Below are 57,671 nucleotides of genomic sequence, written 5' to 3' on the forward strand. Positions count from 1 at the left end.
ACTGGTTGACTGGCGGGAACTTGCTTCGCCGAGGCGCCTAGTATCACTGGTGCCTGTGAACTCATCAACACGGCGACTTCTTCCTCGCCGGCGAGGCCCGTAGCTGCTTGGGAAACATATGGCGCTCTCTCGGCTGGTGAGGACCTGGCACCAATCGATTGCGCAGAAGTTCCAAGCGTCCGCTGGGCCGGTGGAAAGGCACCCTTCAAATCCCTCTGGCGTGAACGCGAAGATTCGGCTTCCAAATTATCGGTTCTTTGTGGAAAAACCAATGCAGCATCGCGCTGCGGCGCAACGCTCGCGTTATGGTAATTCTCATCTATCACTCGTGATGCTACGCGATCAGGCAGCGTTTGAAGTATCGCCTTAGTTGTTTTAAGCGGCTGCCTACCCTTTGCTTGGCCTTGGCTTGCTAACGGGATAGGAGCAACTCCTGGCTGTGCATTGGCACGTGCCATAGAATCAAACACCTTCTGCACATAACCGTGCCGAAAGCCAGTTACAAAGTTTCCCGAATAATAGCAACTCAGCGCCTTACCCCAATCCTTTCCCGAGCGCTGATAGCATTCAGAAAGAATGGCAGATCCGGCTTTCAGATTTGGGCATTGCTGAAATGCCTGTTCGTAAGACACTAGGCCATATTTCGACAAGTTGTACCGATTCACTTGTGCAAGTCCAATAGAAAAGTTGTAACCCTTTTCCTGGAGCATTTGAACGGTTGAAAGTGCTTCACCCAAATTTTGTGGCTGACGCACAAGTCGCCCGCCCACAACCCCGATAGCATAAGGATTATGAGAAGACTCCACTTGAACGACATGCTGCATCACAGAAAATGGAGCAGACATGTCTCCACATGCCATCACTTCAATTCCGGGAAGCAAGGCACGCCCTCCTCTGTGAGTCAGCACCTTCAAAGAACGCTAACAGACACAAACTAGCGATTGCAAGCGCTTCAATCAAAGGCAAAAAAAGTAGCGAGTTTTTTCGGATCATGACTGAAAACTCCTTTCCGGATTGAAGTCGATTCCCGTAATATATCGCCGACCTTCGTGCGCTTTGATATGCACGACTATATCAATAGTCATCATCAACAGTCGCTTGATCACATTGAACTCCAATCCGGAACCCTCGGCTGACGCTTTTACCATCAACGCTAACTGATCCCACGTCTGTTCCGGGCTACCCGCGTGACAACTAGTGATCGATCCAGGATGTCCAGATGCGCAGTTTCTGATGAAGTAAAAAGCCTCATCACCACGAAGTTCTGCCAAGATGATTCTGTCCGGCTTCATTCGCAAACAAGCTTCCATACAACTCTTGGCGGTTACATTGCTGGCGCTTTGACCACCCTTGGAGTACAAAAGATGAACAACGTTAGGTTGGGTGATGAAAAGCTCGCGCGCATCTTCAATAGTAACGAGACGCTCGCTTCCTGGGATGTGGTTGACCAACGACTTCATGAAGGTCGTTTTGCCACTACCAGTTGCTCCAGACACAACAATATTCTTTTTATAAAGTACCGCTTGCCTGAAGAATTCGGCATATTGCCTACACTGGCGGAGCATCAGGAGCTCTTTATCATGCTCGCTTACCTCCCCGCCATGCTCCAATATCTGATCAAAAAAACCGTCTTCTTGGTACTGGGAAAGGGTCTTCGTTTGCTTAGATGGCAAGCGAATTGTGATGGACACTTTTCCAGCATCACACGCCGGAGGAATAACGAACTGTGCGCGCTGACCTGTTGGAAAGGTTAGCGATACGACGGGATCAGCATCAGTGATACGTTGACCAGTATTGCTCTCATTCACAACCGCTGTACAAAACTGTCGCGCACGCTCAAAGGTTAGACCAGGAACTTCTACTAGCGCCCAGCCGTCCCGAGTTTCTAAATATACTTCCCCTGGACGATTTATGCATATTTCCGTGACTTCAGACGACAGCATATACTCTTGAATACCGAGTACGCTGTACTGGTATTCAAGGAATTCGCTGGATGCCTTTGAAACGGGCGAAACTTCTACGTCCACGGTGATCTCGTTACCTTCTCGGCAGTACGTTTGTAAAATCGACGTCTTTCGCGACGTACACATTAATCAGCGAACCCTGGTTAATAGTGACCGTAGCTGGGCGCCTCATACTTTCCGTTGCTGCATCATTTGCAATGCGCTCCATCGTTCTGGCAGTTGCGCTCTCATAAGGTGACTGAACTTCGACTCCTGTCTGAGAGACTGTCGTCTGTTCAGGACCATATTCAGCAGCAGCATATTTAAAAGCATCTGCTAGTAGACTGATCATTAAGGCGGACGACAATCGCTGCCCCCAATGCGCATCGTACTGTCCCGGATGTCCAGCTCCGCCCAAACCATCTATCCCAGGACTCGACATAGAGACATCAACACCTGTAGGCGTCGTAATTCGATCCCAGATCACGGAGACACGCTGGCCAGTGGGGCCGCCGCTGTAGCTTCCATAAATTTTCGACCCCTTAGGCAGCAACAACGTACGCCCATTTATCGAATAGACCGGCTCAGTAATGAGGCAAGAGGTAAAGCCAGGAATATCGGTGATCACCCGCGTTTCTAGAATGCATCGCAAGTAGGTACCGCGCACAAGCAATGCGTCTGGGTGTCGAATAAATTGAGCATTCGTCACCTTTTGTTTGTCCGCTTCGTTGACGTCTTCCGAACCAGCGGCCGCTCCTCCACCGGCAGGGTTTAGCCCGGCCAAGATGGAGTTGGAATACTCTTCAGCGGTCGCGGGACCAGCACCACCAGATTCCGTTGCTCCCCCGGCGGAAGCCATGCGGCGCTCAGCTAACGTAGGCCCAGCTGGCCGGGTACTTGCGGGGTAAACTGGCTGTGGATAACCGGGGGTCTCCGGAGGCGGCAAAGGTGGCGGCGCAAGTGAAATAGGCGGTACGTCCTGCTGAACGTCGACAGGACCAGGGTTGTTTGCCAATTTGGGAAGGCTAGGCGCAGTGACAGCAGCTGTTTGCTCCTTCTTTGGTTCAGCGGAATTGCGGTTGGTCGCACTCTTATAAAGAAAAAAAGCAAGCACTAATAAAACAAGAACAATCGCGCCGAGGAAGAAGAGAGCCTTCCTATTGAGACGCTGATCTTCAACAGAACGAAGTTCGGGAGCCGAGGCATCCAGGTTCGGCAACGGCTGCGCCTGGGTACGGGCAAAATAAGGATTGCTAGGATCTTGGACGCTATTTGAAGACCGCGCATGATCGCCATCACCAAGGTCAGGACGCCCCTCGTTGTTCTCTGGAGGATTATTCTGGCTCATTTCTTCACGTTCCTCCGTAGACCCACGACATTACTTCCATGTCTAATAACCAAGTAAGGATAAGTGCCATGGACAATCAGAACATTCCCCTCAACTGTCGTATTCACCACAAAATCTTCGCCATGCTCTTTTTCACGACCGAACACGGCCGGGAAATTTCCAGTTTGGAACTTATTTGAATCAGTAAGCTTCAGATATGTAAAGCGGCCATCGTCATACGCACTCACCGGCACCAGCCAGCCTAAACGGCTCCGCGTAGCATACGAGTAGTCAAAATAATATTGTCTATCCTTTGCTAACTCTGTACTCAGTAGTGGCTTCACATCTTCTTCGACTGCATCCTTTGCCACAGAAAATTGCGAGTCGCTTGGATAATTGAAAACCACCTTGTACTGGACGCCAGCACGACGTGCTTGCTCAAGTTCACGCCAGTCGGTGGCAACAACCTTGAGCTCGAAAATATAAGAGTGAGTTTCAGTCCTCACCATCATATTGGTATCGACGTCGATGTTTTTGGGCTTCAAATAAAAAACATTGTCACGCCGAGTCAACTCCCAACCACTACTGAATCCCGTACTGTAATCGAGGATTTTCTCGTTAGGATTCAACTCGATCTGAGTCGTAATTCCCAATCCTGCACGAATTGGATATATTTGATCAGCTTTGTAGTCGTAGTAATCGACAGCCTGAGCATTGGCAGCCTCAGCCGAGCAAACGCCCACGATGGCTAACAGGAGCCATGTTATTAACTTTCTTTTATAATTCATTGACCTCTAGCTCCCTCGGTTCCAATCGAAATCCCTTCGGTAGATCCTGCCGCGTCAGGCTTTGTGCCTGCTGGCACAGCAACGCCAATTGCGGGAGCAGCTAGGTCTGAAGTCTGGGCTGCAACAGTTTGAGGCTGAACCGCGCTAGCGGACGTAGCTGGAGTTGTAGCGGGCCCGCCTACATCAGGCGGGGCCTTATCGTAGTCATTGTCGACTCGATATTCAGTCACTTGAAATCCTAAAGGATTTTGCAAGCGGTCTTGCTCGTCCAGCTTAAGATTGTCGTTATAATCAAATGCCAATGTCACAAGCTTGTTATCGATGAAAGTCGTGATGCCCGTAGTTTTCTCATATAGGTTTCGCTGTATTCTGACAGCGGCCCCTCGGAACCCTCCCCCGGCGCGCTGACCCAAAGGTGTGATACTCAAAATTTTTACTCGAATCGACTTACCTTTCCCATACTTCAGGAATGGATTATCAGGATTGTTCTCCATGTATAATTGCTTATGCCCAGCCCCCACTTGTGGGGTGGACATAATAAACACGAGATTCCAGTCTCTTAACGTCATTATTTCCGAGTCATATGACTCGCGTGCCGTTACGTACTGTGCCACATCGCTTCGATTAATGGCTTCGCTGGAGGTGATCTGTTGATTATAAAAATCACCTTGAAGCCGAGCCACGGTCGCAGTGCCGGTGGAAGCATCAGCCATGACTAGATATGGAACCTTTTCCTTAAGAGGCAACATGTAGTAGTAACCGCCCGCCAACATAACAGATATAAGCATGGATACAGTGGCAACAATCCAAGCGCGACGTTGGCTGCGCTGTGCAAGATCTGCAATTGTCAGCTCATAGTTGACCGCTTTCGCGACCACCTGATCAACTTGGTGACTGGGTTCTTTCTTACGGAACATAAGTAATCCGCTTCCACCTAATTTGCAGAAATACTGCGTGATTGATTTTCGCAACGACCGGGGTGAGCATCATCCCGCTGATTTCGACGCAGGCTGTACGATAATCTGATTTCCGACAACCGATACACTCACCCCCTGCATCGCGTATACCGCGCTAAGCTCCTCTACTGCCTGCTTTATGCTGGTGGTATCAACCTTTGCAACCGCAGAATAAAGCGTATAATCAGAAGTTATGTTGTAAGCGAGCGTCATATTGGAGTCCTTGGCCCAGCGCTCCAACATTGTCTTTAATGTCCCGTCCATGGGGGTGGCCTGATAGACGTAGGAAGAATGCAGGGGCAGCTCCATCGGAGTTTCGGCAAAACGATTTACCGGCCTCCATCGGCCGCCGAAGTCCGCAGCTGGCTTTGTTGCACAGGATGACAAGGCAAACACGGCAAAGAAAACAGCCGAGATTTTCAAAAGATGTACCTGTTTCACGCCCTGCTCTCCGTAACTAATGAGAAATTTTGATTCCGCGCCTGGAACAGGACATATGCGGCTTTCCACAAACCCCTTATAAAAACAAAAGATTCGCGAAAGATTTTGAGCACAGCTTCAAACTCGCAAAATGCGCGAGCGCCTGAAAGGAGTTCGGTTAAGATTGTTTCACTAGACATAAATTGCTCATACATTCCTTGTATCCCTGTCCTGGAAGCTTGGCACTTAGCTACCCTCAGACTGCCAGCTCTAGCAGACAATCTGCCTATCTATCGACTGACAGTCAAGCGTAAAGTGAAGAAGATCACTAATTTTTGAGAAATTATTGTAAATAAGTGGTTTTCGTCACATTTTTATGCCAATCGTAGGGACCTCTACTTTGCAAAGGAGCCGTGAAGTGAAGTATTTGTCTTCGTAGTAGCGAATCTTGTCGCACTTCACCGGATGCGGGATCCCCTCGTACAGGAACACTTCCTTCTCGTTGCCCATGGCCTTGAGCTCCTGGGGCAACATCAGAGCCCGCCGCTCTTCTGACACGCTATGGGTGGTCTCCCGCCCTCGGGTGACGTTCTTCTTCTTGATGGTGGTGTAACCCAGCATCTCGGAGTAGTCGTTGGCGTCCTGCTGTTCGCGCGGCGCGTAGAGGATCTGCAGGGCGTGGTTGGTGATGATGGTGCGTGACAGATCTTTGCCGTAGGTTGCGTCCAACTGCGCCATGCTCTGGATGATGGGCAGCAGGCGGATGTTGTAGCCGGCCATGTAGGCTACCGCGGTCGCGATGATGTCCACCTTGCCGATCGAGGTGAATTCGTCCATCAGCAACAGGCACTGATATTTGAGCTCAGGGTTGGACTTGGGCAGTTCGCGGGTATTGAGGTTGATGATCTGGCTGAAGAGCAGATTGATGATCAGGCGGCTTTCGGCCAGCTTGTTGGGCTGGATGCCGATGTAGATGGTCATCTTCTTCTTGCGAAGGTCCGTGAGCAGGAAGTCGTCCGCACTGGTGGCGGCGTCCAGCACCGGATTGATCCATGCATTGAGCGGCTCCTTCAAGGTGCCCATGATCGAGGCGAAGGTCTCATCCGCCTGGGAGAGCATGTTGGCAAAGGCCGACTTGGCGTTGCTGCTGAGGAACCGCCGCTCGGACAGCGACTTCAGATATTTCTTGAGATCGGTACCGTCGCCCGAGGACAGGCGATAGATCCCGCCTAGCGTGGGCGCCCCTGCCCCACCCGGGAAACCGAGCGACAGCTCCTCGTCCCAGTTCTCGAACAGGTACAGCGCGAATGCCATGAACGCGTTGCGCGCTTGGCTGACCCAGAACTTCTGGTCGTCGGAGCCGTCCGGGTACAGCATCGCCGCGATGCTCATCAGATCCGAAACGCGGAATGCGGGGTCGTTCGACACATAGGTCAACGGATTCCAGCGATGCGTGCGACGGTCTTCGGCGAACGGGTTGAACAGGAAGACTTCGTGGCCCTGACTGGCGCGCCACCCGCTGGTCAGGTCGAAGTTCTCCTGCTTGATGTCCAGGACGACGATCGATTCTTGATACTCCAAGAGGTTAGGAATGACGACACCGACACCCTTGCCCGAGCGCGTCGGCGCAGCAAGAATCACGAATTGCTGGCCGCTCAGTCGCACCAGCTTGCCATTGAACTTGCCGACGACAATGCCGTTTCCGCTGGGCTTGAACAGCCCATGCTTGGAGAGGTCGGCGGCGCCAGCGAAGCGCGCGTCACCGTGCAGGGCGCGCGCCTTGGGCTTGACGATGAGCACAACGACAATCGCCCAGACCAGCACCGGCAGGCTGAATCCAAGCGCGCCCGCAATCTTGATCTTGGTCGCGTAAGGCGCCACTTGGGGCAACCCAAGCGCGCTGAAATAGCGGTAGTAGGTGTCCCACCCGTACAGACCGGTGTCGAGCCGCAGCAACAGCAGGGTGAGATAGCCAGACAGGCAGTATCCGACTAGCACCGCCACCAGCGTGGCAATTGCGATGATTTTGGGTTTGGACATGCGCCCTTCTCCTTAGGCTTGCATCACGATGGCGGGCTAGCGACGCACGACCGGCTTATGGTCGACAAGCTCGGACTTGCGCCCGCCGCTCTCGCTCTCGACCAGCGAATCGATCCAGACGGTGGCCTGGTCCAGGGACAAATCCGGCGTGATCCGCGTACCCGCATCGGTCACGACGGCGTATGCCACGACGGCGTCGGGTGCGTACACCTCGTCACGCGTAATCGCCACAACACGATATCCGCCCCTGGTCAGCACGGTGTGCTGATATTCGTCCATCGCCAGCCTTCCTTTCCGTCAGCGCGGTGGCGATGCTAAAGCAAGACGTGTGACGGTGAAAGCGGTATCGGCTAACTGGGGGGCGGTGGGCCGCGCTGACCCGCAAAACAGCCGCACTGAACACTTATTTCCCACACCCGAGGCACTTTCAGTGCGCTTGGGAGGAAGAGAGCGGCATTGGGAATTCGTCCATCTGGGGGCGATGCGCCAATGGCATCGCGCATCGTCCGAAACGTGCAGATCAGACAGAGGGCGCGGCACCTTTCGGCATCGCCGCGTACCTGGCTGGGGACGTTTTGACCGAAGACAGCCAACATCCATATGCGAGCGACATGCTTCAACATTGCCAATCGATACGCAACGCGCAGGCAGGCGGGCAGAGATGAAAGCACAGGAAGGCCGTGATTCCAGTAACGCAGACCCGAACTGACACATGCCAAAGCTGCAAGAGCTTTTGCGTTGGGTCACTTTGGGGGTCAATGGCAGACGTCGCTGCCGATCTTGAAACCACTCAAGCCTCTGTACCATCTGGACTTAGAGTGGTGGGCGGTACAGGGTTCGAACCTGTGACCCCTACCATGTCAAGGTAGTGCTCTACCGCTGAGCTAACCGCCCGAATCCTGCGTCAGCATTGCGCTGTGCAGGGCGCGCATTCTAGCGCAGGGTTTTACCGACCACAAGTCCTATCGTGTCTGCAGGGCGAGCCATCCGCCCTATCCCAAGCTGGCAGCCTTCAACTTCTGGATCTGGTCGCGAATCTGGGCTGCGGCCTCGAACTCCAGATCCTTGGCGTGCTGGTACATCTTCTGTTCCAGACTCTTGAGCTTGCCAGCGATTTCCGCAGGCTTCATGGCACGGTAATCGGGCGTCTCCTCTGCGACCTGGCGCGATTTCGAACGGCCCTTGCCCGACTTCTTCTCGGCCGCATCGTCGCGCGCGCCTTCCATGATGTCGGCGATCGGCCGCTCGACGGATTTCGGTGTGATGCCATGTTCCAGGTTGTACTCGACCTGCTTCTCGCGGCGACGATCGGTCTCGTCGATTGCCGCCTGCATCGAGCGCGTTATCTTGTCGGCATACAGAATGGCCTTGCCGCGCAGATTGCGTGCGGCACGGCCAATGGTCTGGATCAGCGATCCGGTCGATCGCAGGAAGCCCTCCTTGTCGGCATCCAGGATGGCCACCAGCGAGACTTCCGGCATGTCCAAACCCTCGCGCAGCAGGTTGATGCCCACGAGCACATCGAACTTGCCCAGGCGCAGGTCGCGGATGATCTCCACGCGCTCGACGGTGTCGATATCCGAGTGCAGGTAGCGCACCCGAATCCCGTGCTCGCCCAGATACTCGGTGAGGTTCTCGGCCATGCGCTTGGTCAACGTGGTTACCAACACGCGATCGCCGAGCTTGATGCGCTCGTGAACCTCGGACATGAGGTCGTCGACCTGCGTACCAACCGGACGGATCTCCACCACCGGGTCGATCAGACCGGTTGGGCGCACCACCAGTTCCGTGACTTCGCCGGCAGACTCGCGCACCTCATAAGGCCCCGGCGTTGCCGAGACATAGATGCTGCGTGGCGAACGCGCCTCCCACTCTTCGAAACGCAAGGGGCGGTTGTCCAAGGCGGACGGCAATCGAAAACCGAACTCCACCAGCGTCTCCTTGCGCGAACGGTCGCCCTTGTACATCGCGCCGATCTGCGGAATGGTCACATGCGACTCATCGATGACCAGCAGCGCGTCCGGCGGCAGGTAGTCGAACAGGGTCGGCGGCGGCTCGCCGGGCGCCTTGCCGGTGAGATGCCGCGAGTAGTTTTCGATACCGTTGCAAAAACCCACCTCGGCCATCATTTCCAGATCGAATTGCGTGCGCTGCGCCAGACGTTGCGCCTCGACCAGCTTGTTCTGCGCGTAGAGCTGTTCCAGGCGTTCTTTCAGCTCTTCCTTGATGGTGTCCACCGCACTCAACGTGCGCTCACGCGTGGTGGCGTAATGGGTCTTCGGGTACACGGTGTAGCGCTGCAACTTGCGCAAGGTTTCGCCAGTGAGTGGATCGAACAAGGTCAGCTGCTCGATGTCGCCATCGAACAACTCGATGCGCAAGGCTTCGGTATCCGACTCGGCCGGGAACACATCCAACACCTCGCCGCGCACGCGAAAGGCACCGCGCGTCAGTTCGAACTCGTTGCGGGTGTATTGCAGATCGGTGAGATGGCGGATCAATTGGCGCTGATCGATGTGCTCGCCAACCGACAGGATCAGGCGCAGCGATAGGTAGTCCTCCGGCGCGCCGAGGCCGTAGATTGCCGACACCGTCGCCACCACCAGCGAATCGCGCCGAGACAGCAAGGTCTTGGTCGCCGACAAGCGCATCTGCTCGATGTGTTCATTGATCGAACTGTCCTTCTCGATGAAGGTGTCCGACGACGGCACATAGGCTTCCGGCTGGTAGTAGTCGTAGTAGCTGACGAAGTACTCGACCGCGTTATGCGGGAAGAACGACTTGAACTCGCCGTACAGCTGCGCCGCCAACGTCTTGTTCGGCGCCATCACCAGCGTCGGCTTCTGCACCTGCTGGACCACATTGGCAATGGTGTAGGTCTTGCCCGAACCGGTCACCCCCAATAGCGTCTGTTTGGCCAGCCCAGCCTCAAAGTTGGCCACCAACTTGTCGATGGCGGCAGGCTGGTCGCCCGCTGGCGAGTATGGGGATACGAGCTGAAAACGGTCGGTCATGGAGCGGCACCTTCAAACGACCGGTGAGTATAGCGACGAGGGATGACGGCGGTGTTTGCGGTTTCCCTACCTTCTCGCGGGCTTTAGGCCGATCGCGGAAATGCCAGCGGCACCCGACTCTAGGAGTCACCGAGAGTTCGAGGCTTGGCAAGGATATGCACCAACCCCATAGAGGATTCAGCCTTATTGAGTGTTCTGTTGCGGTCGCAGCATTTGCGGTGGTGCTATCCATCGCACTACCGTCCTTGACGGCGCTGTACCGAACGCATCAGGTTCGGGCAGCGATGCTTGAGCTTGGTGCACATTTGGCTCTGGCAAGGTCGACCTCAATCACCCGTGGGGATCCGGTAGGAATGTGTCCGCGCAAGTCATCGGATGCTTGTGCAGCTGGTCATGACTGGACGCAAGGCTGGCTATTGTTTGCAGATCCGGACGGAAATCGCCGCCCCGATGGCGCGCGTGACATCATCGCGTCGGGAACAGGCAAGGTTGACGCGAAGATAAGCGTCCGCACCACTTCCGGACGTACGCATCTGCGTTTTAGCCCACTAGGGACAATGTCAGGAACTAATGTGACCTTCAACGTCTGCCAAGACGGAGACCTCGAGGGTCAGGTCATCGTCAGCATGACTGGCCGGCTTCGCTCCTTGCGGCCGCGCCTACCTCAACCTTGTCCATCTTAACTTGCCGCGCGACGGGGGCTTGCACATGCAGCCAACCCTCCCTATAATTTGCCTCCCCGCCCGAATAGCTCAGCCGGTTAGAGCACTTGACTGTTAATCAGGGGGTCGTTGGTTCGAGTCCAACTTCGGGCGCCAAATTAAAACCCACGCTTATGCGTGGGTTTTTTCTTGCCATGAACTTGCATCGCGCTGGAGATAGAGGACGCAATCTCGGCGGCGATTGAAGCATGCTCGTTTCTTTGGTCGCTCAGAACCAGAGGTAGTTGGTGATTGTGCCATTGCAAAGCGGATGGGCGACAAGCCGTCGAGCGATTAATGTGGTCGTTGGCGGCTATAGCAGTGGCACAAATCCTCGGCCATGTGCCGAACTTCGTCGAGCGTAGTGAACACGAAGCGGTCCAGTACTTCAGTACGAAAGGTGCAGCTAAATCGTTCGATGTAGGCGCTGGGTGGGATACCGGCTGGATTTGGATCAGGGTGACGCTGTGCTGCTGCTCCTACCGCCTGAGTGCAGTGCTGATGGATTTTTTCGGCCCGCTGCCCGGGCGCAGCCGCCTTTGGGTGTCGACTTTCCGCGATTCAATGCCAGGCTAAACTAGAGGTCTGCGGTTCGTGGTACTGGCGGAATTCGACAGGCGTCAGCTCGCCAAGGCTGTCATGCGGTGTCTCAATGTTTTAGTCGGCCAACCACTGCTCTGCGTGTTCACGCTTCTCCCAAATTGCGGGAGACGTGCATATCCAACACGCCACGTCGGAAGCTGCCATTGAGCGTTCGATGAAGCCGTTTTGTATCGGCCGTTCTGGCGCGATGAAGTCCAATGCAATGTTCTTGCGCTCTGCCCACTTCGCTAATGCCAACGCGATGAATTCCGGGCCATTGTCTAGGCAAAGTTTCGCGGGATAGCCACGCCACGCCGCAATTGCTTCCAAGGTGCGGACAACGCGTGTCGCAGGTAAGTTCAGATCAATGTCGATGGCCAATGCCTCACGGCTGAAATCTTCACATTGAATGTACGGAATCGCCGCCCATCCCAAAGCGCGCCGGACATGAAGTCGATTGACCAGCTGGTGTTGATCTGCTCGCCAGCCAACAACGGCATTGGGCGTCGTCTTGGTAGACGCCTCTCCCTCGGCGACGCTGATTGAGCTTCATTAGCCAGACGCGCTTGTGATTCCTGATCAAACCGCGGCGGCGAATGACTTGAAACAGCTTGCCGAACCCGCGCTCGGGAAACGCTCAGAGAGCTCAGCCAACAATGCGATCACTTCTTCATCGCGATCTGGTCGACGGAGGTAGCGTGCCGCTGACCGTGACATTCCAACCGCCACACGGGCCCAGCATTCGCTCCAGCCGTGGCAATCCTGCAACCAAGCCAGAAGCGGGCGCTTGTGCGCTTGGTCTATAGCTTTTTTGCGAGCAGATCCTTCAACGCATGATTCTCCATCGCAAGCTCGGCGTACATCCGCTTGAGCTTGGCGTGCTCGGCTTCAACGTCACGGAGCCGCTACACGTCCGAGGCTTCCATGACGCCGCACTTGGACTCCCAGGCGTAGTATGTCGCATCGGAACGCCCAGCTCACGGCAGACATTCTTGACCTGATGGCCGGACTCAAACTACCTCAGTGTCGTAACGATCTGGCTCTCGGTGAATTTGCTCTTGCGCATTAGGTGTCTCCTTGAGGCTAATTTGCCCGGAGACCTCTAATTTAGCCTGACATTGAATTGCGGGAAATCGACAGCGGGATCTCCCACGGCGCGCGGATGAGCTTAGGTAGCCGGCGCTTGCCGCGAGATCGAGTTTCAGCGCGGTGTAGCCTCACCAGGCACGGGCTTGCCCCAACTCTACGGACGCAATGCCCACTCCATCAGCGGGCCAAAACCGTGTCCGGATTTTCTCCAGGCGCGCCTAGATTGCAGCTATGAGCGGGCCATCGTCGCGCTGGCGCGGGCAGTAATGCCGTGTAGATCGGGACTGCTGCAAAACCCGATCATCTCGACGGTCATTGAGGCCGTTAGCGGCTTGCATGGTCAGACTTGATTGCAGTCGACGAGTCTGGCTCATTCTTTCCGACAGAAGGTCCTTGAGCGTGTGATGATCAAGGCCAGCTCGGCATACATGCGCCTCATCCAGGCCAGCTCGGCTTGCACGTCCTTCACATGCCGCCACTTGCGGCACCTCCATGCCTGCGTATCTCGCCTGCACTCTCGTGAGACAAAGACGCGCTCAATTACCAACAATCGCTGACAGACGTTGCAGTACCACTTTCTCGGCGCTCGCCCGATTGCAGAATCGAGAGAGCGGCACACTTTGTATCGGCTCTTGCCTGCTGGTTAATTGGCGTAGCAGTGATGGTGTAGCTTCTTCCATCTGCTGAAGGTGCAAGCGCCACCGTATAACTGTTTGCGACCCCTGAATCACACTGCGGCAGCGCTGGCGGGGTGCCAGCGTTGTTGTACGACATGTAAGTCGTGTAGTAACGCTCCATATACTGTGCGCCGCTCTGTAGACAACTTGTCGCCGCTGAGCGTTTAGCACGCACCACTGCGGCTTGGTAGTTGTACATTGCGATACCAGCTAGGACCGCAATAACAGCGACTACGATCATCAGCTCAATCAAGGTAAAGCCTGCAGACATACGTCGTTGGCCAACTGCTCTCATATTCACATCTCCTTCAATAGTTCGCGCCAAGAGACACGAGATGTACGACGCGCCTCACGAATGCGCTGGCACTCTACCGTCGCATTGGACAGGTTCGTACAGATGAGTCCGCCGCCGCCGCCGCCGCCGCCAGTCAAGATGTTGCCGGTTGTGCCCATTCCTCCGAGACCGACCGACCCAGTTGCTGCCGGTGTCCCAGGCGAACCGGTACTACCACCCACTGGCACTGTCTCGTCTGCGAATGACCCATCACCATTGATGTCGAAGAACGACTCGGACAAGCTCGCCCCCGTAAACGCGTTCAATGCATTCTGAAAGCCGGTGCCACCCGGCAGACACGGATCGCTGCTGGGGATGATGCTCGAAAAATTCAGTACGTCGTTGACCACTTGGGGATCGCTGACGACACGCTCGCCGATTGGAGTGCCGGGAGGCGTCGGCGGATTTACCAAATCGATATACCAGCCATTACGACCAGCCGGAAGTGTTGAAGGCAGCTCGAAGGCACGTACCGTGCGTCCAGTATCGCTATCGGTGGCAATAGCCGCGATAGTTCTCTGTTGCAGTGTAGTTTTCGTAATCGTAGCTGTGCCGTCTTTTAATCCATAAAAGGTCTGGACACTTCGATCTGCTGTATCACCAGTTTCCATAAAGCGCCCGGTGCCAAAAAAGACCCATAACTGGAACGTTGAAGGGTCACGAGCCACCACAGGTGACGAGGTAATGGGTTGCACCTGCCCGGTCGGACTGGTTGCGGTAAACATCCGGAGACGATTGCTCGCATTGCTCCAGGCGGTACGACTAGCAGAACTAATATCGAACTTCCACATGTTTCCTAACATGTCGCCTGCGTATACGAAGTCAGCAGTCCCGTTACCATCCACGTCCCGGATGGTGGGCGCCGACATCCCGTTCGGGCTAGCGGCGGACCCTACCCCAGTGTCCATTTCTGCTAGAAGAGCTCCATCACTGAGTCGGTAAATCAGCAAAGCCGCGCGGTTGTTTGAGCTATTTACACCATTCGGGACAATTAGACCCATGTCGCCATTGTTGAGCTTGGCAATGATGGGCTGCCCAAGAATCAAGCCCATGTTATTAAGCGGCGTCTCAGTCCTTTCCCATTTGACGCGGGTAGCACCAAAGTTATCCGGGTTCGTAACGTCAAGCGAATACAGCCCCTTTCCTCCCCGTCCAAGTGTTCCCACGAGAATGCTCGCGTCCGGAGTCTGGTCACGCCGCGAGAGAATAACCGGACCGTCCACGAAATATCGATGCTCGTAATCAGGCCTGCTCAATGTGCTCAAATCATTGAAATTAAGAGCCGCCGGAACGTAGGCAAAATCCTCAGCACCATTGCTTGCATCGAAGGCATGTAGCATGCCGTCATTGGCACCTACGAAAACAGTATTTGTTTGAGAATCAAAAACAGGTGAGGAACCGACAATATCTCCAAGCACTGTTGTGCGATTACGCAACGTTCCGCCATTAGAAAGCTCCCTCGTGCGAGAGCCTGCAATATACGCAGCATTGTCGGCACCACTCACAGCAGGAGCGGCACTTCGGGCTAGAGGCACTAATTGTGTTGCCGTTGGAAACGTAGCACCAGCCACACCGTTGAAAGTGAAAATCTTTCGACCGGTCGTCGGGATCCCGGCAGAAGCGCTCCAACTTGGAGTCGCCGCGGTACCTGAAGCGGTAACTGGAAATGCGCGTAACTGCCCCGACCAAATGCCGGACACAAAGCTTGCCTGAAAAGCAAGCGTTGCACTGTCCACCCGGGTGGAGTTCGCGGATAGATTGGAGAATGCGCCAGCACGTTCGATAATAGATGCCAGCGATGCCTTCAACGCTTGAGTGAACTCATCGGGATTACTTGCCACAATGAAATCCCCCCTACCATTAACGGAGGCATGCCACAGATCGTCCACGTTAACGATCGTGTTATTTTTCGGAGTTGGCCAGTTCAGAGTTCCCGCAGTTAGAGCCGGCAGATCGGTCTCCGGGTTTAACGTGCCCGACGCACCAATCGAGATTGCATACGTCACCATGTGCTGCCAGAAGCCAGGATCACGACTGGAAGTGGGCACATTATTCGCAAGATCAGTACGAAGATCATTTTTCCAAAACCGCATTGCCACGTCAGCTAGCGTATCCGAATCTGAACTAGCATATGGACGTTCTGGCCTATAAGTATATGTATCACGCGTGGGACTAGTGATTGTTTGCCCAGCTACGTTATCCTGCTCGTTGGCAATATCCGTGTAATTATCCTTACCGTTCCAGTACCCGTCTGTCGTTAAAATAGTAAAATTTTGCCGACAAGAAAACTGCGCGCTCCCAGCCTGCGGACCGTACGGTCCGTTGGCAGCCGCACTGCTGTAGTACAGTCCGGCGTCAGTCAACGCACCATGAAGAGGCGTTGCGCCTGAGCCAGAGGCACCATACAGACGGTCATACCAGAGCGTCTTATTGTTGTTCGCACCCGAGCCGCCGTTAGGATCATCGAATAAGCCATCGTTGCGACCAATTGGAATCGGGTTATCTTGCGTGATAATATTTCCGGTTTTGTTTCTACGCCAAATTGTCCGAAAGCCAACTCGCGCAGAGGTATTGAGGTCAGAAAAAGCCTGACCCGCACTAGCTTTCGCCACCTTCATTCTGGTGCGATAGTAGGAATACCATATTGCAAAATTGGCCCGCTCTGAGCTCTCATCACTGCGGAGAGGATTCGGCAAGGCAAACGTACAGTTCTTCCATTGCCAGCCAGAGCCACTGGAATCACAATTTCGCCCTGTAAGTCCCTGTTGACCCGATACGTTCTGCAAATACTCGCTTCTTACGATACGTCCATCCGTGTGAATCTGATAGCGCCAATAGTTGTTAACATTGGCAAGCTGCGTTGCAGAAGCAGCCAGATTTTTGGGCACATAGAAAGTACGAACGGCAGACTGCAGATTTGCCGATCCGGTCAAGAATGAGTTATCAGTGTACACATTCGAATAACTAGTACCGCCAGTCATCTGACTACCGTCTGGATTCAACCAGGGCTTGTAGTCAAACGCAGGATTATAATAAATGGTATTTCTACTATAGGCCTGCTCTGCAATATTGATGGGCGCGGTCCCCGGCAATACATCCGGCATGGAGTCCTCACTCATCGAGCCAGAATCATCGAGAATGAATAAGATATTGGGTGAAACACGACCACTGGATTGCAGCGGCTCATCCGGCAAGTCAACTGCCGCTGCGGGAGCTGCTAACAATGTTGCGGCCAACGCCATGCAGGCACAGCGCATCTGCTCAGCCAAGACGGATCGCTTGAAGGGGAGCGATGTGGACAAATTCATGGCAACAACTCCCTAAGGAACGATAAAATTGGATTGAACAATCACGCTGGCTCGACCCGCCGCTTCACTTCGTGCGGTGACGCGGTACACAGGGCGCAAACAGATATCGCTGCCTGTGTAGCGAGGATCGAGATTGCATTCCAGCCACGTCTCCGATGTACCCATGTATTCGATAAAAAATTGCGGAGCCGACGCGATTGAGCCGACACTCGTAGTTGCTGCGCGCCAGCCACCAAAACTTGTGTTTTTCCATCGCTCAACTGCTGTCGCATCCGGCCTTGGGCAGACGCCATTGACACACGCCCCACCCGCTGCAGCCGCGGCAATCGCAGCGTGTTCGGCATTGGTGCGACTTGCAGCAAGTGCCTCACCTTCACGAAGCGCTGCTTCAGCCGCCTGAAAGCTGAGATTGCGATCCACCAAATTTGCGCTCATGCGCTCTTCAAGAACAGTGCTCCGCAAGACTGCTAATCCAAGCAGCGTCATGATGAGCAGCAGGATGAGCACTACAACCAGCGAGACGCCCTGTTGTCGCATTGGACGCGAAATTGAAGCAGATCCGCTCATGGAGCCCTATTCCTGAGAGTGATGACCTGGCTTACTGTGCGTGACAGCGCTGCATTGTCCACACCGTCACGATCGGTTCCTGCCAGCGTCAAAGTGATCCTGACTGCGGTCACCTGGCTCCAACGGCCAGCAGTGCTCGCCGCGTCTCCATAACTCGCGGTTCCGTCAACTAGATAGGTCACCGCCATGTTCTGTACACCTTCTGCAACTTCCTGCGCCTGGACACTGGCGACCCCACCTGTATTGATCAGGGTGGACTGGTAAAGCCCTCTGGTACGTCCATTGGTACCGATATACCAAGCTGACGCATTGAGACGGGTAATCGTGGCGTTAGGACCGAAGGTAAAAAGAGAGCCACCCAGCCCGAGGCGATTGGTAGCATTCCCGGGCGCACCGCTCGCTCCATGAGCAATTGAGACTGTACCTGCCGCACCTGTCATCTGGAAAATAGCTCCCAGACGCATCACCCCGCCCGTTTCGGCATTGGGTCCACACACCATCAACAAGTCACCAGGAATCAAGCCGTGAGATGCAGTATTAACGGTAAATGTTGCAGCGGCCGGGGCATGCGCCGTTACGACCGCTGTGGCATCCCCGGATGACAGCAGCGATAACGCGTCTGTACCGGCAATCCGTTGGCCTGCGGTTGTTGTGCCGAAATTGATTCCCGGAATCGCTGTGGCCCCATCGTATCCTTGAAGGGTTCCGTTTGTAGTACCGACGTTCCAGTTGGTCCACCAACGCGATGTCGGCGCATTCAGCACGTTCACCATCGCCATGTTATTGCTACTGTTGCACGGATTACCGCCAGCCTCTCGAATATCGCGCGCCATTAACTCAAAGGCGATACGCGCATTTTCTTGAACACGACTAAGACTGTCGGTGGCAGCTGCAGTGCGACGACTCGTTAGGAACAGGCCGATAGCAGCCAATGTCACCAACAATCCTAGTACCAGAGAAATCAGCAGCTCAATCAGCGTAAAACCGGGCACCGATTTGCGCGAAGAGTAGACCTTACTCATAGTCGGGTGACCACGCTGAATTCGCGCTGTGCTGAGTTATCGCTCGCCCCGAGCGCAGTTGCACGACTGTCGTCCCAGCGCACTGAAACAGTGCAACGCACCCCATTGGCCTCGCACTGGATGGAACCGCAAGCCGTTGCTCCCATACTCGACTTCAAGGCAGTGATCCAGTCTCGTCTATCATTGGCAGCAAGATTGCCTCCTGCAGGAACGTTACATGTCATCGCGGTGTTGTATGCCCCCGCGCGCGCAGCGGTAAGATTCGCGCGCATCGCGTCCAGAATCGCGTACGACTGGACGACCATCTGACTACGCTCAAGGGAACTGCTGTTGTTCTGAAGTGCACGGGCCTGCATTGCTGCAATTCCAAGCATGCCAATTCCCAGAATCACAACTGAGATCAAAACCTCGATCAGGCTGACACCGGCCTGACGTCGGCGACTTTCTATCGCTGGCGTTCTCATCTGCCTTTTCCTCACATCAAAGCTGGTGCATCGGCGGGTGCCTGGCACTGCGGGTCTGTTCCGCGTGTTATTGCTACACGGCTGCCACCTGCTATTGCCACCATGCGTTGGTTCTCTGGCGGCCGCGTGGTCGCCATGCAGATGGATACGGCCCCCACCAAGAGCCTTGCACCAGTGGAGTCACGCGCAAGTCCGTCAGGGCGGAAGACGATCCGGGAGCTAGCGGAAGAGATCGCGGAGCTTACGCTCACCTGCAATTGCGGCCTGACTTCACTGACACGCAATACTTCGGTGCCACGTAACACGATCCAACGCGCCCAGTTGCCGCCGTTCGCGCACGTTGTGCCGTCATTGGATGGACACAGGGTCACACTGGCGTTACTACGTACTGCCTCGGAGCGGGCCAGCTGGAGTGATGCGGAAAGCTCGTTTGCCGCAGCCGATAGCCGATTGCTATTGACAAGCGCCGTGAAATTTGGAAAGGCGATTGCCATGACGATCGCCAGTACGAAGATCGTCACCATCATTTCGATTAGCGAGAAGCCAAGCTGCACCCCGGATGCCAGGCGCCGAATACAGGTCATACGGCAGCCTCCCCAGGCAGCCAAATACATGAATGCACCCTACCCAAGGTTTGCCCCAGCTACCAATGCTTGGCGACGGACGGCCACTGTGGATGCGTGAAAGGCAGTTCCCCCAATCGCTCAAGACACGGGCATGATGTGTAGCAAACCTCCGAGCACATCCTCCCGATGCCAACTGCTACCGGCGAACCCTTCCTGGAAGCCCTGTGGGACTCTCGTACTCTGGCGTGCGTCGTGCTCGTGGCAGAAGCAATCGCGGCAGCCCTGAGCTTATCGCCTGGCACACAGGTCGGCTGGATCAGCTTCGGAATCACGTCATTTATGACGCAATGGACGGCACTTCTGACTTTGGCCGGCCTCTACATTTTTCGCCATCACCTCAGGCATGCACGTCCATTCACGATCGCCAAGTTCACTCTTGCGTTTCTGCTAATTGCCGCAGCGTTAGTGCTATTTGTTGCGATGGCGGTGGTTGGTGGCGCGTGGTCGATGGGTACGCGCAACTGGCTGGAGCTGCTGCTGCGGACCGAAGGCATCGCACTTAACGTCGGATTGTTGGGAATGTGGGCCTTCCACACACATTGGCGCGCCCGCCAATATGCAATACGTGCGAAGCAGTTCGAGCTGGAAGCGTTGAGAGCGAGAATCCAACCACACTTTCTGTTCAACACACTCAATACGGGAGCAGCGCTCGTACGCCTAAATCCAGCCCGTGCCGAACGTTTGTTAATGGATCTGGCAGAATTATTTCGAGCGACATTGGCGGGGCCAGAGCACATACTCCTCTCCAAGGAATTAAATATCGCAAAGCACTATCTGGATATCGAGCAACTCCGCTTCGGAGAGCGCCTGAGCATCGTATGGAAGGTTCCTGATGCGATTCCCCCCGTGACAATTCCTTCTCTATCTATCCAGCCCCTTGTTGAGAATGCAATTCGCCACGGCGTGGAACTTCGTCCGGGGGTATCGCAGATAGTTGTAGAAGTCCGCCAAACATCGGACACGATTGTCGTAGAAGTCAGCAACCCCTTGCCGCCCGACAAGATGACAGCCCGTACCGGGCACCAAGTAGGACTGGCCGCCGTCCGTGCCCGGCTGCACGATCTTGACAGCAGAATGGGACTTCACACTACGACGCAGGGCAACCAGTTTCTAGCTGCCCTGCATGCCCCGCTTGCAGAGATACCATCTCGCTAAGCTACGTCACCACCCGATAACAAGGCCGATAGTCCCCCGAGATCTTCATCCGGCGCTGCTCAACGAAGCCGCGCAGCAGCTCATCCAGGGCCTGCATGATCTCGGGATCGCCGTGGATTTCGAAGGGGCCGAATTCCTCGATGCGGCGCATGCCGTCTTCCTTGACGTTGCCGGCGACGATGCCGGAGAAGGCGCGACGCAGGTCGGCGGCCAGGGCCGGCGCCGGGCGGCCGTGGTGCAGGTCCAGCGCGGCCATCGCTTCGTGGCTGGGCTCGAAGGGCTGCTGGTACTCGAGCGGGATGTGCACGGACCAGTTGAAGTAATACGAGTCCTTCTGGTCCTTGCGGTGCGCGCGCACTCCGTGGACCCCTTCGGCCATGCGGCGCGCGACGGCGACCGGGTCGCCGACGATGATCTCGTAGCGCGAGGCGGCAGCGTCGCCTAGGGTGAGGCGAATGAAACGGTCGATCTGCTCGAAGTACGGCGCGGCGATGGTCGGGCCGGTGAGGATCAGCGGGAACGGCACGTCCGCGTTTTCTTCGCGTAGCAGGATGCCGAGCAGGTAGAGAATTTCCTCCGCGGTGCCGACACCGCCCGGAAACACCAGGATGCCATGTCCGATGCGGACGAAGGCCTCAAGGCGCTTCTCGATGTCCGGCATGATCACCAGATGGTTGACGATCGGGTTAGGCGACTCGGCGGCGATGATGCCTGGCTCGGTGACGCCGATGTAGCGGGTATTGTGCTTGCGCTGCTTGGCATGCGCGATGGTGGCGCCCTTCATCGGCCCCTTCATGGCGCCCGGGCCGCAGCCGGTGCAGATATCCAGCCCGCGCAAGCCAAGCTCGTAGCCGACCTGCTTGGTATAAAGGTATTCATCGCGCGAGATGGAATGGCCGCCCCAGCACACGACCAGGTTCGGATCCAAGGGCTGCAGGATGCGCGCATTACGCAGCTGGCCGAACACGGCATTGGTGATGCCTTCGCTGGTGTCGAGATCCGCGCGTTGCGCTTCGAGCTCGATGGCCATGTAAGCGAGATCGCGGACGACGGCAAACAACAGTTCGGCCACGCCGCGGATGATCTCGCCATCGACGAAAGCCATTGCCGGTGCGTTGATCAGATCGATGCGGATGCCGCGATCCTGCTGATTCACCTGGATGTCGAAATCCGGGTAGAGATCGCGCGCAGCGCGCGGGTCGTCCGATGCGCTTCCGCTGGTCAGCACGGCCAGCGCACAGCGGCGCAACAGCTCATGCATGCCACCGCTGGATGCATCGCGCAACCGGGCCACTTCTGCCTTGGACAACACATCCAGACCACCACGCGGGTAGATCCGCGCATCCACCACCGGCAGCGCCCGTGCTGCCGTACTGCTGAGTTCCATAGCATGCTCCTGTCGTATGCACGGAACTTTAGCGTACTCACCCGCACAAAAGAAAACGGCCGGGTGACCCCGGCCGTTTTTGCAAACATCGACACGCTAGCCGGCTTTAGAACTGGTAGCGGAAGCCCAGCTGCAGCGCCCAGCGGGAGATGCCCTTGTCGTCGTAGACGGTCGCGGCATCCGGCTCATTGAAGCGGTAAACATACTTGCCAGTCGCCGCGTCGATACCGCCGTATTCAGCAACACCCTTGAAGCCCGGGAATGCGTACTCATCGACGCGGCCCCACTTCTTGTTGAGCAGGTTGCCCACGTTCATGACGTCGACCCAGATCTGCGCCTTGTTGCCATCGAAGAAGCCAGGAAGCTCCTGCTCGATGTGTAGATCGAACTGGTTGACCCAGGAATTACGTACCGCATTGCGGCCAGCAACCTGGCCCTTGTGCGTGGACAAGTACTGGTCATTGTTGACGTAGTTCCAGAACGCGTTTTCTTCGGCCGCGTTACGGAACAGCACATCGCCGCGCGCCGCCGGGATGTACAACAGGTCATTGGAGCGACCGTCGCCATTGGCATCGTTGTCGAACGTATAGCTGTAGGGACGACCGCTGCGGCCTTGATACACCAGACCGACCTTCGTTGCAAAATCGCCGAAGAAATTATGCTTCCACTGCAGCGTACCCAGGAAACTGTCCTTGATTTCGTATGCCGAGGTTGCATTGACCTCTTCATTCGCCTGGAAGGTTGCGGTGTTGAGCAGCTGCGACCCCGAAGTGGAACTGGTCAGACCGCTGACTTCTTTCGCGTTCGAGTAGGTGTAAGCCAAGCTCCACGACCAGTCGCTGTCGTTGAACGGCTTGTTCAAGCCGACAGTGAAACTTTGCGAGCCACCCTGATCGGTGGGGCGCGCAATGATGGCATCGTTGAAGCTCATGTTGCGACCAGCACGGATATCGGTACCGCTGTTCACACATGACGAACCAGCCGCCACACCCGTTTCGCGGAGACATGCATTACCCAGGGAATTCCAGTTAGCCGGATTGCGGCCATTGGCATTCCAGTAGATATCACGACCATCCTGGCCAACTGCCGTCGGATTACCGAGATTGAGCTGCTGGTAATAAATCGCTTCCTTGACCTTGGTCACCACACCTTCCATCGAGGCGACGATGCCGTACCACGGCAACTCGGTATCGAAGGCGAGGTTTGCTTTCCAAACGGACGGCTGGCTCAGATCCTTGTCAACAAAGTCGACCGACTGCGTGGCGCCCGATGTTCCGCGCGGCTGGTTGTTGATATCCGGCGTGAAGCGGATACCACTGTTGGACGCGTTGTTGAAGTTGTAATCGGTATAAGCCAAACCAGTATTGGAATACGGATTGGACAACCAAACCGACGCGGCAGCACCCTGGAACAGACCAACGCCGCCACGCAGCTGGGTCGGACGATCTGCATCGAAGGTGTAGTTGAAACCAAAGCGCGGCTGCCACAAGCCGTTGCCGTCAATGGTTTCATCATTGCGAAGACCGAATGCGTTAAACGCAGCCTGGTTGAACTGCGGCGAGTTCTTCACCATCGGCTCGTCATAACGCAGGCCGAAGTTCAGTGTCAGGTTGCTATTGACGGCCCAAGAATCCTGCAAGAACACGCCCACATTCCGCATGCCCCACTTCGCAGCGATATTGTCGATACCGGTGGGCGAATACGAGTAACGATACGCGTTCGGCAAATTTGCCTGGTAATTGGCAACCGAGTTGAAGGTGTAGCTACCGAAAACACGCGGACCATATAAGTTGTAGATGTCGTTGTCTTCGTAGTCGAACCCGAACTTGACCGTGTGGTCATTCAAGAACAGCGTGCCGGCGAAGAACGCGTTCCAGGTTTCGGTGCGCAACTCGTTAGCCTGAGTATTGGCTTCAGTACCCAGATTTAAAGTGTTGTTGCCGAAACGCACGGCGATGGCCGGCAACTGCGATGCCGCAGTACGAACTGCCGAGTAATCGCGATAAGACACCTTGGCTTCGGTCGAAAAAGTATCGGTCCAGTCGCTGAACAACTGACCGGTGTAGGTCTCGAGTTCGAAGTCGCGCACATAGTGGTACGAGTTCAACGCCAGCTGATTGTTGCCGAACCCATTGAGATTGGCCGTGCTCTGCTCGGACTTGCCATAGCGGAACGAACCACGATGCTTGTCGCTGATGTTCCAATCCAGCTTGAAGCCCTTCTCTTCTGAATCAGAATCCAATGCCGGCAAGGCCAGGGTCCCAGGGTCGAAGCCATAGACATTGCGCGAGATATCGATCACCTGATCGACCTGCGCCTGGGTAATACCGACTTCATTGCTGGCACCAGAACCGGCTGGACCGTAGCCACTGTTACCGGTAAACACACCCTTACCCTTGTACTTCTCATAGTTGGCGAAGAAGAACAATTTGTCCTTGACGATCGGGCCGCCCAGAGTCAGACCATACGTCGCTTCGTTGTCGAACAGCTGCGGGCGGATGTTGTTCTGATTCTTGCCCGACCAGTCGTTCTCGCGATAAGTGCCGTAGACCGAACCATGGAATTCGTTGGTGCCCGACTTGGTGACGGCATTGATCACGCCACCGGTGCCGCCACTGATCGTCACGTCGTAGTTGGCCACGTCCACCGAGATTTCATCGATGACGTCCATCGAGAACGGCTGGCGCGGGGTCGGCAGGCTGTTGGATTCCAGACCGAAGGCGTCGTTGGTGCTGATGCCGTCGACGCGGATCGCGTTGTAGCGCGGGTTCTGGCCGGCGATGGAGATTTCGTTGCGCGCCTTGTCGGTTTGCGCAACGCGCGGATCCAGACGCACATAGTCCTGCAGGTTACGGTTGATCGACGGCAGCGACTCGATTTCTTCGCGGGTCACGTTGGTGCCGGTACCCATCTTGTTGGCGCTGAAAATGGCCGAGCCGTAATTGCCGGCGATTGCCTGCACGGTGCCCAGCGTCGCCAAATCGCCGCCCAGAGCGGCATCGACCTGGTTGACCTTGTCCAGATTCAGATACACGCCTTCGCGGGTGGTGTTGCCAGCGCCCGAAGCGGTAATGGTGATGGTGTACGGCCCGCCCACACGCAAGCCGCGCGCGTTATAGCGTCCGCTGGCATCGGTGGTGGCGCGGCTGACCGTTCCGGACTCCACGTGCGTAATGGTGACTTCGGCGTTCGGGACGGGCTGGCCGCCACTGCCGGTCACCAGGCCGGCGACGCCAGCCGAGGTGCTTTGCGCAAACACAGGAGCGGCGGCGAGCGCGGCAACAAGGCCAAGCGTCAGCTTGGACATGCGGAGATAACGGAGGTGGGTCATTTCGGTAGCCTCGATACAGGTTGGGCAGTGACAAAAAGGCGCAGTCAGCCCAACCGTTCCCGGGGGTGGGCTGCCGATGATCTGGGGTCCCTTGCCGCGCGACTGGTTGCTGCCGCAACGGTTAACAACAGATTAACACGCTAAGCCCTGATTGTGACGACGGCGTGACAAACTTCGCGCGCTGCTACATGAACTGCGAAGGTCAAGGCGTAATCGCCAGATCGTGCAAGGTCGCAACTTGAGCGAGACGCCTGTCGCGCCTTTGAAGCTACGAAGTGACCAAATTGGGGCAAATCGCCCAAACGCTTGCATTCGGCCATGGCGTGCGTGCTGCACATGGGGTTGCCATCTGTCGATGCGCCCCACCGAATATGACATTCCACCTGCACTCTTGGGTCAGTGGAGGATCAACCTCAAGACAGTCGCCAGCAGCCAAGGGCTGCGCCACCTTCATCGTCCAGAGCCCATTGCGTCGCACCGCTAGATGTCCGGACGCGACGGCGCGCTGGTTGCCGGCACCATGGACCGTGCGCACGTAACCCACGGCCAGTGCGGATTGAAACCCCGGGCCATCGACGCATGTCGACGCCCACACGCGGCGCGACTGGCAAACCGCCCGGAGCTGCGCTAGATCGACACCGGCAGCTTGAAGTACGTGCCCAGTCCGTCCAGGAACATCTGTACCGAGATGGCGACCAGCAGCATGCCCATCAGGCGCTCGATGGCCGTCAGGGCGCGGTGGCCGAGCAGTTTGTACAGCAGCGGCGCGGCGGCCAGGATCGACGAGGCGCCGATCCAGGCGATCATCAGCGCAAGGCTCCAGTCCCACAGCCGCGTCGGCTCGTTGCTGCCCATGAGCATCACCGCGGCCATGCCGGACGGGCCGGCCACCAGCGGGATGGCCAGCGGCACGATGAAGGGTTCGCCGTCTGGAATTTCGCCCATCAGGCCTTCGGGCCGCGGGAAGATCATGCGGATGCCGATTACAAACAGCACGATGCCGCCGGCAATGGCCACCGATTCCTGGCGCAGGTGCATCAGCTCCAGCGCGTACTTGCCGCCCCACAGGAACGCCATCAACACGCACAGCGCGATCAGCAGTTCACGCGCAAGCACGAAACGCTGGCGCTTGGGCGGCAGCGGCTTGAGCACGCTGAGGAACACTGGAATGTTGCCCAGCGGGTCGAGAATCAGAAACAGCAGCAGCGCCGCAGAAAGAATGGTCATACCTGCGGACTCCAGATCGCACCGCGATGCGTCGCCCCTGCGGCTGACAGCATGCTGACGCATGCAGGTGCGTAACGTGCGGCATCGACCGCGTCGTTGTCTTCGTGATGGGTGAAAGCGCGTGCGCGCAATGCGGTGCGCATCGGGCCGGGCTGCAGGCCGCCGACGCGTACCGGGCCGGCGGCGGTTTCATGATGCAAGGTGGCGATCAAGCCGCGCTGCGCATGTTGGGCGGCGCCATACGCCCCCCAATAGGCCTGACCCACGCGCGCGGGGTCGTCCACAACGAAGACAGCTGCCGCATCGTCCTGCTGCCGCAACAACGGCAGACACGCCTGGGTCAGCCAGGCGCGCGCGGTCAGGTTGACATGCAGGGTGCGTGCGAACTCAGCGGGTGAGACGAGTTCGGTTGGCGTCAGGCCGGAAAAGTCGGCAGCGCACTGCAGCAGACCATGCAGGCCACCAAGCTCGGTCTGCATCCGTTGCGCAAGCGCGGCGTAGTCGTCCGGGGTGGCGCCGGCCAGATCCAGCGGATACAACAGCGGCTCGGCACCTAGCGCTGCAACCGCGTCGTAGACGCGCTCCAGCGGGCGCACCTTGCGACCAAGCAGCACTACCGTGGCGCCTGCAGCCGCGCATGCCTGCGCCGCGGCGGCGCCGAGGCCACCGGCGGCGCCGGTGATCAGCACGACGCGCCCCGACAAGACAGCCGACTGCGGCTGAGCCTGCACCGAACTCACGGCTGGTACGCCTCGCTGACGATGCGCTTGAGCTCGCCGGCTTCGAACAGTTCCAGCGTGATGTCGCAGCCGCCGATCAGCTCGCCATGGATGAACAGCTGCGGAAACGTGGGCCAGTTGGAGTAGCGCGGCAGATTGGCGCGCACTTCAGGCTCTTCCAACACGTTGACCGTACGCAGTTGGTCGGCACCGGCGGCCACCAGGGCCTGCACGGCGCGACTGGAAAACTCGCACATCGGAAATTGCGGGGTGCCTTTCATGAACAGCACGATCGGGTGTTGTTCGACTTCGGCCTGGATCCGTTCCATCACCGGCATTGGACTCTCCTGACTGGGAGCGGCAGGCCCGACCGCCGGGTCGGATAGACTTCCGCAAAGGCGCGCATTGTAAGCCTTCAGCGCGACCTGTCGCCGCACTCCCTTCGCTGCCACTGCCATCATGCCGATCGAACACGTTGCACTGCCCTATTCCCGCGCCGCCCTGGAACCGCATCTGTCGTCTGCGACGCTGGAGGCGCATCACGGCGTCTGTCACCGCAGCGAGGTCGAACAGCTCAACGCACGCCTGGAAGGCAGCGAGTTTGCCGAGCTGACGCTGGAAGACATCATCGCGCAGGCGCAGGGCACGTTGTTTCATCTGGCCGCGCAGGTGTGGAACCACAATTTCTATTGGCAGTGCCTGCGTCCGCGCGCTGGCGGGGAGCCGCTTGGGCGGCTGGGCGACGGCATCGCCAAATCGTTCGGCGACTTCGTGCATTTCAAGCAGGAGTTCAATCGCGTGGCCCTGAGCACGTTCGGCTCGGGCTGGGTGTGGCTGGTGCAGCGCCCGGACGGCGCGCTGGCAGTAGTCGCCACACCCAATGCCTCCACCCCGCTCACCGGGCCAGACATTCCGTTGCTCGCCTGCGATATCTGGGAGCACGCGTATTACCTGGACTACCAGCAGGATCGTGCGCGCTATCTGGAGGCTTTCTGGAAGCTGGTCAATTGGGATTTCGTCGCAAGCCGGCTGGGCTGACCTGGCCGCTCAATTTCCAGCCGCAGATGCGGACCGGCTCATCTGCTGACACATCGCAGAACGGGTCCGCGTCCGCGTCCGACGCGCCCGCGCAAACGGGCGTGTCGTCGCGCGTGATCGCAACCGAAACGCTGCGCGCCTCACCCTTCGTTCAAACGCGCAACCACCGGCCGAACTTGCGCATCGCGCTGCAGCGCCGCGCCAGCATCGCTCACCGCCAGTGCCAGCGCCTGCGCTGTCTCCGCGCGCAGCGTTGCGTGCCCCACCTTGCGTCCATCGCGCGCTTGCTTGCCGTAGTCGTGCCAATGCCCACCGGGCACCGCCAGAAACGCCCTGGCCTCTGGCATCTCGCCCAGCCAGTTGAGCATGCAGGCGTGGCCGCGCATCGCAGTACTGCCCAGTGGCAAGCCAAGGACGGCCCGCACATGATTTTCGAATTGCGAGGTCTCGGCACCTTCGATGGTCCAGTGCCCCGAGTTATGCACGCGCGGCGCCATTTCGTTGGCCAGCAACTCGCCGTCGCGCACGAACAGTTCCAGCGCAAATACGCCGACATAGTCGAGCTTTTCCGCCACGGCACGCGCGTGCGATTCGGCCGAGGCTTGAAGGGCCGCCTCCACGCTCGCCGGTGCCAGGCTGGCCGACAGCACACCGTCCACATGCCAGTTTTCGGTCAACGGCCAAGCGCGGAATTCGCCATCGCGGCCGCGTACTGCAACCACGCTGACCTCGCGCTGGAACGGCACGAACGCTTCCACGATCAACCCGACGTGCGCCGCCTGGGCGCCAAGCGCGTCCCACGCTGCATCGGCATCGGCGAGCGTCTTGATCCGGAACTGGCCCTTGCCGTCGTAGCCGAAGCGGCGCGTCTTCAGCACGCAGGGCGTACCGATCCGCGCGAGCGCTGCGTCCAGGCCGACGCGGTCGTCGATCGCGGCAAACTCGGGCACCGGAATGCCGAGTTCGCGGAACAAGGTTTTTTCGCTGAGCCGGTCCTGCGCAACCGCAAGCGCCGCCGGACTCGGAAACACCGGCACCTGCGCGGCAAGTTGCTGCGCGCTGGCGGCCGGCACGTTTTCGAAATCGAAGGTGATCACGTCCACCTGCCCGGCGAATGCGGCAAGGGTCGCCACGTCATCGAACGCGCCAACCTGCAGCGGTGCCACCTGGCCTGCGCAGGCATCGACTGCCGGATCGAAGACCGCAAAGCGTATGCCGAGCGGCGCACCGGCCAGTACCAGCATGCGCGCCAGCTGGCCGCCACCGAGAATGCCAACCGTGCTCATTGGCGCGGGTCGTCGCTGGCCATGACATCGTCGGTCTGCTTGGCGCGGAACTGCGCCAGCGCCTGACCGACCTGCGCCTGCTCGGGCGCCAGCATGGCCGCCGCAAACAACGCCGCATTGGCCGCGCCCGCATTGCCGATGGCGAAGGTGGCCACCGGAATGCCTGCAGGCATCTGCACGATCGACAGCAGCGAATCCATGCCGTTCAGCGCCTTGGACTGCACCGGCACGCCGAGCACCGGCACTGCGGTCTTGGCGGCCAGCATGCCCGGCAGGTGCGCCGCGCCGCCGGCGCCGGCAATGATCGCGCGCAGTCCGCGTGCGCCCGCCTGCTCGGCGTAGGTGAACAAGACGTCCGGGGTGCGGTGCGCCGAGACCACCTTGACTTCGTACGGCACGCCCAGCGCGTCGAGCTTCTGAGCTGCATGTTGCATGGTCTCCCAATCCGAACGGGAACCCATCACGATGCCGACCAGCGGCGCGGAGTGGTTGGAGGTCATGGCCCTGCCCTGCGGTAAAGACGTATTCTAGCCAATCTCCACGCAAGACAAGACTTCGATGGATCGCAAATTGCTCGACCTGCTGTGCTCGCCCGACACCCGCCAGCCGCTTTCGCTGCTCGACGGCAAAGGCCTGGAAGCACTCAATGCCGCCATCGCAGGCGGAACCCTGCAGCGCGCCGACGGCGCCGCACAAACCCAGCCGCTGCGTGAAGCGCTGATCACCCGCGACCGCAAGCAGATCTTCCGCGTCGACGACGGCATTCCGGTGCTGCTGGCCGAAGAAGCCATCGCCACCGCACAAATCGCCGACTTCCCCGAGAAGTGAGCCTGTCTCAGCACACCAACGTGCCGGCCGCGCCGCCCGCCGAATCGATCGACGCCGACGTAGCGCGTGCTTTGGCCGAAGACATCGGCAGCGGCGACGTCACCGCCGCACTGCTACCCGACCAAGCCGACAGCGCCTACCTGCTGTGCAAGCAGGACGCGGTCATCGCCGGCCGCCCCTGGTTCGATGCCACCCACCGCGCGCTCGACCCGCAGGTACGCATCGACTGGCACGTGCACGAAGGCCAGCACGTCGGCGCCGGCACGGTGCTCGCGCTGTTGCAGGGGCGCAGCCGTAGCCTGGTCAGTGCCGAACGCACCTCGCTCAATTTCATGCAGACACTGTCTGCCACGGCGACCACCACCGCGGCGTATGTGGCTGCGGTGGCCGGGACGCGCGCGCGCATCCTGGACACGCGCAAGACGCTGCCGGGCCTGCGCGCCGCGCAGAAATACGCCGTGCGCTGCGGCGGTGGCGACAATCACCGCATCGGCCTGTTCGACACGGTGATGCTCAAGGAGAACCACATCCGCGCCGCCGGTTCGCTGAGCGCGGCCGTGCGTGCCGCACGTGCGCAGCAACCGCAGCTGCCGCTGGTGGTGGAAGTGGAAACGCTGGAGCAACTGCACGAAGCACTGCAGGTTGGCTGCACGCGCATCCTGATCGACGACTTCGACCAGGCCATGCGCCGAGAAGCGGTGCGTCTCGTTGCTGCGCTACAGCCGGAACGACGCATTCCGCTGGAAGTCTCCGGCAGCGTGGATCTGGCCGGCATTCGCGCAATTGCCGAAGACGGGGTGGACTGCATCTCGATTGGCGGACTCACCAAGCATGTGCAGGCAGTGGATCTGTCGCTCAAACTCGGCCCACCGCCAGCGCGCTGATTTCACGCGTGCGCGCAGCCGGCTCTGGCAGCCTGCTGCGATTGTTTCCGTGCAGGACCTGCAATGACCGTCAAACCTTGGCCGTGGATCTGCTTCTTGCTGGCAGGTATCGGAAGTAGCGCTGCGGCTGCGGAGGTGTGCGATATCCCGCCACGGTTCGGAACGAGTCCCGCCGCGATCGCCATCGTGCGCAGCGCCTGCAATGAGCATCGGTTGTGGCAACGCCCGTTTATCGATGCCAAGGGACGCTTGGCCAGCCTGGGCGTCACCGAAGCCGAATCGGGCTATCTCGCCGATCACGGCGTGGTCGCCTGGCAACGCGTTGCAGGCTACTGGCGCGACAGTGGCACGCTTGCGTCCATGGGCGGACGCCCCGGCGCATCGAGCTGCGCGGCACTGGATGGTACGCGCTACACCGCCAGCGACTGCCGCGCATTTCTGATCGACAACCCATGGTCGGCCGCTTTCATCTCCTGGGTGATGACGCAGTCGGGGCTGAGCGGTTTTCATCGCTCCGCGCGCCATCTGGATTACATCCGCAGCGCCTACAACGACGGCACTACCGGACCGTACCGGTTCACCGATCCAGCGGTCGAGAAGCCGGCGCCCGGCGATCTGCTGTGCCTGCTGCGCGGCCGCAGCACCGCGTTGGGCTATGCCGGCCTGAAGGCCGCGCTGGGCGGCAGCGCACCGATGCCATGGCAGTCGCATTGTGATGTGGTGGTGGCCGCCAACGTCGGCGGCGATCGCACGCTGTATCTGATCGGCGGCAACGTATTCAACACGGTGATGATGCGCAAGATGCCGCTGGATCGCGCCGGCCGCGTGGTGTGGCCAACACCGCAATCGGACAGCAGCCAGGACCAGAACGAAGACAGCCTGGGCATCGCCAGCGAATGCACGCCGGCGCACGAAGACCTGTGCGACTTCAATCGCCGCGACTGGGCTGCGCTGTTGAAGCTGCGTCCTGATGCGGCGATGGTTGCGCCGCCAGCCACTGCGCCGCTGCCGACACCCGACACCGCACCCACAGAACAAACGATGCCGCCGGGCTTCCCACGCGTCGTGCCGCCGCGTCCGCAAACGCAGCAAGCGCCGACGGAGCAGCAAGGATAGATCGAAGCAGTAACGCCGGGCGTACCCTCATCGGTCCCTGCGGGGCACCTTCTCCCGATGGAAGAAGGATTCAAAGCCCCTCTCCCGCGGGAGAGGGCTTGAGGTGAGGGTACGGTGCGAAGCCCTTGCTCGCCTTCACCCCATTCAGCGTTGCACGCCCCCGTCCAGCGCTGTGCGCCCTTCTCCCGAGATGAAAAGGAATCCAAGCCCCCTCTCCTGCAGGAGAGGGGTTGGGGTGAGGGTACGGGCAAGCCACTTACGTTCCGAATATTACGAGGCCTTGCACGTACCTCATCCGCCCCCCTTTTGGGCACCTTCTCCCAGAGCGAGAAGGGGTCAAGTGCACAACAAAAAAGCGGGCCGAAGCCCGCTCTTTCGTCATGCATCACGCGTGATGCATCAGCACGCTGCGATTACTCGGCCGACGCCTGCACGCCTTCGCCTTCTTCCACTGCCTTGATCGACAGACGGATGCGGCCCTGCTTGTCCACTTCCAGCACCTTGACGCGGACCAGATCGCCTTCCTTCAACTTGTCGCCGACCTTCTCCACGCGCTCGCTGGAAATCTGCGACACGTGCACCAGGCCGTCCTTGCCCGGCAGGATGGTGACGAACGCACCGAAGTCCATGATCTTGGCGACCTTGCCTTCGTAGATGCGGCCCGGCTCCACGTCCGAGGTGATCTGCTCGATGCGCGACTTCGCAGCCTGCGCGGCAATGGCATTGACCGAGGCGATGATGATCGTGCCATCGTCCTGGATGTCGATCTGCGTACCGGTTTCCTTGGTGATGGCCTGGATGGTCGAGCCACCCTTGCCGATCACTTCGCGGATCTTGTCCGGGTGGATCTTGATGGTCAGCAGACGCGGCGCGTAGTCGCTCAATTCCTGACGCGGGGTGGTCAGCGCATGCGCCATCTCGCCCAGGATGTGCAGGCGGCCAGCCTTGGCCTGCTGCAAGGCCTGCTTCATGATCTCTTCGGTGATGCCTTCGATCTTGATGTCCATCTGCAGCGCGGACACGCCTTCGGCAGTACCGGCCACCTTGAAGTCCATGTCGCCGAGGTGATCTTCGTCACCCAGGATGTCGGAGAGCACGACGAAGTCGTTGCCTTCCTTGACCAGACCCATTGCGATACCCGCGACCGGCGCCTTGATCGGCACGCCGGCATCCATCAGCGCCAGCGAGCTGCCGCAGACCGATGCCATCGAGGACGAACCGTTGGACTCGGTGATTTCCGAGACCACGCGAATGGTGTACGGGAATTCTTCCAGGGTCGGCATCACAGCCAGCACGCCGCGCTTGGCCAGGCGGCCGTGGCCGATTTCGCGACGCTTCGGCGCACCGAAACGACCGCACTCGCCCACCGAGTACGGAGGGAAGTTGTAATGGAACAGGAAGTTTTCCTTGTACTCGCCCGACACTGCGTCGATGACCTGACCGTCGCGCGCGGTGCCCAGGGTGGTGATCACGATCGCCTGCGTCTCGCCGCGGGTAAACAGCGCCGAGCCATGGGTACGCGGCAACACGCCGGCCTTGGCGCTGATCGGACGCACGGTGTCCAGTGCACGGCCGTCGATACGCACCTTGCTGCTCAACACCGAACCACGCATGGTCTGGTATTCCAGCTCGCCGAATTCCTTGGCCAGATCGCCGGCAGCCCAGCCTTCGATGGTGGCGCGCGGCGCCAGTGCGCCCAGCACGTCCTTCTTGATCGCCGAAATCGCATCGCGGCGCTGCAGCTTGTCGCGCACCTGGAATGCCGACGCGAGCTGGTCGCCCACCGCTTCCTTCAGTGCGGCGATCATGCCCTCGTTCTTTGCCGGGGCCACCCAGTCGGACGGCTTGGTGCCGGCTTCGACGGTCAGCTCGTTGATGACGTTGATGACCTTCTGCATCTCGCGATGACCGAACGTCACTGCGCCCAGCATCACTTCTTCGGACAGCAGCTCGGCTTCGGACTCGACCATCAGCACCGCATTGGCGGTACCGGCCACGACCAGCTCCAGCTGCGAATCCTTCAGCTCGGTCACGGTCGGGTTGAGGATGTATTCACCGTTCTTGTAGCCGACCTTGGCAGCGCCGATCGGGCCCTTGAAGGGGGTGCCGGCCAGCGACAGTGCAGCCGAGGCGCCGATCAGCGCGGCGATGTCGCCGTCGATGTCCGGGTTCATCGACATCACGGTGGCGATGATCTGCACTTCGTTCTTGTAGTCCTCCGGGAACAGCGGACGGATCGGACGATCGATCAGGCGCGAGATCAACGTTTCCTTCTCGGTCGCGCGTCCTTCGCGCTTGAAGAAGCCGCCCGGGATGCGGCCGCCAGCGTAGAACTTCTCCTGATAATCGACCGTCAGAGGAAAGAAGTCCTGCCCTTCGCGCGCGCTCTTGGCGGCGACGGCGGTGACCAGCAGTACGGTGTCGTCGAACTTGACGATCACGGCGCCGCCTGCCTGGCGAGCGATTTCGCCCGTCTCAAGAGTGACGGTGTGCTTGCCGTACTGGAAGGTTTTGGTGATTTTTGCCACGGAGGTTTTTTCCCTTAGGTATTGCTGTCTGCGTTGGACCGTCGTCGACCCATGCCGAGAACGGGCGGCCGGGAGGCTCCGGCCCAAGAGTGCGTATTGCTTAAGACGTAGTGCGATTGACCAAAACAAAACCGCGGCGCATCGCTGCGCCGCGGCGGTAGGACTCGATTAGCGGCGCAGGCCGAGCTTCTCGATCAAGGACTTGTAACGCTCGTTGTCCTTCTTTTTCAGGTAGTCGAGCAGGCTGCGGCGACGATTGACCATCTGCAGCAGACCACGACGGCTGTGGTGATCCTTCTTGTGGGTCTTGAAGTGACCGGTCAGCAGCTCGATGCGCGCGGTCAGCAGAGCGACCTGCACTTCCGGGGAACCGGTGTCCTGGGCGCTGCGCTTGTTGTCTTCAATAACTTTCTGGGTGTCGACGGACATGATGTTTTCTCGATAGATGCGTGGTCGACAGGAACGTGCGTAACGCACCGTCGGACTCGCCGTTTGCTTAGGATGAGCGCGCTTGGCGCTGAGGTGCCCCGATCGGGGCCGCGAAATTGTAACGTCGCCCGGCCCAGGGAACAAGTTGACAAAATCTTAACAGGCCGGAATTTCGTTCAGTCCATTGAACAATCGCTGCGGCGACAAGCGCCCGTCGGCGTCGACCAGGCCTAGCCCCGAGGGGGTTCCGTCAGGTCCGAATACAGCGACTTGCCCCGGCGGAAATGCGGCATCACGCAGGCGCTGGCCCATGCGAAAACGCGCCGCATGGGTCTGATCGAGCACGATTCGCGCAAAACCGGCCAGGCCGGCCTCGATCGGCAGCAATAGCGTCCGTGCTTCGGTGCCCGCCTCCAGCGCCGCCGACAATGCCTCCAGTGTGATCATCTGTGGAGCGCGAAACGGCTCCACCCACAGCCGACGCAACGAGGCGATGTGCGCTCCACATCCCAGCACCTCGCCCAGGTCACGTGCCAGGCTGCGGATATACGTGCCCGAGCCGCAGGTCACGCGCAGCCGCAGACCTGGGGCGCTGTAGCCCAGCACATCGATCGCCTGCACATCCACCTCGCGCACCGGGGCTTCGATACGTTCGCCGCGTCGCGCCTTGGCATACAGCGGCTCGCCGCCCTGCTTGAGCGCGGAATAAATGGGCGCTTGTTGCTGGATGCGCCCGATGAAAGGCGCCAGTGCGGCTTGCAGCGCGGCATCACCGATATCGGGCACCGCACGCTCGCGTAGCGGCTCGCCATCGGCATCGTCGGTGTCGGTGGTGACGCCCAGCACAATCTCGGCGTCGTAGGCCTTGGCAGACCCAAGCAGTAGTCCGGCGATCTTGGTGGCTTCGCCAAAGCAGAGCGGCAACAGGCCAGTGGCCAGCGGATCCAGGCTACCGGTATGGCCACCCTTGTCTGCGCGCAATAACCGGCGCGCGGCCTGCAGTGCATTGTTGGAACTGAGCCCGGCCGGCTTGTCCAGCAACAGGATGCCGTGCAACGGGCGGTAGACGATGCGGGGTTTCAAAAGATCGATGCTCGAATCGGGCACTGTGCGCGCCCGCAGGAATCAGGGCCGCAGCAAAGGCGGCAGGCCGCGACAGCGCTTAGCGCTGTTCGGCGTCTTCGTCGCTGGACGTGGCCTCGGGGCCTACGTCGTCCAGATCACGCAGCAAATTGTCGATGCGTTCGCCGCGATCGACCGAATCGTCGTAATGGAAGTGCAGCTCCGGCACGTGGCGCAACTTCATCGCGCGCGCCAACTGGGTACGCAGCTGGCCGGCGATTTCCTTGAGCCCCTTGACCGCTTCGGCCGAACGCTCCTGCTGCAGCGCGGTGACAAAGACCTTGGCATGCGCCAGGTCGCGACTGATTTCGACGTCGGACACGCTGACCGACGGCAGGCCATGGTCGCGCACGGCCGCGTGCACGATCGTGCCGAGGTCGCGACGCACCTGCGCGGACACGCGGTCGGTACGATGGAATGATTTGGTTGGCATGGTCGTGGACCTGGTTGATTCGGAGGGCCAGTTGGCACCGAAGCCAAAAAACAAACGCGGGCGGCCATGCCGCCCTCGCCTTGCAGAACCTGCATTGGACAACTCCGCCGAACGGAGTCCGGGGCCGGTAGGCCCCGGCAGCCGTTACAGCGTACGGGCCACTTCGATACGCTCGAAGCACTCGATCTGGTCGCCGGCCTTGACGTCGTTGTAAGCCTTCACGCCGATACCGCATTCGGTACCGTTGCGCACTTCGTCGACGTTCTCCTTGAAGCGACGCAGCGATTCCAGCTCCCCTTCAAACACCACAACGCTGTCGCGGAGCACGCGGATCGGCTTGCTGCGCTTGACCACGCCTTCGATGACCATGCAGCCTGCAACCGCGCCGAACTTCGAGCTACGGAACACATCGCGGACCTGTGCGATACCGATGATCTCTTCGCGGATTTCCACGCCAAGCAGACCGGAGGCCACCTGCTTCACCTGATCGATCACGTCATAGATGATCGAGAAGTAACGCAGATCAATGCCGTTGGACTCGACGATCTTGCGCGCCGAGGCATCCGCGCGCACGTTGAAGCCGATGATCGTCGCCTTGGAAGCAGCGGCCGAATTCGCGTCGGATTCGGTGATGCCGCCCACGCCGGAGTGGATCACGTTGATGCGGATGTCCTCGTTGGACAACGCCACCAGCGACTGCTTGAGTGCTTCCACCGAACCCTGCACGTCGGCCTTGATCACCAGGTTCAGTACCTGCTGACCTTCGCCCTTGCCCATCTGGGCCAGGATGTCTTCCATGCGGTTGGTCGCCGAGGCCACCAGACGCGATTCGCGGCGCTTGGTTTCGCGCTGCTGCGCCACGTCCTTGGCCAGGCGCTCGTCGTCGACGACCACGAAGTCGTCGCCGGCTTCCGGCACGCCGGACAAACCCAGCACCTGCACCGGAATCGACGGGCCCGCCGAGGCCGGCTGATGGCCGGTTTCGTCGAACAACGCACGCACGCGGCCGTACTGGATGCCGCACACCAGATAGTCGCCACGCTTCAGCGCACCCTGCTGCACCAGTACCGTCGCCACCGGGCCGCGGCCCTTGTCCAGCGAGGATTCGATGACGGTACCGCTGGCGCGGCCCTCGGCCACGGCCTTGAGCTCCAGCACTTCGGCCTGCAGCGAAATCGCGTCCAGCAGCGTATCCACGCCGGTACCGACCTTGGCCGACACTTCGATGAACTGGGTATCGCCACCGAACTCTTCGGCCACCACGTTTTCGGCCAGCAGCTCGTTCTTGACCCGCAGCGCATCAGCGCCGGTCTTGTCGATCTTATTGACCGCCACGATCAGCGGTACGCCTGCCGCCTTGGCATGCGCAACCGCTTCCTTGGTCTGCGGCATCACGCCATCGTCGGCGGCAACGACCAGCACCACGATGTCGGTGATCTTGGCGCCACGGGCACGCATCGAGGTAAACGCGGCATGGCCGGGCGTATCCAGGAAGCTGATGACGCCACGACCGGTTTCGACGTGGTACGCACCGATGTGCTGGGTAATGCCGCCGGCTTCGCCGGAGGCGATCTTGGTACGGCGGATGTAGTCCAGCAGCGAGGTCTTGCCGTGATCGACGTGACCCATGATGGTGACCACCGGCGGACGCGACGTGGCCTCGCCCTGCGCATCTTCGGCATGCGCCAGCAGCGCGTCCTCGAAGTCGGCATTGTCGGCACGCACGGCTTTATGACCAAGCTCTTCGGTCACCAGTGCGGCGGTGTCGTGATCGATGCTCTGGGTGATGGTCGCCATGACGCCCATCTTGAACAACGCCTTGACCACGTCGCCGCCCTTGAGCGCGAGCTTCTGCGCCAGGTCTGCCACGGTGATGGTCTCGCCGATCGCCACTTCACGCACCACCGGTGCGGTGGGACGCTCGAACCCGTGCGGGCCGCTGTTGGCCTGGCTGCCGCCACGGCCGTTGTCATTACCACGGCGCGAGGACGACGAACCCGGGCGGCCGGTCGGCTTGCCGCGCACATTGGAACGCCGCGCGCGATCGGCCGCGGACAGATGCAACTGCCCGGCAAAGCGCTTGGTCGCATCGTCATCTTCAACACCGGCCACCATGACGTGCGAACCGCGCGTCTTGTGCTTGGCGGCATTGCTGCGGTCGTCCGCACGTGCCGGCGCTGCCGGACGCGAGGCCGGAGATGCGCCCGCCGGACGTGCCGCACGCGGTGCGGACGACGGCGAAGACGGTGCCCGCGCGGCAGGCGCCGACGGCGTCGGCGCATCAGCAACCGGAGCCGGCGCACTGGCAGCCGCAGCGGCTTCCTCGGCAGCCTTGCGCTCGGCTTCTGCACGGTCCTTGGCGGCCTGCTCTTCCTCGCGCTTGCGCTGAATTGCCTCGTCGCGCACGCGGTCGCTTTCGGCCAGGCGCTGCTGCTCCTCAAGGTTGCGCTGACGCGACTCCTCGAGCTTACGCAGGATATCGGCGCGTTCTTCGTCCGGCGTCATCGGTGCGGCGCGGCCGCTGCCTTCGTTCTCGGACTTCACGTAAGTGCGCTTCTGCCGCACTTCCACGTTGACCGTGGTCTTGGTGCGGCCGGCGTTGACAGTGACTTCCTGCAGCTTGCGCCGGTTGAGCGTGATCTTCTTGGCTGCTTCGCTCGCCGCTTCGGCAGACGTTTCTGCCTTGCCATGCGTGCGACGCAGGAAGCCAAGCAGTTTCATCTTCTCGGTGCTGGTCACGACCTGGTCGGGACCACTGAACTTCATTCCGGCCTCGGCCAGTTGAACCAGCAGTTTATCGACCGGCGTATTGACCAGTTCGGCAAGCTTGCGGATGGTGGTTTGCTGCGACATTCGGATCCTATGATCTGGTTGGCGCCCCCTCGCCCAGAGCAAGGGATACGCTGATTCTAAGCCCTGATGGGGTCAGGGCGCGGTTCATTGCCGGCTCATTCGCCGCGCTCCAAACGGGCGATCTCCTCGGCGCGGGCCGCCAGGATCAGCGCCGCAGCGCGCTCCTGGGTCATGCCCTCGATGCCGAAGTCGACGATCTCGTCCGCGGCCAGGTCGGACAAGTCCTCGCTGGTACGCACGCCGTGCTCGGCCAGCGCAAAAGCCGTCTCCTCGTCCATCCCCTCCAGCGCCAGCAGGTCCTCGGTGGGCTGAGTTCCTTCCAGGCCTTCTTCCTCGGCCAGCGCGGCGTTGAGCAACGCATCGCGGGCACGGGCGCGCAGTTCTTCAACGATGTCTTCGTCGAAGCCCTCTACCGCCAGCAACTCGCCGACCGGCACGTAGGCGATTTCTTCGACCGTATTGAAACCTTCGGAGACCAGGATCGCGGAGATTTCCTCGTCCACTTCCAGGCGGTCCATGAACAGCTGGCGTGCCGCGGCCTGCTCGGCCTCGGACTTGGCGGCCACCTGGTCGGCGGTCATCACGTTGAGCTGCCAACCGGTCAGGCGGCTGGCCAAACGCACGTTCTGCCCCCCCTTGCCGATCGCCTGCGCCAGGCGGTCTTCTGCCACGGCCAGGTCCATCGAGTGCTTGTCTTCGTCGACGATGATCGACTGCACTTCAGCAGGCGCCATTGCGTTGATGACGAAGTTGGCCGGGTTTTCGTTCCACAACACGATGTCCACGCGCTCGCCATTGAGTTCGTTGGACACCGCCTGCACGCGCGAACCGCGCATGCCGATGCACGCGCCGATGGGGTCGGTGCGGGCGTCGTGCGCGATCACGGCGATCTTGGCGCGGTCGCCCGGATCGCGTGCGCAAGCCTTGATCTCGACCAGGCCCTGACCGACTTCCGGCACTTCGAGCTTGAACAGTTCGATCATGAATTCAGGTGCGGCACGGCTGATGAACAGCTGCGGGCCGCGTGGCTCGGAGCGCACCTCGGCCAGGTAACCGCGCACGCGGTCGCCGGGACGCAGCACGTCGCGCGGAATGCCCTTGTCCTTCGGAATGAAGGCTTCGGCGTTGCCGCCAAGATCGACAAAAATATTGCCGCGCTCCGCGCGCTTGACCACGCCGGTAATCAACTCACCCACACGATCCTTCCACGCATCCACCACCTGCTGACGCTCGGCCTCGCGCACACGCTGCACGATCACCTGCTTGGCAGCCTGCGCGGCGATACGGCCGAAGTCGGGATTCTCGATCTGTTCTTCGATGTAATCGCCCACTTCCACGCCGTCGGCTTCGTCGATGGCATCCATCAGACGCACCTGGCGGTCAGGGGATTCCATCACCACGTCATCGGCAACCACTTCCCAGCGACGGTAGGTTTCGTAAGTACCGTCCTTGTGATCGATGGTGACGCGGGCCAGCACGTCCTGGTCGGGATAGCGCTTCTTCGCCGCGGAAGCCAGCGCGGCCTCGATCGCTTCGAAGATCACTTCGCGCGGCACGCCCTTTTCGTTGGCGACCGCATCCACTACCAGCAAAAGTTCCTTGCTCATTTCGTCACTCCGCGCGCGGCTTGCCAGCCGCCGACTCGTTGGATGGTTTCTTCTTTTCGTGCCCGGGTTTTTTCGGGCCGGGCTTGTTCGGTTTCTGCGGTGCCAGACCCAGCGCAACCCAATCCGGCACGATGCGCGCTTTGTCGATATTGTCGTAGCCGATCTGCACGTCCTTGCCATCGACGGCGAACACCACCGCCTCTGCCTCGGCATCGATGCGCAGGATCTCGCCCTGGAAGCGGCGCCGACCATCCTGCGCCAGCTTCAAGACGATCTTTGCCGACTCACCGGTGTGGCGCGCGAACTGTTCCAGCGTGAACAGCGGACGATCCACACCCGGCGATGACACTTCCAGCGTGTAGTTGCCGCTGATCGGGTCTTCGACGTCGAGCTGGGCGGAGACTTCGCGGCTCACGCGCTCGCAGTCGTCGACATTGACGACACGCTCGGGCTGTTCGGCCAGCGGCACATCGATATATAGGCGCAATGTGGCGCCGCCTGGAGCGGGAAGATATTCCACGCCCAGCAGTTCCAAGCCCAGGGACTCAACCGTTGGACTCAGCAGATTCGCGATTTCGGTCGCTTTTTCGCTCACAGACTGCCCTGATCAGATGATTGCCAGTAGAACCCCGGCAACCGGCAGCAAACTTTCCGGTTCCGGAAAAAACAAGGGGCCCGATGGGCCCCTTGCGTGAAAAAAACCCGACCTCTCAGGGTCGGCGTAAAGACGGGAACATGCGTCCTTACGATCCAAGAAGCTGAATTACTGCGATAAAGCAACAATTCGAAACTTGGTAGCGGGGGCAGGATTTGAACCTGCGACCTTCGGGTTATGAGCCCGACGAGCTGCCAGACTGCTCCACCCCGCAGCAGAAGCGGAATTATGAAGAACTTGAGCGGCAATTGCAAGCCCTAGTTTTTCATCTGTTGAACAGCGTGGCGACTGTTCAACGTCGCGGCGAATAATACCCGCAATGCAACAAAAACGAAACAGTAAGCGCGGTTTTATTTCAGTGCGACGCCACATGCAGCATGCGGCGCCGCAAAACCTAACGCTGGCGCAGCGGTCTTAGGCGAGGCCGGCGAATGCGCGCTGGCACCACACCATGATCGGACTCCAGGCCAGACCAAGTGCAAGCAGGGCCAGCGCATTGACGCCGAGCACGGTGCCGAGCACGCGATCGTTATTGGCCGGCAACGGCTCGCCTACCGGCTCGTCGAAGTACATGACCTTGATGACGCGCAGGTAGTAGTACGCACCGATCACTGCGCAGATCACACCGACCAACGCCAGCCACAGCATGTCGCCCTTCACTGCCGCGCCCAGCACCGCCAGCTTGGTCCAGAAACCGAGGAACGGCGGGATACCTGCAAGCGATGCCATGATGCACAGCACCAGACCAGCCATCCACGGATTGCGCGCGTTGAGTCCCTTGAAGTCGTCGATGTTTTCCGCTTCGAACCCGTTGCGCGACAGCGCGATGATGGCGCCGAACGAAGCGGTGGACATGATGGTGTAGCTGACCGCGTAGAACATCGCAGCCGCATAGCCCTCTTCCCCGCCGCCCGCCACGCCCATCAGCAGGAAGCCGATATGCGAGACCGTCGAGTATGCGAGCATGCGCTTGAGGTTGCTCTGCGCAATCGCCATCAGGTTACCGACCACCAGCGAAACCGCCGACAAGCCGCCGATCAGCAGATGCCACTGCGGCGACAACGGACCCATACCGACTTCCAGCAGGCGATAGGCCATACCGAACGCCGCAAGCTTGGGCGCCGAGCTGATGAACAACGCGATCGGCGCAGGCGCACCCTGATACACGTCGGGCAGCCACATGTGGAAGGGTGCAGCACCCAGCTTGAAGGCGACGCCAGCGATCATGAAGATGGTGCCGGTCAGCAGCAACGTGCGTTCGTTCGAGCCTTCGATCGCATCGTGGATGCCGGCCAGGCTGAGCGTACCGGTGGCGCCGTAGACCAGCGACATGCCGTATAGCAGCAGACCCGACGCCAGCGACCCGAGCACGAAATACTTCATCGCCGCTTCGGTGGCCAGGCCATTGTCGCGGTTGGAGGCGACCAGTGCGTAAGAGCACAGCGCCAGCAGCTCCAGGCCCAGATAGACCATCAACAGGCTACCGGCCGACGCCAGCAGCATCATGCCGGCAGTGGCGAACAACACAAGCACCGGGATTTCGCCCTGGTAGAGATTACGCTCGCGCAGGTAGGTCCAGCCATACACCAGGCTCAACCCGCTGACCAGCACGATCACGGTCTTCATGACATCGGCTGCCGTGTCGCGGACGAACATGCCATTGAAGATATCGCCCTGCCCGCCCGTGCCGGTTGCAAGCAACACGAGCACCACGGCAAGCACGGCAACGGAGAACAGGTGGGTCCAGACCTTGTTCCGCTGGCTCACGAACAGGTCGAGCATCAGCAGAGCGAAGGCGCCGCCGATCAGCACCAGCTCCGGTACGAGCGGAGCCAGGTCAGCGGTGGTCAACGGCGCGAGCGTTGGCGTGGTCATCATTAAATCCTGGAAATCAAAACGTACGGCAAGCGGTCAGAGCTTGGTCGCGGCAATCTGGGTCGCCAGCTTGGCGATCGACGGTTCCATCAGATCGGTCAGCGGCTTCGGGTACAGGCCAAGGGCCAGCACGCCAGCGGCGAACACCCCCAGCACGAATGCTTCGCGGCCATTGATGTCTTTCAGCTCGGCCACGTGTGCGTTGGCCACTTCGCCGAAGAACACGCGCTTGTACAGCCACAGCGTGTACGCAGCGGTGATCACCAGCGTGGTGGCTGCGCCGAAGGCAACCAACGGATGCTTCTGGAAGCTGGCTAGGATGACCATGAACTCGCCGACGAAACCACTGGTTCCCGGCAGGCCGGCATTCGCCATGAAGAACAACATGGCAAAGGTGGCGAACCAGGGCATCACGTTGACCACGCCGCCGTAATCGGCGATGCGACGGGTATGCATGCGGTCGTAAAGCACGCCGATGCACGAGAACATCGCGCCGGACACGAAACCGTGCGAGATCATCTGCACCATCGCGCCCTGCAGGCCCAGACGCGCAGCGTCAGTGCTGCCGTACTCGCGCACCAGGGTGAAGGCGATAAAGGTACCGAGCGTGACGAAACCCATGTGCGCGATGGACGAATACGCCACCAGCTTCTTCATGTCGTCCTGCACCAAGGCCACCAAGCCGACATAGATCACCGCAATCAGCGACAGCGTGATGACCAGCCAGGCGAACTCATGACTTGCGTCGGGCACGATCGGCAGGTTGAAGCGCAGGAAGCCGTAGCCGCCGATCTTCAACGCAATCGCCGCCAGGATCACCGAACCGGCGGTCGGCGCCTCGACGTGCGCGTCCGGCAACCAGGTGTGCACCGGGAACATCGGCACCTTGACCGCAAAGGCGATCAGGAATGCGAAGAAGATCCAGGTCTGTTCCTTGGCGGTCAGCTGCAGCGCATACAGGTCGGCGAGCTGGAAGCTGCCGCCCTTCAGATACAGATACACCAGGCCCACCAACATCAGCACCGAGCCGAGGAAGGTATAGAGGAAGAACTTCATCGCCGCGTAGATGCGCCGCGGGCCGCCCCAGACGCCGATGATCAGGAACATCGGGATCAGCATGGCTTCGAAGAATACGTAGAACAACATCGCGTCGGTGGCGGCGAAGATGCCGACCGTGACGCCTTCCAGAATCAGGAAGGCAGCGACGTACTGATTGACGCGCTTGTCGATCGAGCGCCAGGCTCCGATCAGGGCCAGCACCGTCACCAGCGTGGTCAGCACGATCAACGCGACCGCGATGCCATCCACGCCCAGGTTGTAGCCGATGTTGTAGGCCGGGATCCAGGCATGCAGTTCGATGAACTGCATGGCATCATTGGCAGTGTCGTAGCCCAGCAGCGGCAGACTCAGCGCAAAGGTCGCCACCGCTACCGCCAGGGACGCCCAGCGGGCAGTCTCGGCGTTGCGCAACGCAAGGATCAGGGCGCCGCCGATAATCGGCAGCCAGATCAAGATAGACAGTAAAGGCCAGTTCGACACGTTTTCTTATTCCGTACAGTTCAACGCCAGAAATGCATCAGTACCGCCAACAAGGCGATCAAACCGATGATCATTGCGAAGGCGTAGTGATAGAGGAAACCGGATTGCGTGCGACGCAGCAGATTTGCAGCCAGGTCGATCAGTCGGGCAGAACCGTTGACAACAGCGCCGTCGACCACATGGGTATCGACTGCACGTGACGCCTTGCCAAGAACAACGCCACCACCGGCGAAGCCATTGATCCAGAGCTTGTCGAAGCCGTACTTGTTTTCCAGCAACCACACGATCGGCGCGAATGTCTTGCGCGACTTTGTGGCCAGTTCCGGCTTCCACAGGTAGAACAGGGCAGCCAGCAGCAGGCCGGCAATCGTCAGGAAGAACGGAGCGGCCATCATGCCGTGCAGTGCGAAAGCAACCGGGCCGTGGAACTCTTCGGCCAATGCACCAACGGTATCGCGTGCCGGATCGTAGAAATCGACGATGCCAGTGAAGAACGAAACTGCCTGGCCCTGCATAGCGTGTGCTGCATGGTGGCCCTGCCAGTCGGTTCCGAACAACATCGGACCGATCGTGAAGAAGCCGATCGCGATCGATGGGATTGCTAACAAGACCAACGGCAGTGTTACCACCCACTTGGACTCATGCGGCTCGTGGGCACCATGGTGACCATGTCCATGATCGTCGTGGCCATGCGTGTCGTGGCCATGCGCATCGTGCGAGTGAACCTGCGCTTCGGCATCGGTATGCGCGCTGTCGTGATGCGAATGCGCGTCGTGCGCATGGGCGTCGCGGAACCGCTCCTTGCCGTGGAAGGTCAGGAACAGCAGACGGAAGCTGTAGAAACTGGTCACCAATACGCCGCCAAGCACAGCCCAGTAGCCATAGGTTGCGATCCAGCCATGCGACTCATGCGCATGATGCGCAGCCGCCTCGATAATGGTGTCCTTCGAGTAGAAGCCGGAGAAGAACGGCGTACCAACCAAGGCCAATGTACCGATCACGCTGGTCCAGTAGGTCACCTTCATGTACTTGCGCAGGCCACCCATCTTGCGCATGTCCTGCTCGTGGTGCATGCCGATGATCACCGAGCCGGCCGCCAGGAACAGCAGCGCCTTGAAGAAGGCATGGGTCATCAGGTGGAACACGGCTGCCGAATAGGCCGACACGCCCAATGCCACGGTCATGTAACCCAGCTGCGACAGCGTGGAGTACGCCACCACGCGCTTGATGTCGTTCTGCACGATACCGATCAGGCCGGTGAAGAAGGCTGTGGTCGCACCGATGAACAGGATGAAGTTCAGCGCTGTTTCCGACAGCTCGAACAGCGGCGACATACGCGCCACCATGAAGATGCCGGCGGTCACCATCGTTGCGGCGTGGATCAGCGCCGAGATCGGTGTCGGGCCTTCCATCGAGTCCGGCAGCCACACGTGCAACGGCACCTGGGCCGACTTGCCCATCGCACCGATAAACAGGCAGATGCAGATCAGCGTCATCACGCTCCATTCGTGGCCCGCGAACAGCTGCACCTTGGCGCCGGCCATGGTGGTCGCGTTGGCGAACACGGTGGAGTAATCCAACGAGCCGAACCACAACAGGACGCCGGCGATACCGAGGATGAAGCCAAAGTCGCCGACGCGGTTGACCAGGAACGCCTTCATGTTGGCGAACACGGCAGTCGGGCGCTTGAACCAGAAACCGATCAGCAGGTACGACACCAGGCCCACCGCTTCCCAGCCGAAGAACAGCTGCAGGAAGTTGTTGCTCATCACCAGCGTAAGCATGGAGAAGGTGAACAACGAGATGTAGCTGAAGAAGCGCTGGTAACCCGGGTCCTCTTCCATGTAGCCGATGGTGTAGATGTGCACCAACAGCGACACGAAGGTCACCACCACCATCATCATCGCAGTCAGGCGGTCGACCATGAAGCCGACATGTGCCGAGTAGTTGCCGACATCAAAGAATGTGTAGAGGTTCTGGTTGAACGGGCTGGCGCCCTGCTCCACCAGCTGATACAGCGTCAGGCACGACAGCACGCAGCTGACCGCAACACCGAGGATGGTGACGTACTGCGCGCCCTTGCGCCCGACCTGGCGCCCGAACAGGCCGGCGATGATGCTGCCGACCAGCGGTGCAAGCACCACTGCGATCAACAGACTCTTGGAGAGAGTGATTTCCATCTACAGGTCAGCCCTTCAACGTATCGACTTCGGCCACATTGATCGTGCGGCGCGTGCGGAACAGAGTCACCAGGATCGCAAGGCCGATTGCAGCCTCCGCAGCGGCAACCGTCAGAATGAAGAACACGAACAACTGACCGGCGGTATCGCCAAGCTCGCGCGAGAACGCGATGAAGTTGACGTTGACCGACAGCAACATCAACTCGATCGACATCAGCAGCACGATGACGTTCTTGCGGTTGAGGAAGATGCCGGCCAGCGAGATGCAGAACAGCACCGCGCCCAGTCCAAGCAGGTGGCCCAAGGTAATCAAGACTTCGCCTCCTGTCCGTCGGCCGCGTCGATTTGCGGCGCAACCTGTACCGGCTTTTCAACCGCCATTTTGACCATGCGCAGACGGTCGCCCGCCTTGACCCGGGACTGCTCGCCGGCATTCTGCAACTTGATGCCAGTGCGCTTGCGCAGGGTCAGCATCACTGCAGCCACCACCGCCACCGTCAGGATCACCGCGGCAAATTCGAAAGGCAGCAGAAATTCGGTGTACAGGCTCTTGGCCAACCAGGTCAGGTTTGAACTGTCAGCCGCTTGCGCAGCTGCGTTGTCTGCCGGGAACGGCGTGGCGCTGCGCGCCTTGACACCGATCAACGTGACCATCTGCGCGAGCATGGCCACCGCCACGATGACGCCGAGCGGCATGTACTTGACCCACCCCTCGCGCAAGCGGCTGGTATCGATGTCCAGCATCATCACCACAAAGAGGAACAGCACCATCACCGCGCCGACATAGACCAGCACCAGCGTCACGCCGAGGAATTCAGCCCCGACCAGCAGCCAGATGCATGCCATCGAGAAGAACGTGAGGATCAGGCACAACACGGCGTATACCGGGTTGCGCACGCTGATCACCGCACCGGCGGACACGACCGCGACGGCGGAGAAGGCGTAGAAAGCAAGAGTGACCCAGTCCATCATGACCTCAACGGAAGGCGGCATCGGCAGCGCGACGCTCGGCGATCTCGGTCTCTAACCGGTCTCCGATCGCCAGCAGCTGCGGCTTGTTGACAATGTTTTCGCCACGCTTCTCGAAGTGGTACTCGAGGATGTGCGTTTCGACAATCGAGTCCACCGGGCAGCTTTCTTCGCAGAAGCCGCAGAAGATGCACTTGAACAGGTCGATGTCGTAGCGCGTGGTGCGGCGGGTGCCGTCTTCGCGCTTGGCCGAGTCGATGGTGATCGCCAGCGCTGGGCACACCGCTTCGCACAGCTTGCAGGCGATGCAACGCTCTTCGCCGTTGGGATAACGGCGCAGCGCATGCAGGCCGCGAAAGCGCGGCGACTGCGGGAACTTCTCCATCGGATACAGCACGGTGTACTTGGGCTTGAACGTGTATTTCAACGTCAGCCACAAGCCGCCGAGCAGCTCGAGCAGCAGCAAGCTCTTGAAGTAATGGGTGATCTTGTTCATCAATTACACGCCCTTCTGGATCACGCCGTAAAACACCATCAACGCCGTCACTGCGATCCACACGATCGTGAGCGGAATGAAGACTTTCCAGCCCAGACGCATGATCTGGTCGTAGCGGTAACGCGGGAAGCTGGCGCGGAACCAGATATAGGCGCTGGCGAAGAAGAACACCTTCATCAGCAGCCACGGCCAGCCGCCCTTCCACAACCAGTCGATCCACGGCGAAACGTCCGCATTGACCCAGCCCTGGATCGGGCTCAACCAACCGCCGAGGAAGAAGATCGAGATCAGGAAGCTGACCAGGATCATGTTGGCGTATTCGGCCAGGAAGAACAGGGCGAACGCACCGCCGGAATATTCCACCATGTGACCGGCGACGATTTCCGATTCGCCTTCCACCACGTCGAACGGCGCGCGGTTGGTTTCGGCGACGCCAGAAACCCAGTACACGATGAACAACGGGAACAGCGGAATCAGGAACCAGTCAAAGAAACCGGAGTTGCCGGCCTGCGCGAACACGATCTGGCTCAGGTTGACACTGCCGGAGGCAATCATCACACCGACCAGCGCAAAGCCCATCGCGATTTCGTAGCTGACCACCTGCGCGGCCGAACGCATCGCGCCCAGGAAGGCGTATTTCGAGTTCGATGCCCAGCCGGCCAGGATGATGCCGTACACGCCCAGCGAGGTCATCGCCAGCAGATACAGCAGGCCGACGTTGGCATTGGACAACACCAGCTTCGCATCGAATGGTACTACCGACCATGCGGCGAAGGCCGGCGCCAGTGTCAGCAGCGGTGCGATGACGAACATCGCCTTGTGCGAGCTGGTTGGCTGCACGATTTCCTTGAACAGGAGTTTGAAGACGTCGGCGAAGGCCTGGAAGATGCCCATACCCACGTACATGGGCCCATGGCGCACGTGCATCCAGCCGATCAGCTTGCGCTCCCAGACCACGTAGAAGGCCACCGCCACGATCACCGGCACGGCGATCAGCAGGATCTTCAATACCGACCACAGCACCACGCCGCCATCGCCCAGCCCCAGGAACCACTGGTGCAACGGGTCGACCAGGTTCAACAACAATTCGTTCATGCAGCCACCACCGTTACACGACCGGCACCGAGCGGCGCGGTTGCGCCATGGCCGGATTCGATCCACACCGTGCCCGGTGCGACGCGCTTGTCCAGCACCACCGGCAACGTTGCCTTACCGGCATCGGTACCGACCTTGACCATCTGACCAGCCTGGACCTGCAACTGCGTCGCCTGCTCCGGATGCATCGCCACGCACGGCGCGATGTTGAGCGGATGCGACTGCAGCGCAGCGGCCCGACGCACCACCGCATCGGTGCGGTAGATCGCAGCAGTTGCAGCGACTTCCAGCCCGTTGCTGGCGGCCGCTGGTTGCGCCGACGCCGTTGGCGTCACGTTGCGGTTCTGCATGCCGGCGCGCAGGCCGACCAGGTCGATGAATTCGAAACCGGGCAGACCCAGTTCACCGCCAAGTGCACGCAGCACGCGCCAGCCCTCGCGCGCTTCGACCGGCAGGCGGCCAGCAGCACGTGCAGTCTGTACGCGGCCATCGAGATTGGTCAGCGATGCATCGATCTCCGGTAACGCACCGATCGGCAGAATCACATCGGCCACATCGCGCGTCGACGCACAGGCGAACTGGCTGAAGGCAACCACCTTGGCGCCTGCCAGCGCGCTGCGTGCAGCGGCGGCGTCGGCAAAATCCAGGCCTGGCTCGATGCCGTACAGCATGTACGCCTGACGCGGCTGGGCCAGCATGGCGGCGACATCGCGCGCGGTCGGCAGCACGCCCTGCGCCACCAGACCCACGGCATTGGCGCCTTGCGGGATGCGGCACAACGATGCGCCGGTTGCGGCAGCAAAATCGCGTGCGGCGGCACGCAACGCGGCAGCCTGCGGATGATTTTCGGCCAACGCACCGACCACGATCACGGCGCGGCTTGCAGCCTTGACCGCATCGCGCAGGGTCGCATCGCTCAGTGCACCCGCCAACTGCGACGGCGCCACCACGGTGCGGCTGGCCTGGCTGAAGGCGAAATCGAAGTCGACCGGGTTGACCGAGTGAATCTGCGTACGGTTCTGGATATGCGCCTTGCGCAGACGTGCGTGCAGCAACGGCAGCTCATGCCGCACATTGGTGCCGAACAATACCACCACGTCAGCCTGTTCGGTCTCCGCCAGCGGCGTGGCGAACGCTTCGGCTACCGCAGCGTCGGAGAAATCACGGTTGAGCAAACGGTGGTCCAGGTTGCCGCTGCCCAGACCTTCGGCCAGACGCGCGAGCAATGCGCCTTCTTCGTTGGACGTGGACGGATGCACCAACACGCCGAGCTGATCGCCGGCGTTTTCGCGCAGGATCTGCGTGGCGGCGGCCAGACCTTCGGCCCAGCTCACTTCAGTCCACTGCCCGTTGACCTTCTTCAGCGGCTTGACCGCACGGTCTTCGGCATACAGGCCCTGATGCGAATAACGGTCGCGGTCGGAGAGCCAGCATTCGTTGACTGCCTCATTCTCACGCGGCACGGTGCGCAGCACTTCGCCACGACGCACGTGCAGGAACAGGTTCGACCCCATCGCATCGTGGTAACCCAGCGATTCGCGCGCCATCAGTTCCCACGGACGCGCGCGGAACTGGAACACCTTGTTGGTCAGCGCGCCCACCGGGCAGACGTCGATGACGTTGCCGGAAATCTCGGTGGTCAGCGGCTTGCCGTCGTAGGTGCCGATCTGCAGGTTCTCGCCGCGATACATGCCACCCAGCTCGTAGGTGCCGGCAATATCAGCGGTGAAACGCACGCAACGGGTGCACTGGATGCAGCGGGTCATCTCGGTGGCGACCAGCGGACCGATGTCCTCGTCCGGCACCACCCGCTTGCGCTCGTTGAACCGGCTGACCGAACGGCCGTAGCCCAACGAGACGTCCTGCAGTTCGCACTCGCCGCCCTGATCGCAGATCGGGCAGTCCAGCGGGTGGTTGATCAGCAGGAATTCCATCACGCTGCGCTGGTACTTCAAAGCCTTTTCGCTACGCGTGGTGACCTTCATGCCATCCATCACCGGCGTGGCGCAGGCAGGCGACGGCTTGGGCGACTTTTCGACATCGACCAGGCACATGCGGCAGTTGGCCGCGATCGGCAGCTTCTCGTGGTAGCAGAAGCGCGGAATCGGGATGCCGGCCTTGTCGGCCGCCTGGATGATCATCGAGCCCTTCGGCACGACCAGACTCTGGCCGTCGATCTCGACGGTCACATGGTCCGGTGGCACGTTCGGGTTCACTGGTTGGGCGCTCATGCAGCCACTCCGACTTGCGTATCGACGATCGAACGACCGTTGACGATGTAGTACTCGAACTCGTCCCAGAACTGGCGCAGGAAGCCTTGAATCGGCCATGCCGCCGCTTCGCCGAACGCACAGATGGTATGGCCTTCGATCTGGCCAGCGACGGTGCGCAGCTGATGCAGGTCTTCCATCGTGGCCTTGCCGGCCACGATGCGCTCCAGCACGCGGTGCATCCAGCCGGTGCCCTCGCGGCACGGGGTGCACTGGCCGCAGGATTCCTTGTGGAAGAACTGCGAGATGCGGCAGGCGAAACGCACGCAGCAGACGCTGTCGTCCAGCACCACGATGGCACCCGAACCCAGGCCGGTGCCGAGCGCACGCAAGGTGTCGTAGTCCATCTGCAGGCCAGCCACCTGGTCGGCCTTCAGCACCGGCATCGACACGCCGCCAGGCACCACGCCCTTGAGCTTGCGACCCGGGCGCAGCCCGCCGGCCATTTCCAGCAGTTCGTCGAAGGTGGTGCCGAGCGGCACCTCGAAATTGCCGCCCTTCTGCACGCAACCGGACACCGAGAAGATCTTCGGGCCGCCGTTCTTGGTCTTGCTCAAACCGAGAAACCACTCCGGGCCATTGCGAATGATCGCCGGCACCGACGCATAGGTCTCGGTGTTGTTGATGGTGGTCGGCTTGCCGTACAGGCCGAAATTCGCGGGGAACGGCGGCTTGTAGCGCGGCTGGCCCTTCTTGCCTTCCAGCGATTCCATCAATGCGGTTTCTTCGCCGCAGATGTACGCGCCAGCGCCCAGCGCACCGTAGATGTCGATATCCACGCCGCTGCCGAGAATGTTCTTGCCCAACCAACCGTTGGCGTAGGCATCGGCCAGCGCCAGCTCGAAGTTTTCGAACGGCTCGTGGTGGAATTCGCCACGCAGGTAGTTGTAGCCCACCGTCGAGCCGGTGGCGTAGCAGGCGATCGCCATGCCCTCCACCACCGAATGCGGGTTGTAGCGCAGGATGTCGCGGTCTTTGCAGGTGCCCGGCTCGGATTCGTCCGAATTGCACAGGATGTACTTCTGCATCGTGCCCTTGGGCATGAACGACCATTTCAACCCGGTCGGAAAGCCCGCACCACCACGGCCGCGCAGGTTCGACGCCTTGACCATTTCGATAACATCGGCCGGCGGGATCTTCTCTTCGAGGATCTTGCGCAGCGCGGCGTAGCCACCGGTTTTCAGATAGCTCTCATACGACCACGGAGTGTCGTAGTGCAGGGTCGTGTAGACGACCTGATGCGGCTGCGGCGCCGGACCGACCGGGCCTGAGGGTGCGTGATGATGTGCCATGTCTTACTCCAGCCCGTCCAGCAGCGCGTCGACCTTTTCTTTCGTCAGATGCTCGTGATAGTGGCCATTGATGACCATCATCGGCGCCGCGGAGCAGGCAGCCAGGCACTCTTCTTCGCGCTTGAGGTAGACGCGACCATCGGCCGTCGACTGCCCCAGCTTGCAACCCAGCTTCTTTTCCGCGTGGGCCAGCAGATCCTCGGCGCCATTGAGCCAGCAGCTGATATTGGTGCAGAACGCCACGTTATGGCGGCCGACGCGCTCGGTCTCGAACATCGAGTAGAAGCTGGCGACCTCATAAGCCCATACCGGCGGCAGCTCCAGGTACTTGGCTACGCCCACGATCAATTCGTCGGTCAGCCAGCCCTGGTTCTGCTCCTGCGCGGCGTGCAGACCCTGCAGCACCGCCGAACGCTTGCGGTCCGGCGGGAACTTGGTCAGCCAGTGATCGATGTGGGCGCGCGTCTTGTCGCTCAGCACCACCTGCGGATCGACGTCGCGCGCCGCTTCGAAATTACCCGTCGCCTTCATCGGTCAACCTCACCGAAAACCAAATCGTAAGTACCGATCATCGCCACGACGTCGGCCAGCAAATAGCCACGCACCACCGCATCCATCGACGACAGATGCGCAAAACCCGGCGCGCGCAGATGCACGCGGAACGGCTTGTTGGCGCCGTCGGACATCAAGTAGCAACCGAACTCGCCCTTGGGTGCTTCCACCGCGCTATAGGTTTCGCCGGCCGGCACGCAATAGCCTTCACTGAACAGCTTGAAGTGATGGATCAGCGCTTCCATGTCGTCCTTCATGCCTTCTCGGCTGGGCGGAGCGACCTTGAAATTGGTGACCATGACCGGGCCCGGGTTGGCCTTCAGCCACTTCACGCACTGTTTGATGATGCGGTTGGATTCGCGCATCTCGGCCACGCGCACCAGGTAGCGGTCATAGCAGTCGCCGTTGGTGCCGACGGGGATATCGAAATCCACCGCGTCGTACTTGGCGTAGGGCTGCTTCTTGCGCAGATCCCACTCGATGCCCGAGCCACGCAACATCGGACCGGTCATGCCCCAGGCGCGTGCCAGATCCGGGCTGATTATGCCGACGTCGACGGTACGCTGCTTCCAGATGCGGTTATCGGTCAGCAGGGTCTCGTACTCGTCCACGCGTGCCGGGAAGGTATTGGTGAACTCCTCGAGGAAGTCCAGCATGGTGCCTTCGCGACCGGCATTGCGCTTCTTCAGCGCCCCGCCCTTGTGCCAACGCGACTCCTTGTACTGCGGCATGCGATCGGGTAGATCGCGGTAGACGCCGCCGGGACGGTAGTAGGCCGCGTGCATGCGCGCGCCACTGACCGCCTCGTAGACGTCCATCAGTTCTTCGCGCTCGCGGAATGCATACAGCATCACCGCCATCGCACCCAGATCGAGCGCATTGGAACCGACCCACATCAAATGGTTCTTGATGCGGGTGATCTCGTCGAACATGGTGCGGATGTACTGCGCACGCTCGGGTGCTTCGATCCCCATCAGGGATTCGATCGCGCGCACATAGGCGTGCTCGTTGCACATCATCGAGACGTAATCCAGACGATCCATGTACGGAACCGACTGGTTGAACGGCTTGGACTCGGCCAGCTTCTCGGTGCCACGGTGCAGCAGGCCGATATGCGGATCGGCACGCACCACGGTCTCGCCATCCATTTCCAGGATCAGGCGCAACACGCCGTGCGCCGCAGGATGCTGCGGGCCGAAGTTCATCGTGTAATTGCGGATTTCCTGCTTGCTTTCGACAGGATTGCTCGCGAAGGCATCGGTTGCCTGGCGGAACTCACTCACTTGGCAGTCTCCGACTTGCCCACTTCACCAGCGGCAGTCTCATAACGGGCATCGTCGCGAATGACGCGCGGCACGCCGACGCGCGGCTCGACCGAGGTCACCGGCTCGTACACCACGCGCTTGCGCTCCTCGTCGTAACGCACTTCGACGTTGCCGATCAGCGGAAAGTCCTTGCGGAACGGGTGGCCGACGAATCCGTAGTCGGTCAGGATGCGGCGAAGGTCCGGGTGCCCATCGAACACGATGCCGAACAGGTCGAACGCCTCGCGCTCGAACCAGTTCACGCCCGGCCAGATATCGGTCAACGACGCCACCACCGGCACCTGCTCGTCCGGTGCGTAGCAACGCACGCGCAGACGCTGGTTGTGCTGGTAGGAAATCAGCTGTGCGACCACCGCAAAACGTTGCTTGGGCAGCTGCTGCGGCTGCGCGCCAGCAGAGCTTTCCTGGCTGGGGAACTCGCCCCAGGCGAAACGGCCGACGGCCTTGCCTTCGACGCCGCGACTGAAGCCCTGCGACGACACGTCGGCGGTATCCCACTCGTCGCTGCCGTAGCCCAGGTAATCGACGCCACACAGGTCGCTGAGCTGTTCGAAACCGAGCTCGTCACGCAGTGCAAGACAGGTGGCGTGCCAATCGGCGGCCGCGACTTCCAGCGTCACTTCGCCGCGCGGCAATGCCACGGCAATCTGCGCACCGGCGAAACGTGCCGCAAGTCGGTCAGTGAAGGAGGATGCTTGCTCTGCCATGGGGGCTTGGCTGCTCTCGGTAGAAGAAGACGGGTGTCAGCGCGCGATCGTCTGGGTACGCCAGATCTTCTTCTGCAGCTGCAAGATGCCGTAGACCAGCGCCTCGGCGGTCGGCGGGCAGCCCGGGACGTAGATGTCCACCGGCACGATGCGGTCGCAACCGCGCACCACCGAATACGAATAGTGATAGTAGCCGCCGCCGTTGGCGCAGCTGCCCATCGAGATGACCCACTTCGGATCGGGCATCTGGTCGTAGACCTTGCGCAGCGCCGGGGCCATCTTGTTGACCAGGGTACCGGCCACGATCATCACGTCGGACTGACGCGGCGACGGGCGGAACACCACGCCGTAGCGGTCCAGATCCAGGCGCGAGGCGCCCGCGTGCATCATCTCGACGGCGCAGCACGCCAGACCGAAGGTCATCGGCCACATCGAGCCGGTACGCGCCCAGTTGAGCAGCGCATCGACGCTGGTGGTCACGTAGCCCTTTTCGAGCAACGGGTTTTCGCCTTCCGGGCGCAGGATGTCTTCCACCCGGCCTTCCGGCATCGGGTTGGTCATCAGACTATCCAGGGTCTGAATCACTCCCATTCCAGCGCTCCCTTCTTCCACACGTAGATAAAGCCGAGGAACAACATGCCGACGAACAGCCCCATGGTGACCAGCGAACGTGCGCCGATCTCCATGAACACCTGCGTCCACGGCACGATGAAGATGATTTCCAGATCGAACACGATGAACTGGATCGCGATCAGGTAGTAGCGCACATCGAACTTCATGCGCGCGTCTTCGAAGGCTTCGAAGCCGCACTCGTAAGGCGAGAGCTTGCGCGGGTCCGGGCTACGCGGACCGAGGAATCGACCGACCAACATCAGCACGATGCCGATACCGGTGGCGACGATCAGAAACAGCAGA

50 protein-coding genes, 3 tRNA genes and 1 pseudogene (2 of these 54 only partly in view) are annotated in these 57,671 nt (G+C 60.0%); 7 read left to right on the plus strand and 47 right to left on the minus strand.

Features of this window, described 5'->3' with window-relative positions:
- The 10 genes from ACCQ16_RS12955 to uvrB all read right to left on the minus strand — a co-directional run.
- On the minus strand, window positions 1–881 hold the 5' portion of the coding sequence (locus ACCQ16_RS12955; RefSeq protein WP_081711268.1) for a lytic transglycosylase domain-containing protein. The gene continues 64 nt to the left of window position 1, outside the view; 881 of the gene's 945 nt are visible here — the first part of the coding sequence; its start codon is at window positions 879–881; its stop codon lies beyond the left edge, outside the window.
- Between the two features lie 108 nt (window positions 882–989).
- Window positions 990–2,027, minus strand: coding sequence for a P-type DNA transfer ATPase VirB11 (virB11, locus tag ACCQ16_RS12960; protein WP_014090496.1), 1,038 nt, complete (start codon window positions 2,025–2,027; stop codon window positions 990–992).
- Between the two features lie 10 nt (window positions 2,028–2,037).
- The gene (locus tag ACCQ16_RS12965) at window positions 2,038–3,291 is read right to left on the minus strand and encodes a TraB/TrbI/VirB10 family type IV secretion system protein (RefSeq protein ID WP_082429894.1); all 1,254 of its coding nucleotides are present in this window, start codon (window positions 3,289–3,291) and stop codon (window positions 2,038–2,040) included.
- Window positions 3,288–4,058 (minus strand): TrbG/VirB9 family P-type conjugative transfer protein, encoded by a 771-nt coding sequence (locus ACCQ16_RS12970; protein WP_014090498.1) that lies wholly within the window; start codon window positions 4,056–4,058, stop codon window positions 3,288–3,290. Before ACCQ16_RS12970 ends, ACCQ16_RS12965 begins: the two co-directional genes overlap by 4 nt.
- Window positions 4,055–4,975, minus strand: coding sequence for a VirB8 family type IV secretion system protein (locus tag ACCQ16_RS12975; RefSeq protein WP_081711112.1), 921 nt, complete (start codon window positions 4,973–4,975; stop codon window positions 4,055–4,057). The genes ACCQ16_RS12970 and ACCQ16_RS12975 overlap by 4 nt, the downstream gene beginning before the upstream one ends.
- 69 nt (window positions 4,976–5,044) lie before the next feature.
- Window positions 5,045–5,455 (minus strand): TcpQ domain-containing protein, encoded by a 411-nt coding sequence (locus tag ACCQ16_RS12980; protein ID WP_029819733.1) that lies wholly within the window; start codon window positions 5,453–5,455, stop codon window positions 5,045–5,047.
- Between the two features lie 345 nt (window positions 5,456–5,800).
- On the minus strand, window positions 5,801–7,474 hold the full coding sequence (locus tag ACCQ16_RS12985; RefSeq protein ID WP_277572663.1) for a type IV secretory system conjugative DNA transfer family protein: 1,674 nt from the start codon (window positions 7,472–7,474) through the stop codon (window positions 5,801–5,803).
- A gap of 36 nt (window positions 7,475–7,510) precedes the next feature.
- Window positions 7,511–7,753: a hypothetical protein gene (locus ACCQ16_RS12990; protein WP_029819735.1), complete on the minus strand. Its 243-nt coding sequence runs from the start codon at window positions 7,751–7,753 to the stop codon at window positions 7,511–7,513.
- A 540-nt stretch (window positions 7,754–8,293) separates the two neighbouring features.
- Window positions 8,294–8,368: transfer RNA gene (locus ACCQ16_RS12995), tRNA-Val, on the minus strand.
- 98 nt (window positions 8,369–8,466) lie between these two features.
- Complete coding sequence (gene uvrB / locus ACCQ16_RS13000; RefSeq protein ID WP_014090504.1) at window positions 8,467–10,488, minus strand: excinuclease ABC subunit UvrB; 2,022 nt, start codon at window positions 10,486–10,488, stop codon at window positions 8,467–8,469.
- A gap of 155 nt (window positions 10,489–10,643) precedes the next feature.
- On the opposite strand from uvrB, the gene ACCQ16_RS13005 reads away from it, so the two are divergent.
- Together ACCQ16_RS13005 and ACCQ16_RS13010 are read left to right on the plus strand one after the other, a co-directional pair.
- Complete coding sequence (locus tag ACCQ16_RS13005; protein WP_014090505.1) at window positions 10,644–11,171, plus strand: GspH/FimT family pseudopilin; 528 nt, start codon at window positions 10,644–10,646, stop codon at window positions 11,169–11,171.
- A gap of 58 nt (window positions 11,172–11,229) precedes the next feature.
- Window positions 11,230–11,306: transfer RNA gene (locus ACCQ16_RS13010), tRNA-Asn, on the plus strand.
- A 177-nt stretch (window positions 11,307–11,483) separates the two neighbouring features.
- On the opposite strand, the gene ACCQ16_RS13015 is transcribed toward ACCQ16_RS13010, so the two are convergent.
- From ACCQ16_RS13015 to ACCQ16_RS13050, 8 genes and pseudogenes are all read right to left on the minus strand, one after another.
- Window positions 11,484–11,561 carry a hypothetical protein gene (locus ACCQ16_RS13015; protein WP_372167509.1) on the minus strand — a complete coding sequence of 26 codons (78 nt, stop codon included), beginning with the start codon at window positions 11,559–11,561 and terminating at the stop codon, window positions 11,484–11,486.
- A 189-nt stretch (window positions 11,562–11,750) separates the two neighbouring features.
- Window positions 11,751–12,837: pseudogene (locus tag ACCQ16_RS13020) on the minus strand (IS3 family transposase).
- A gap of 563 nt (window positions 12,838–13,400) precedes the next feature.
- A complete protein-coding gene (locus tag ACCQ16_RS13025; RefSeq protein ID WP_014090506.1) occupies window positions 13,401–13,832 on the minus strand; it encodes a type IV pilin protein in 432 nt (143 codons plus the stop codon).
- A gap of 2 nt (window positions 13,833–13,834) precedes the next feature.
- Window positions 13,835–17,179, minus strand: coding sequence for a pilus assembly protein (locus tag ACCQ16_RS13030; RefSeq protein WP_218505883.1), 3,345 nt, complete (start codon window positions 17,177–17,179; stop codon window positions 13,835–13,837).
- A gap of 12 nt (window positions 17,180–17,191) precedes the next feature.
- Window positions 17,192–17,746: a pilus assembly PilX family protein gene (locus ACCQ16_RS13035; protein ID WP_014090508.1), complete on the minus strand. Its 555-nt coding sequence runs from the start codon at window positions 17,744–17,746 to the stop codon at window positions 17,192–17,194.
- Complete coding sequence (locus ACCQ16_RS13040; RefSeq protein WP_014090509.1) at window positions 17,743–18,768, minus strand: PilW family protein; 1,026 nt, start codon at window positions 18,766–18,768, stop codon at window positions 17,743–17,745. The genes ACCQ16_RS13035 and ACCQ16_RS13040 overlap by 4 nt, the downstream gene beginning before the upstream one ends.
- Window positions 18,765–19,232, minus strand: coding sequence for a type IV pilus modification protein PilV (pilV, locus tag ACCQ16_RS13045; RefSeq protein WP_052836278.1), 468 nt, complete (start codon window positions 19,230–19,232; stop codon window positions 18,765–18,767). Before pilV ends, ACCQ16_RS13040 begins: the two co-directional genes overlap by 4 nt.
- Before the next feature lie 11 nt (window positions 19,233–19,243).
- Window positions 19,244–19,816 carry a GspH/FimT family pseudopilin gene (locus tag ACCQ16_RS13050; RefSeq protein WP_014090511.1) on the minus strand — a complete coding sequence of 191 codons (573 nt, stop codon included), beginning with the start codon at window positions 19,814–19,816 and terminating at the stop codon, window positions 19,244–19,246.
- A 168-nt stretch (window positions 19,817–19,984) separates the two neighbouring features.
- On the opposite strand from ACCQ16_RS13050, the gene ACCQ16_RS13055 reads away from it, so the two are divergent.
- Window positions 19,985–21,013: a sensor histidine kinase gene (locus tag ACCQ16_RS13055; RefSeq protein ID WP_029819736.1), complete on the plus strand. Its 1,029-nt coding sequence runs from the start codon at window positions 19,985–19,987 to the stop codon at window positions 21,011–21,013.
- 1 nt (window position 21,014) lies between these two features.
- On the opposite strand, the gene ppnN is transcribed toward ACCQ16_RS13055, so the two are convergent.
- From ppnN to grxD, 5 genes are all read right to left on the minus strand, one after another.
- Window positions 21,015–22,400 carry a nucleotide 5'-monophosphate nucleosidase PpnN gene (gene ppnN, locus ACCQ16_RS13060; RefSeq protein ID WP_209242045.1) on the minus strand — a complete coding sequence of 462 codons (1,386 nt, stop codon included), beginning with the start codon at window positions 22,398–22,400 and terminating at the stop codon, window positions 21,015–21,017.
- Window positions 22,401–22,506: 106 nt separating this feature from the next.
- Window positions 22,507–25,731, minus strand: a complete 3,225-nt coding sequence (locus tag ACCQ16_RS13065; protein ID WP_277572661.1) for a TonB-dependent receptor — start codon at window positions 25,729–25,731, stop codon at window positions 22,507–22,509.
- 627 nt (window positions 25,732–26,358) lie between these two features.
- Window positions 26,359–26,958, minus strand: a complete 600-nt coding sequence (locus ACCQ16_RS13070) for a YhgN family NAAT transporter (RefSeq protein ID WP_003485603.1) — start codon at window positions 26,956–26,958, stop codon at window positions 26,359–26,361.
- On the minus strand, window positions 26,955–27,698 hold the full coding sequence (locus ACCQ16_RS13075; RefSeq protein ID WP_184420011.1) for an SDR family NAD(P)-dependent oxidoreductase: 744 nt from the start codon (window positions 27,696–27,698) through the stop codon (window positions 26,955–26,957). Before ACCQ16_RS13075 ends, ACCQ16_RS13070 begins: the two co-directional genes overlap by 4 nt.
- A complete protein-coding gene (gene grxD, locus ACCQ16_RS13080) occupies window positions 27,695–28,015 on the minus strand; it encodes a Grx4 family monothiol glutaredoxin (RefSeq protein WP_003485599.1) in 321 nt (106 codons plus the stop codon). The genes ACCQ16_RS13075 and grxD overlap by 4 nt, the downstream gene beginning before the upstream one ends.
- Window positions 28,016–28,136: 121 nt before the next feature.
- On the opposite strand from grxD, the gene ACCQ16_RS13085 reads away from it, so the two are divergent.
- Window positions 28,137–28,715 (plus strand): superoxide dismutase, encoded by a 579-nt coding sequence (locus ACCQ16_RS13085; protein ID WP_008570987.1) that lies wholly within the window; start codon window positions 28,137–28,139, stop codon window positions 28,713–28,715.
- 140 nt (window positions 28,716–28,855) lie between these two features.
- On the opposite strand, the gene ACCQ16_RS13090 is transcribed toward ACCQ16_RS13085, so the two are convergent.
- Together ACCQ16_RS13090 and purE are read right to left on the minus strand one after the other, a co-directional pair.
- Complete coding sequence (locus tag ACCQ16_RS13090; protein ID WP_277572660.1) at window positions 28,856–30,001, minus strand: 5-(carboxyamino)imidazole ribonucleotide synthase; 1,146 nt, start codon at window positions 29,999–30,001, stop codon at window positions 28,856–28,858.
- The gene (gene purE, locus ACCQ16_RS13095) at window positions 29,998–30,501 is read right to left on the minus strand and encodes a 5-(carboxyamino)imidazole ribonucleotide mutase (protein WP_008570985.1); all 504 of its coding nucleotides are present in this window, start codon (window positions 30,499–30,501) and stop codon (window positions 29,998–30,000) included. The genes ACCQ16_RS13090 and purE overlap by 4 nt, the downstream gene beginning before the upstream one ends.
- 58 nt (window positions 30,502–30,559) lie before the next feature.
- Between purE and ACCQ16_RS13100 the strand changes: the two genes are divergently transcribed.
- The 3 genes from ACCQ16_RS13100 (at window position 30,560) to ACCQ16_RS13110 (ending at window position 32,829) form a co-directional block, all read left to right on the plus strand.
- A complete protein-coding gene (locus ACCQ16_RS13100; RefSeq protein WP_008570984.1) occupies window positions 30,560–30,829 on the plus strand; it encodes a Trm112 family protein in 270 nt (89 codons plus the stop codon).
- Window positions 30,826–31,713 carry a carboxylating nicotinate-nucleotide diphosphorylase gene (gene nadC / locus ACCQ16_RS13105; protein ID WP_029819741.1) on the plus strand — a complete coding sequence of 296 codons (888 nt, stop codon included), beginning with the start codon at window positions 30,826–30,828 and terminating at the stop codon, window positions 31,711–31,713. The genes ACCQ16_RS13100 and nadC overlap by 4 nt, the downstream gene beginning before the upstream one ends.
- A gap of 63 nt (window positions 31,714–31,776) precedes the next feature.
- Window positions 31,777–32,829, plus strand: a complete 1,053-nt coding sequence (locus ACCQ16_RS13110) for a DUF2272 domain-containing protein (protein ID WP_218196516.1) — start codon at window positions 31,777–31,779, stop codon at window positions 32,827–32,829.
- A gap of 413 nt (window positions 32,830–33,242) precedes the next feature.
- On the opposite strand, the gene pnp is transcribed toward ACCQ16_RS13110, so the two are convergent.
- From pnp to ACCQ16_RS13220, 22 genes are all read right to left on the minus strand, one after another.
- A complete protein-coding gene (pnp, locus tag ACCQ16_RS13115; protein WP_008570980.1) occupies window positions 33,243–35,357 on the minus strand; it encodes a polyribonucleotide nucleotidyltransferase in 2,115 nt (704 codons plus the stop codon).
- Between the two features lie 168 nt (window positions 35,358–35,525).
- Entirely contained in the window at window positions 35,526–35,786 is a 261-nt protein-coding gene (gene rpsO / locus ACCQ16_RS13120) for a 30S ribosomal protein S15 (RefSeq protein ID WP_003485583.1), read from the minus strand.
- Between the two features lie 156 nt (window positions 35,787–35,942).
- Entirely contained in the window at window positions 35,943–36,869 is a 927-nt protein-coding gene (truB, locus tag ACCQ16_RS13125) for a tRNA pseudouridine(55) synthase TruB (RefSeq protein ID WP_122273530.1), read from the minus strand.
- 79 nt (window positions 36,870–36,948) lie between these two features.
- Window positions 36,949–37,341, minus strand: coding sequence for a 30S ribosome-binding factor RbfA (gene rbfA, locus ACCQ16_RS13130; RefSeq protein ID WP_005914265.1), 393 nt, complete (start codon window positions 37,339–37,341; stop codon window positions 36,949–36,951).
- A gap of 144 nt (window positions 37,342–37,485) precedes the next feature.
- On the minus strand, window positions 37,486–40,194 hold the full coding sequence (gene infB / locus ACCQ16_RS13135; protein WP_372379974.1) for a translation initiation factor IF-2: 2,709 nt from the start codon (window positions 40,192–40,194) through the stop codon (window positions 37,486–37,488).
- A gap of 95 nt (window positions 40,195–40,289) precedes the next feature.
- Entirely contained in the window at window positions 40,290–41,801 is a 1,512-nt protein-coding gene (gene nusA, locus ACCQ16_RS13140; protein WP_005914268.1) for a transcription termination factor NusA, read from the minus strand.
- A 4-nt stretch (window positions 41,802–41,805) separates the two neighbouring features.
- Window positions 41,806–42,396, minus strand: a complete 591-nt coding sequence (gene rimP / locus ACCQ16_RS13145) for a ribosome maturation factor RimP (protein ID WP_029819745.1) — start codon at window positions 42,394–42,396, stop codon at window positions 41,806–41,808.
- Between the two features lie 197 nt (window positions 42,397–42,593).
- Window positions 42,594–42,670: transfer RNA gene (locus ACCQ16_RS13150), tRNA-Met, on the minus strand.
- Between the two features lie 200 nt (window positions 42,671–42,870).
- Window positions 42,871–44,331, minus strand: coding sequence for an NADH-quinone oxidoreductase subunit NuoN (gene nuoN, locus ACCQ16_RS13155; protein WP_003485567.1), 1,461 nt, complete (start codon window positions 44,329–44,331; stop codon window positions 42,871–42,873).
- A gap of 36 nt (window positions 44,332–44,367) precedes the next feature.
- On the minus strand, window positions 44,368–45,870 hold the full coding sequence (locus tag ACCQ16_RS13160; protein WP_031423322.1) for an NADH-quinone oxidoreductase subunit M: 1,503 nt from the start codon (window positions 45,868–45,870) through the stop codon (window positions 44,368–44,370).
- A gap of 20 nt (window positions 45,871–45,890) precedes the next feature.
- Entirely contained in the window at window positions 45,891–48,050 is a 2,160-nt protein-coding gene (gene nuoL, locus ACCQ16_RS13165; RefSeq protein WP_029819747.1) for an NADH-quinone oxidoreductase subunit L, read from the minus strand.
- A gap of 7 nt (window positions 48,051–48,057) precedes the next feature.
- Window positions 48,058–48,363, minus strand: a complete 306-nt coding sequence (gene nuoK, locus ACCQ16_RS13170) for an NADH-quinone oxidoreductase subunit NuoK (RefSeq protein WP_005914274.1) — start codon at window positions 48,361–48,363, stop codon at window positions 48,058–48,060.
- Entirely contained in the window at window positions 48,360–49,022 is a 663-nt protein-coding gene (locus ACCQ16_RS13175) for an NADH-quinone oxidoreductase subunit J (protein WP_008570973.1), read from the minus strand. The genes nuoK and ACCQ16_RS13175 overlap by 4 nt, the downstream gene beginning before the upstream one ends.
- 4 nt (window positions 49,023–49,026) lie before the next feature.
- Window positions 49,027–49,515, minus strand: a complete 489-nt coding sequence (gene nuoI / locus ACCQ16_RS13180; protein WP_003485557.1) for an NADH-quinone oxidoreductase subunit NuoI — start codon at window positions 49,513–49,515, stop codon at window positions 49,027–49,029.
- A gap of 3 nt (window positions 49,516–49,518) precedes the next feature.
- Window positions 49,519–50,610 (minus strand): NADH-quinone oxidoreductase subunit NuoH, encoded by a 1,092-nt coding sequence (nuoH, locus tag ACCQ16_RS13185; RefSeq protein ID WP_008570972.1) that lies wholly within the window; start codon window positions 50,608–50,610, stop codon window positions 49,519–49,521.
- A complete protein-coding gene (gene nuoG / locus ACCQ16_RS13190; protein ID WP_218533244.1) occupies window positions 50,607–52,841 on the minus strand; it encodes an NADH-quinone oxidoreductase subunit NuoG in 2,235 nt (744 codons plus the stop codon). The genes nuoH and nuoG overlap by 4 nt, the downstream gene beginning before the upstream one ends.
- Entirely contained in the window at window positions 52,838–54,172 is a 1,335-nt protein-coding gene (gene nuoF / locus ACCQ16_RS13195) for an NADH-quinone oxidoreductase subunit NuoF (protein ID WP_003485551.1), read from the minus strand. Before nuoF ends, nuoG begins: the two co-directional genes overlap by 4 nt.
- 3 nt (window positions 54,173–54,175) lie before the next feature.
- Window positions 54,176–54,703 carry an NADH-quinone oxidoreductase subunit NuoE gene (gene nuoE, locus ACCQ16_RS13200; RefSeq protein ID WP_003485548.1) on the minus strand — a complete coding sequence of 176 codons (528 nt, stop codon included), beginning with the start codon at window positions 54,701–54,703 and terminating at the stop codon, window positions 54,176–54,178.
- On the minus strand, window positions 54,700–56,007 hold the full coding sequence (locus ACCQ16_RS13205) for an NADH-quinone oxidoreductase subunit D (RefSeq protein WP_008570969.1): 1,308 nt from the start codon (window positions 56,005–56,007) through the stop codon (window positions 54,700–54,702). Before ACCQ16_RS13205 ends, nuoE begins: the two co-directional genes overlap by 4 nt.
- Window positions 56,004–56,756 (minus strand): NADH-quinone oxidoreductase subunit C, encoded by a 753-nt coding sequence (locus ACCQ16_RS13210; RefSeq protein ID WP_011347939.1) that lies wholly within the window; start codon window positions 56,754–56,756, stop codon window positions 56,004–56,006. Before ACCQ16_RS13210 ends, ACCQ16_RS13205 begins: the two co-directional genes overlap by 4 nt.
- A gap of 36 nt (window positions 56,757–56,792) precedes the next feature.
- Window positions 56,793–57,347 (minus strand): NuoB/complex I 20 kDa subunit family protein, encoded by a 555-nt coding sequence (locus ACCQ16_RS13215; RefSeq protein ID WP_005914280.1) that lies wholly within the window; start codon window positions 57,345–57,347, stop codon window positions 56,793–56,795.
- A protein-coding gene (locus ACCQ16_RS13220; protein ID WP_372379975.1) for an NADH-quinone oxidoreductase subunit A crosses the window boundary here: on the minus strand, window positions 57,338–57,671 show its 3' portion. It continues 23 nt past the right edge of the window; the window shows 334 of its 357 coding nt (coding positions 24–357); its start codon lies beyond the right edge, outside the window; its stop codon occupies window positions 57,338–57,340. Before ACCQ16_RS13220 ends, ACCQ16_RS13215 begins: the two co-directional genes overlap by 10 nt.

It is taken from the genome of Xanthomonas sp. NCPPB 1062, from assembly GCF_041481705.2.
GTDB classification, from domain to species: Bacteria; Pseudomonadota; Gammaproteobacteria; order Xanthomonadales; family Xanthomonadaceae; genus Xanthomonas; species Xanthomonas euvesicatoria.

Bases quoted from the DNA above. Each gene is read 5' to 3' on its own strand.
- ACCQ16_RS12965 (WP_082429894.1), bottom strand. From the start codon at position 3,291: ATGAGCCAGAATAATCCTCCAGAGAACAACGAGGGGCGTCCTGACCTT.
- ACCQ16_RS12970 (WP_014090498.1), bottom strand. From the start codon at position 4,058: ATGAATTATAAAAGAAAGTTAATAACATGGCTCCTGTTAGCCATCGTG.
- ACCQ16_RS12975 (WP_081711112.1), bottom strand. From the start codon at position 4,975: ATGTTCCGTAAGAAAGAACCCAGTCACCAAGTTGATCAGGTGGTCGCG.
- ACCQ16_RS12985 (WP_277572663.1), bottom strand. From the start codon at position 7,474: ATGTCCAAACCCAAAATCATCGCAATTGCCACGCTGGTGGCGGTGCTA.
- ACCQ16_RS12990 (WP_029819735.1), bottom strand. From the start codon at position 7,753: ATGGACGAATATCAGCACACCGTGCTGACCAGGGGCGGATATCGTGTT.
- uvrB (WP_014090504.1), bottom strand. From the start codon at position 10,488: ATGACCGACCGTTTTCAGCTCGTATCCCCATACTCGCCAGCGGGCGAC.
- ACCQ16_RS13005 (WP_014090505.1), top strand. From the start codon at position 10,644: ATGCACCAACCCCATAGAGGATTCAGCCTTATTGAGTGTTCTGTTGCG.
- ACCQ16_RS13025 (WP_014090506.1), bottom strand. From the start codon at position 13,832: ATGAGAGCAGTTGGCCAACGACGTATGTCTGCAGGCTTTACCTTGATT.
- ACCQ16_RS13030 (WP_218505883.1), bottom strand. From the start codon at position 17,179: ATGAATTTGTCCACATCGCTCCCCTTCAAGCGATCCGTCTTGGCTGAG.
- ACCQ16_RS13035 (WP_014090508.1), bottom strand. From the start codon at position 17,746: ATGAGCGGATCTGCTTCAATTTCGCGTCCAATGCGACAACAGGGCGTC.
- ACCQ16_RS13040 (WP_014090509.1), bottom strand. From the start codon at position 18,768: ATGAGTAAGGTCTACTCTTCGCGCAAATCGGTGCCCGGTTTTACGCTG.
- pilV (WP_052836278.1), bottom strand. From the start codon at position 19,232: ATGAGAACGCCAGCGATAGAAAGTCGCCGACGTCAGGCCGGTGTCAGC.
- ACCQ16_RS13050 (WP_014090511.1), bottom strand. From the start codon at position 19,816: ATGACCTGTATTCGGCGCCTGGCATCCGGGGTGCAGCTTGGCTTCTCG.
- ACCQ16_RS13055 (WP_029819736.1), top strand. From the start codon at position 19,985: ATGCCAACTGCTACCGGCGAACCCTTCCTGGAAGCCCTGTGGGACTCT.
- ppnN (WP_209242045.1), bottom strand. From the start codon at position 22,400: ATGGAACTCAGCAGTACGGCAGCACGGGCGCTGCCGGTGGTGGATGCG.
- ACCQ16_RS13065 (WP_277572661.1), bottom strand. From the start codon at position 25,731: ATGACCCACCTCCGTTATCTCCGCATGTCCAAGCTGACGCTTGGCCTT.
- ACCQ16_RS13070 (WP_003485603.1), bottom strand. From the start codon at position 26,958: ATGACCATTCTTTCTGCGGCGCTGCTGCTGTTTCTGATTCTCGACCCG.
- grxD (WP_003485599.1), bottom strand. From the start codon at position 28,015: ATGCCGGTGATGGAACGGATCCAGGCCGAAGTCGAACAACACCCGATC.
- ACCQ16_RS13085 (WP_008570987.1), top strand. From the start codon at position 28,137: ATGCCGATCGAACACGTTGCACTGCCCTATTCCCGCGCCGCCCTGGAA.
- ACCQ16_RS13090 (WP_277572660.1), bottom strand. From the start codon at position 30,001: ATGAGCACGGTTGGCATTCTCGGTGGCGGCCAGCTGGCGCGCATGCTG.
- purE (WP_008570985.1), bottom strand. From the start codon at position 30,501: ATGACCTCCAACCACTCCGCGCCGCTGGTCGGCATCGTGATGGGTTCC.
- ACCQ16_RS13100 (WP_008570984.1), top strand. From the start codon at position 30,560: ATGGATCGCAAATTGCTCGACCTGCTGTGCTCGCCCGACACCCGCCAG.
- ACCQ16_RS13110 (WP_218196516.1), top strand. From the start codon at position 31,777: ATGACCGTCAAACCTTGGCCGTGGATCTGCTTCTTGCTGGCAGGTATC.
- rpsO (WP_003485583.1), bottom strand. From the start codon at position 35,786: ATGTCCGTCGACACCCAGAAAGTTATTGAAGACAACAAGCGCAGCGCC.
- rbfA (WP_005914265.1), bottom strand. From the start codon at position 37,341: ATGCCAACCAAATCATTCCATCGTACCGACCGCGTGTCCGCGCAGGTG.
- infB (WP_372379974.1), bottom strand. From the start codon at position 40,194: ATGTCGCAGCAAACCACCATCCGCAAGCTTGCCGAACTGGTCAATACG.
- nusA (WP_005914268.1), bottom strand. From the start codon at position 41,801: ATGAGCAAGGAACTTTTGCTGGTAGTGGATGCGGTCGCCAACGAAAAG.
- nuoN (WP_003485567.1), bottom strand. From the start codon at position 44,331: ATGACCACGCCAACGCTCGCGCCGTTGACCACCGCTGACCTGGCTCCG.
- nuoL (WP_029819747.1), bottom strand. From the start codon at position 48,050: ATGGAAATCACTCTCTCCAAGAGTCTGTTGATCGCAGTGGTGCTTGCA.
- ACCQ16_RS13175 (WP_008570973.1), bottom strand. From the start codon at position 49,022: ATGATGGACTGGGTCACTCTTGCTTTCTACGCCTTCTCCGCCGTCGCG.
- nuoI (WP_003485557.1), bottom strand. From the start codon at position 49,515: ATGAACAAGATCACCCATTACTTCAAGAGCTTGCTGCTGCTCGAGCTG.
- nuoH (WP_008570972.1), bottom strand. From the start codon at position 50,610: ATGAACGAATTGTTGTTGAACCTGGTCGACCCGTTGCACCAGTGGTTC.
- nuoG (WP_218533244.1), bottom strand. From the start codon at position 52,841: ATGAGCGCCCAACCAGTGAACCCGAACGTGCCACCGGACCATGTGACC.
- nuoF (WP_003485551.1), bottom strand. From the start codon at position 54,172: ATGGCACATCATCACGCACCCTCAGGCCCGGTCGGTCCGGCGCCGCAG.
- nuoE (WP_003485548.1), bottom strand. From the start codon at position 54,703: ATGAAGGCGACGGGTAATTTCGAAGCGGCGCGCGACGTCGATCCGCAG.
- ACCQ16_RS13210 (WP_011347939.1), bottom strand. From the start codon at position 56,756: ATGGCAGAGCAAGCATCCTCCTTCACTGACCGACTTGCGGCACGTTTC.
- ACCQ16_RS13215 (WP_005914280.1), bottom strand. From the start codon at position 57,347: ATGGGAGTGATTCAGACCCTGGATAGTCTGATGACCAACCCGATGCCG.